Here is a 56,594-nt window from a genome sequence, read left to right on the forward strand (position 1 = left end):
TCAGGATGTCGACCATGAAAGTGGTGAGCTTGGCCAGCCGAGAGTTAGCGCCGTACTCAACGAGGTAGATCGCCACGAAGATGCCGATAGGCACCGAGATGATCGCGCAGAACAAGCCCTGCAGCAGGGTGCCGACCATGGCGTGATACGCGCCGCCACCCGCGATCCGGTTCGTCATCATGTTCTGCGATGTGAACCACCAGTCGTAACTGAGGATGGCACTAAATCCGCGATCGAGCACCGTGTACAGCACCCACACCAGCGGAATCAGGGCGATCACCACGGCGGCCGAGACCAACACAGTGGCAATCGCGTTGGTGGCCTTGCGCCTACCCGAGAGCGGATGGAAGGCGGGTTCCTTCACGGGCCTGTCAAGTGTCGCGGTCATGCCCGGCCCTTTCCGCCGACGACGGCGCGCGCCGCCGAGTTCACCACGAATGTCAGCACGAACAGCACCAGACCGGCGGCGATGTAGGCGCCGGCTTCCAGTTCGTTGTTGAATTCCGAGGCGTTGGAAGCGATATGGGTGGCAAAGGTGCTCCCGCTGTCGAACAGCGACCAGCCGAATGCCACCGAGGTGCCGGACAGGATGAGCATCAGCGCAATGGTCTCGCCCAGCGCGCGGCCGAGTCCCAGCATCGAGCCGCTGATGTATCCGGACATACCGAACGGAATGATGGTGGTGCGCACCACTTCCCACTTGGTGGCGCCCAGCGCGAGCGCGGCCTCGATCTGGCCCTTGGGGGTCTGAATGAACACCTCACGGGTGACCGCGGCGATGATCGGCAGGATCATCACCGCCAGCACGATGCCACCGGTGAAGAGGTTGCCACCACCAGCGATGCTGACGGGGCTGTCGGCAAAGAAGGGTATTAACCCGAGGTTCCTGTTGAGCCACAGGGCAATCGGTGCGATCGACGGCGCCAGCACGTAGATGCCCCACAGGCCGTACACGATGGAGGGAACCGCGGCCAGCAGGTCGATGACGTAGGCCAGCGGCCCACGGACCCGTGCGTGCGCGTACTCGGCGAGGTAGATCGCGATACCGAGAGCTACCGGCATGGCGAGCAGGAGCGCAAAGACCGAGACGAAGACGGTGACCTGGAACAGATCGAGGACACCGAAATGCATGTGCGCCGTGTCATCGGTGCGCCATGGGCCGTTGTAGAGAAAGAAGTTCTCGTCGTCGTTGTTGAGTGCGGGGATGGCGCGCAGGATCAGAAATACGGCCACCAGCCCGATCAGTGCGACGACGAATACGCCCGACCCTGTCGCGAGTCCCGAGAAGATGCGGTCTCCGGGCCGTACTACGCCTGTTGGCTTAGCCTCCGGCTCGAGGTCTCTGCGGCCCATCGCCTCGGGGATCATCAGGGTCTGCGTCTCCTCGGGTACGACTCGGTCATGATCGGCCGGATGGGCTACCCCTACAGGATCAATCCCGCTGGTCTGGCTGCTCATTGAACTCGCTGTCTATGTGGTTGATGGTACGTCCCCGCCCGGGTTGCAAATAGCTTCCCGGGCGGGGACGAAACCGCCTGCTAAGCCAGTGCCTTGATGGCCGTCTCGAGGCGGGTCTTGAACTGTGCGGGCAGCGGGGCGTAGCCAACATCGGCCAGACCCTTCTGTCCCTGGTTCACCGCGACCGTCAGGAACGACTTCACCGCGGCGGCGACGTCGGCGTCCTTGTATCCCTTGGAGCAGACGATCTCGTAGGTGGCCAGCACGATCGGGTACGCACCGGCGGTCTTGGTCCCGTAGATCGAGGCCAGGTCCAGCTTGAGGTCGTTGCCCTCACCGGCGAACTTGGCGGTCTCGACCGAGGCTGCGGCGGTCTCCGGGGTCAGTGCCACGGCACCGGCGCCACTGTCGATCTGGGCGTACGGCATCTTGAGGTCGTCGGCGTAGCCCTTCTCGACGTAGGTGATGGCACCGGGCAGGGCCTTGACCTTCTCGGCCACCCCCGAGGACTTCTCGGCGCTCTCGCCGGCGCCACCCTCCCAGGTGCCGCTGCTGCCCTTGGTCCAGCTCTCGGGGGCAGCGGTGGTCAGGTACTTGCCGAAGTTCTCGCTGGTTCCGGACTTGTCCTTGCGGTACACCGGGGTGACCTTGGTGTCCGGCAGCGTGACGCCCGGGTTGAGCGCGGCAATGGCCGGGTCATTCCAGGTGGTGATGGCGCCGGTAAAGATCTTGGCGGCGGCGTCGGCGTTCAGAACGAGCTTGTCGGCACCGGGAACGTTGTACGCCAAGGCAATTGGCCCAAAGACGACCGGCAGGTTCCATGCTTCGTTGCCGCCGCAGCGCTCCTTGGCCTTGCCCGCCTCTTCCTCGGACAGTGCCGAATCTGAGCCGCCGATGTCGACCTGTCCGGCGATGAAGTTGTCGCGGCCCTTGCCCGACCCGGTGGGGTTGTAGTTGATCGACTTTCCGGAGCAAGCGGTCGAGTACTCGTTGGCGAAGATATCGAACGCGTTCTTCTGAGCCGAAGAGCCCTCGGCGCTCAGCTTGGCCTTGCCCGCGCAGTCACCTGACGCGGAAGACGAACCGGAGGCACTGGAGGAGGAAGCTCCGGTGGTCTTGTCGGAACCGCAGGCGGCAAGGCTGGCGGACAGAGCGATCGCGGCGGCCGCCGCGAAGATCGTGGTGCCGGTGCTTTTAAGGTTCACGGCCTTGAGGTTCACGGCTCTCGCTTTCTCGCATGAGTGAGGAAAGATCGGGGTGATGGGGATGGATCAACAACGCGCACCCCGGAAACTAAAGGCAGTCGATGGACGGGCACCCTTCCGCAGGTGAACGGAAAGTGAACTCACAGACTTGACAGTCCGGTCGTTATCGCAGGTAAACGCCCATCAGGCTCGACCGTAGGCGGCGTCGGTGAAGGCAACCCGGAATCCCAGCCGCTCGTATGTCCGCAGGGCTGCGTCGTTATCCGACTCGACGTACAGCAACACGGTGTCCATGCCGGTGTCCGAGAGGTGATGCAGACCCACCAGCGTCAGTAGGCGGCCCAATCCCCTGCCCTGCGCGGCGGAGTCCACGCCGACGACGTACACCTCACCGACTCTAGGCTTGTCCAAATGCCTTTTTGTCCAATGGAATCCAAGAAGGTCACCGGTCTGCGAATCGTGCGCGAGAAATAGTCCGCGCGGATCAAACCAGGGTTCGGCGAAGCGACCGGCGAGATCGTCCCACGTCCAGCCCCCTTGTTCCGGATGCCAGGAAAATGCTGCATTGTTGACACGCAGCAGGTCCGAATCATCTTGCGGCCCAAGGTAATGCCGGATGACAACAGTGGGGTCGGCCGAAACGGCAGGCAGATCGGCGAGAGTACGTCGCATCTGATGGAGCCGCCGCAACGGGGCCAGTCCCAGCTTGGCTGCGACCGCCCTGGCCGCCGGTAGGTCGCCATGAGCCCAGATTCGGGTGCCCTCACCGCCCGCGACGAGTGCGTGCTGAACCATGGCCGAACCGATTCCGCGGCGGCGAGCGCCCGGCGCGACCACCAATTCAGCCATCGCCGTGGCATTCTCGTCGGGCGTAACCAGGTTGAGGTACGCCGCCGTGTCGTCCCCATCTTCGGCGACCAGGTGCCTGGTCTCGGTTCCGCTCAGCTCACGCAGCACCTGTTCCCCTACCGGGGCAATACCGTCGGCGCGGGTGGCCTCGACTATCAACTCGCGTATCTGTAGTTGGCGTTGATCATCGAGAAGTTGGACCCATTCGGTCATACCGCCACGGTAGTCGTGGGATTCAGCCCGCGTTGATGGTCCCTGGTGCAGCGGCGATGTCCCCGTCGGCGGCGTCATCGTCCACGTCGTCGTCGATATCGGGTTCCGGGGTGCCAGATCTTTCCGCGCCGTTGGGTTCGCCCTTCGCGCGAGGCGGCCGCACCGCCTTGTAGCCGACGTTGCGCACCGTGCCGATGAGCGCCTCGTACTCGGGGCCGAGCTTTGCGCGCAGGCGTCGTACGTGAACATCCACTGTGCGGGTGCCGCCAAAGAAGTCGTATCCCCAAACCTCTTGGAGTAGCTGCGCTCTGGTGAATACCCGGCCGGCGTGCTGCGCCAAGTACTTGAGCAGCTCGAACTCCTTGTAGGTGAGGTCAAGCGGGCGGCCACGCAGCCGTGCGGTGTAGGTGCCCTCGTCGATGACCAGCTCGCCCAGTATCACCTTGCTGGCATTCTCGACATTGATCGCACCCGCGCGACGGCCCACCAGTAGACGCAGCCGTGCGTCGATCTCGGCGGGACCAGTTCCGGGCAGCAGGATGTCGTCCAGACCCCAGTCGACGTTGACCGCCACGAGGCTGCCCTCGTTAACCACGGCCACCACTGGAACCGAGGATCCGGCCGCGCCCAGCAGCCGGCACAGGCCCCGCGCGGAGGCCAGATCGGTGCGCGCATCGACGATGGCCACGTCGGCCGAACCTGCTTCTAGAAGCGAGGACACCTCGCTGGGCACCGGTCGCACGGTATGGGCGAGCAGCGCCAGAGACGGCAGCACCGCATCCGGATTTGAGTCAGCGGTCAACAACAACAGGTCCAACGAGCCCTCCAACACCCGGGTGCTTCGGTCTCCAGGTGTTCCATAATGTACCGCGCCACCTGCTGATAAGCCCGGCCCAGAGGGGCGGACGCGCGGTGATGCGCCAGAATGTGCAGATGCGCAAGCCCCTGATCGCCATTATCTCGGTGGTGTGTGCACTAGCAATCGCGGCCACTGCCACCGATTTCGGATGTGCGATCTACGCGGAATACCGGCTGTCCCGGACCCTGCGCACCGAGGCGGACCTCAGCTCTGATCCGTCGGTGGCGATTCTGGTTTTCCCGTTCATCCCGCAGGCCTACGCACACCGGTACAGGGAAGTTGAGATCAAGGCGCACGGTGTGGACCACGCGGAGACCGGGAAGGCGACGCTGGAAGGCACGTTGCACGGTATTGACATCTCCAAGTCCTCCTGGCTTATCCGTCCGGACTCTCCATTGCGTGTGGACAGGATCGAGAGCCGGATCATCATCGACTCCAATCACTTGGGCCGATTCATGGGAATCAACGACCTTGCCGTCGAACCGCCGCCGAAGGAACAGAACGATGCCACCGGCGGCACCACCGAGTCCGGCATATCGTCGGGAACCGGTCTGCTGTTGACCGGAACGCCGAAGACGGGTGACTTCGAACACAAGGTGACCGTGTCCGTCGACGTCTCGGTCGTCGGCCCGGACAAGACAGATCTTCAGCTTGTAGCAACATCCGTGGTCACGGGCCCGGGAACTGCCGATCGCGATGTGCCGGAGGACCAGCAGCGCGCCGTGTTCGCCGCGTTCACCAAGGTGGTCCCGCGACAAAAGCTTCCGTTCGCCATCGAACCAACAAGGGTCGGCGCGCGTGGATCAGATGTGATCATCGAAGGTATCGCCAAGGGAGTAACGATCTCCCTGGACGCGTTCAAGCAGTCATGACGACAGGATTGTCCGCTCTGCACGCGAGCGGTTCGTCGCCACTCGTGACCGTAGTCATTGCGATAGCGGTCGCGCTGCTGGCATCGAGCCTCATCGCGGTGGCAATCAAGAGCAGGTCCGGCAGGCTGCGCGAAGGACCCGGCGGAACAGGCGAGGTCCAGGCCCCGCCCGGTATCGAACTGTCCGCGACTGGGCCGACGATCGTGCATTTCAGCGCGGTGTGGTGTGGTCCGTGCGCGTCGGTCCGCCGAGTCGTAGACCAGGTATCGGCCGGCGAGCCCGGGGTCGCGCATATAGAGGTCGATATCGACTCCAACCCCGACGCTGCTCGGGCGCTCTCGGTGCTTTCCCTACCGACGACCTTCATCTTCGACGCGACCGGCAGGCAGGCCTATCGAGTCTCCGGGGTGCCCAAGGCCGCCGACCTGCGCACTGCTCTGCAGGGCCTGACGCAGCCGGGGTAAACTCGTCGCCGTGCAAGCCCGCCTTGAGCCGATGCTCACGAAACGACGCGCCGTCGATCTGTGCCGCGTCGCGGGCTGCTGCTGTTGTTGCTGCTAATCGCGGCCACCTTTGAGTGTGCCGCAACAGGTGTAGCCATATCCGCCACCCCTAGGAGCACAACAACCCATGACCACTGCCCCAACACCTGACGGTCTTCACGCCGGCGGCTCATCCCACCCCCTGCAGGTCGACGTCCGCGGGCCCCGCTTCGTCGCCTGGGTCACCACCACCATTCTCATCGTCACCCTGGCGGTGTCCGCCGTGTCACTGACGGCTGCCGCGGTGATTTTGGGACTTCAGGCGGTGGTGTTCGCGATCGGCGCGCTACTGGGTCCGCATCGCGCGCCCTACGGAACGCTCTTCCGAACACTTATTCAGCCGCGGCTGAGCCCGGTGACCGAACGCGAACCCGTCCCGCCGCTGCAGTTCGCGCAGCTGCTGGGCTTCACCTTCGCGGCAATCGGCGCCATCGGATTCGGTACCGGTGTCACACTGCTCGGCGTGATCGCGACTGCCTTCGCTCTCGCTGCCGCGTTCCTGAACGCCGCCTTCGGCATCTGCCTGGGCTGCCAGCTGTACCCCCTCGTTACCCGTTTTCGCCGTACACAACCGTCGGCCCAGTAATCCATCAATAAACCCACCAAAAACACGGAAGGAAATCCTCTATATGGCACGCTCTGACGTACTGGTCTCCGCCCAATGGGCGCAAGACAATCTTTCTGCCCCCAACACGGTGTTCGTGGAGGTGGACGAGGACACCAGCGCGTACGACGTCGGCCACATCGAGGGTGCCGTCAAGCTGGACTGGAAGACCGATCTGCAGGATGCGGTCAAGCGTGACTTCGTCGACCAGCAGCAGTTCTCGAAGCTGCTGTCCGATAAGGGCATTGGCAACGACGACACTGTGGTCCTGTACGGCGGCAACAACAACTGGTTCGCCGCATACGCCTACTGGTACTTCAAGCTGTACGGGCACCAGGACGTGAAGCTGCTCGACGGTGGACGCAAGAAGTGGGAACTCGACGGCCGGTCGCTGTCCACCGACACCGTTTCGCGGCCCGCGACTTCCTACGAGGCCGCCACACCGGACAGCACAATCCGCGCCTTCCGCGACGAGGTGATCGCCGCGATCGGTGCCAAGAACTTGGTGGACGTGCGTTCGCCCGACGAGTTCTCCGGCAAGATCCTGGCTCCCGCCCACCTGCCGCAGGAGCAGAGCCAGCGCCCCGGACACGTGCCGACCGCCATCAACGTCCCCTGGAGCAAGGCGGCCCAAGAGGACGGCACCTTCAAGTCGGATGACGAGCTGACCAAGCTCTACGCCGACGCCGGCCTGGATGGCGAGAAGGAGACCATCGCGTACTGCCGCATCGGTGAGCGTTCCTCGCACACCTGGTTCGTGTTGCAGGAGCTCCTGGGACACCAGAACGTGAAGAACTACGACGGCAGTTGGACCGAATACGGCTCCCTGGTGGGCGCCCCGATCGAGTTGGGAAGCTAGTTATGTGCAGTGCACCGAAGCAGGGCCTGGCCATTCCGGCAGGCGTTGACGTAGAGAAGGAAACCGTGATCACCGGCCGAGTGGTCGACGGAAACGGTCAGACAGTGGGCGGTGCTTTTGTGCGCCTGCTGGATTCCTCGGATGAATTCACCGCCGAGGTTGTCGCATCGGCGACCGGCGACTTCCGGTTCTTCGCCGCACCAGGCGACTGGACGCTGCGGGCGTTGTCCTCGGCCGGGAACGGCACCGCGACGGTGAGCCCCACCGGCGCCGGTATCCACGAGGTCGACATCAAGATCGAGGCTTAGCCTCTTCTAGCTTTGCCGCCGAGCGCGCAACTACGCACACCCCTACTCGGGAAACAGGTGCGTAGTTGCGCGCTTGTGGTTTCAGTGAGCGATCAGTTGGCCGTGTCTGGTCCGGCGACAGGACTCCGGGCCGGCTGCCTGGCCTCCAGACCGGGCATGGGTTGCTCGGGCGCATCCCCGGTGGGGGTTGGATTTTCCAATCCGGTGGCTTGCCCGGTGGCCGGGTTCTGTTGACCAATGGCGGACGTCGCTCCCGGCATCACACCACCAGCCGAATCGGGTGCCGAGGTCTCTTGCATCGGCGAACTGGGGCGCACTCCGAGCACCTGCCCTCGCGGACCGGCCTCCTGTGGCTTCACCACGACATGCTTCAGCTGAACACCGAGACGGTCAGCAGGTAGGCCTACATGGGAGGACGCGGGGTCTGCGTTCGTCATGGCCCCGACGCCGCCCGCGTCCAGAACCCGGGGCGGCGGGGTCAAGGAGTAGATGGTCTGAAACCCATAGGCGCCGGGGTAATAGCCGATATAGCCGGGCGGGTTGTATATCTGGCCGGTCGGGTCACCAGGTACCGACGGGTCAGCTGCGGCGCTCGGCGCTTCAAGAACGGCTAGGGCAAGCAGCCCAGCGATCGTCGCGGTTCGTACCAGGTGCAGCCTCATGCGGTGGGTCCCCTCCTTCACTTAGACGCCGTCGGGCCGAGATCTGGCCCACTATTGACGGAGTTCGGCCCTACAGTTCCGTTGGCGGTCGGCTGCTGGGACTCGCCCCCGAGCGGGAGCTGTCTCGCAGTCCCGGCGTACGGATCTTCCAGACCGCCGCCCGGAGTCCCTGCCGGCATCGTGTACCCGGGCACTACACCACCGGCAGGATCGGGTGCACCTGTCGAGTCCATCGGCGTCTCGGGGCGCACACCGTAGGCATTCCCTACCATCGAGCGCCGCTGCGGTTCGACACCGAGTTGTGAACCGGGGAGCCCGAATTCGGCCGATTGCGAGTCGGTGTTGGTCATGGCGGCGACGCCAGCAGTGTCAAGCACCCGGCGCGGTCGCATGTAGAAGCCGAGGACCCAGGTGTATGCACCAGGTTGATGGCCAATCCTGCCCGGCATGTTGTGGTACGGGAGTCCGTCGTAGCCGGGCGGTGGACCCGGGGGTACCGGGTCGGCGGATGCGTTCGGCGCGAGGACGAGGCTCGCGCCGATGACAATCGCGAGTAATCCCCCCATGCCGAGGGGTGATGTCATGGCGTGTCTCCCAGCTCAGATTTTGACGGGTTCGCCGTAGATGGCGTAGGACGAATGCGCCCCGGAAGTCGAGATCCGCAGGTATGCGTATGACCGGATGGTGACATCGCCGCCGCAGGCGTCGGCCTTGACGTGCAGATTCGTGACATCGAGCGTTGCCCGCCCCGACTTGTCTAGGCCCATGTTCGACATCGGCAGGTCGACAATGACACCGGGTTCCAGGACCGTCTGCGCGTAGCCGGTCGCGCCGCCACCAATGGACCCGCCCACCGAGTCGCTCGACCCAAGGGTCCCGGTGCCGCTCACGCCGCCGGAGGCGGCGCCACCGAATTGGAGGCCGCTAGACACGTCAGATTGGCAGCCGAGCTGGTACCCCATGATGAACAGACTGTCCAGGATTGCTCCTTGCCCGCCCTCGGCTCTTGCCGAGGAATACAGGGTGACAAAGGCCTCCCTGGAATTCGACGCATTGGCGAGGTTCGGAATCGCGTTGACGACCTCGTTATAGCTGGACAGGTGGATATTCCACCCGTCTGGGGTTACCTGGTCGAGGTCCTCGGGTGCCATGTTCACAGCATCCGCGAGAGCCGCGGGCGCTGCTGTCACGGCTACACAGCCAAGCACTGCTGCGATATACACAGTGCGGATAAGTCGATCGAGAATTCCTGCCATGTGAGCCTTTCGAAGGATTCCTGAATATCGCCGTTCTGTCTTACGGAAAAGTGCCGTCCGCCCATGGTCATTTATCGACTGATATCGACTACATCGCCCTGAACGGGCAATGACCTAAAAATTCGGCGAGTTATGCGGCATCATGACAATTCCTCTAGTCGTGACCTCTGCCCGATAAGACTCTCCACAACTGAACGGACATCATCTAGCTAGAGAGCAGTTAACGCCGCCTCGAATCTTGGTTAACAGGGGCTAAACGCGGAATTTGGTATGGTCTCCCACTATTAGGCAGGTGTGGTTTCCCCCCATAAGGACGGAACCACTAGTCGCCGTACCCGAGAATTACCTGTAAGAAATAGGCAGCCACAAAGCGGTCGCCCCAGTCAGGTGATCGGAATCGAAACATCCAGAGACGTGCCGCGACCGATGGGGCTGGTCACACTCAGACGCCCGCCGAGTGCCTCGACTCTGTCTGTCAGCCCGATGAGTCCCGAACCCTTACGGGGATTGGCCCCACCCATCCCGTCATCCCGGATTGCCATACGGAGATCCGGCCCGCTGCACCGCACCGATACCTGCACCCGGGACGCATCGGAGTGCTTGGCGGCATTGGCAAGTGCCTCAGCCAGCACGTAATAGGCGGCCATTTCGACCGACTCGGCCACCGGGCCGTCAATGTTTACCTCGATGGTGACGGGAACGGCTGAACGCCGTGCCAGGGTGCACAACGCGGGCCGCAAGCCGCTGGCCAGGATCGCCGGGTGCACACCTCGTGAGAACTCCTGGAGGTCTTCGGCGACACCGATCAAACCGGCATTCAGCTCGGCGAGTTGGTCGGCGAGATCCTGGAGATCGGCCGGTACTGCTGCGGTAGCCATGCCAAGTCGCAGGCGCAGCGAGGCGAGACGCTGCTGTACACCGTCATGCAGATCGCGCTCCAAACGGCGACGTGCCTCGTCGGCCGCTGTCACGATCCGCGCGCGGGAGGCAGTGAGTTCTTCGCGCGTGTGGGCGTTCGCGATCGCGGTGGCGACGAGGTCGGCGAAATCGTCGATGGGCGCAGCATCAACGTCTTCTACCCTCAGAACTGCCGCTCCCCACGTGCTTCCGCCAACGCGAATGGGGGCGGAGACGCTAGCGCGGAATCCCAGGGCCTCCCCGGGTGATACACCATCGTTCAGCGCTAGATGGGCTCCCGGCATGTGGCCGATTCCTACGTCACCGGACACCGCAATGATGGTGACGTAGCTGCCGGACTCATACCGCAGGAGAACCGCGGCGTCGGCATGCAGACAATCGACCATCTCGTGGACCAGCGCCGCGAACACCTCGGCCGGCGGCACCCCCCGCGCGACAAGAGTCGCGATCCGGCGCAATCCGGCTTGTTGTTCAGCGATGGCCGCCGCCTCCTGGCGGCGCGCCTCCACCTCGTTGGTGCGGGCACGGGCCAGGCTTGCCAGCCCGTTGGCGACCAGCGCGACAACGAGGAAAATCACGTGGACTACACCGTTCTGCAGCTCCACCGACAGCACATGACCGTCCGGCCAATCGCGTACGTAATCGAAGGTGACCGCGCTGGCGATCGAGGTGAGAACCGCGAGCCGCAGACCCCAGATCGCCGATACGACCAGGATGCCGAGAAGATAGATCGTGCCCATGCGCTCGGTCGGCGCGATCTGCCGCAGGAGGAGCGCCGCGACGGTTTCAGAAACCAGAAAGCCCGCCGCCACCAGGATTCCGAGGGTTGCAGAAGGCGGTGCGCCCGGACGGAAGGGAAGCGTCAGCCATCCCCACAATCTGGGTCGTAACGCCCGGCCGTTATCTCCTATTACCAACTCACTGGCCATCGTGGGGCGACCCCAAGCGGCAGCGTTGAGATAGTGGGCGTCAAGTCTCGAACTTCCTTACCTCTGGGGCCCTAGATACGTCCTGCCACTTCGAATATAGCTATACAGACGGCGCAGCTACTCTGGCGCTGTGGCGGCCTTGCGCGTGGTAATCGCTGACGACGACGTACTGCTTCGTGAAGGGATTGCCAGCCTTCTCGAACATTCGAATTTCGAGGTTGTTGGCCAGGCACGTGATGCCATCGACCTGATGGCATTGGTCGGGGCGCAGAAGCCCGACCTCGTCGTCACGGATATCCGGATGCCTCCGACGCACACGACAGAGGGACTCGACGCGGCCCGCGCAATTCACAGGGAGTTCCCGGGTACCGGCGTGCTGGTCCTTTCCGCACACATCGAGGCGGAATATGCAATCGAGCTCGTGGCCACCGGCGGCGGGCGGGGATACCTCCTCAAAAGCCGTGTCGGAGATATCGCGGAGTTCGTCGATGCATTGAACCGGATTGCCGGAGGCGCCGCGGTACTGGACCCGGCACTGGTCAGAGAGCTTGTTGTGGCACGCCGCCGCGACCACCCGATTGACGCATTGAGCCAACGGGAGCGGGAGGTACTGGGCGTGATGGCCGAGGGATTATCGAACGCCGGCATCGCCCGCCGACTGTGGATCACCGAAAGCACAGTCGAAAAGCATGTTCACAACGTGATGACGAAATTGAACCTCGCCGAAACCGACGAATATCACCGCAGGGTGCTCGCAGTGATCACCTTCCTGGCGGGCAACTGACCCTGGATCACCGCCGTATCGGCGGCTACGACGCCGTGTTCCCGCATATAACGCCAGGATTCTCACATTCGGCACCGGTGGTGTCGGGCAACTGCACCCACTCGGATTGACCGCGTTGGCTTTGGATCTGGTCGGGGTACCAGATTCCCGTGCGACAGACGACGCCCCTGTCCATGCACTGCGGTCCGGTGCCTCCCGGGTGATCGACCCAGCCACCCGCACTGTCGCGCGGCTGCTGTGCTTCAGTGGGCGCCATACCGCCTTCGAGCCACTCACCGTCGTGGTCCGGCGACGGTACTGGAGTCGGCTTGTCGGGTGCCGCAAGCGCGACACCCGGTGTCGTCACCACAAGCGCGAGAGCGACAAGACCGGTACCGATTCCCCGCAGGACTGACTTTGATTGCCACACAGCTGATTCCCTCTCCGTAATGCTCCTGCTGGCAATCGTCCTGCGTGCACTACCTGTCGGCATCCAGATAGACACCCAAAGTTCATGGGTGCCTACCCCCACAATTGGGGAGCGCGATGTTCAGTACGTCCAGCTGCCGGAGGGTTGTACGACGAATCCGTGCTCGCCGTAATGCCTGTCCGGCGGATCCGGAGTTTCTTTGGACCAGGAATCGGGTTTCTTGGCACGGCAGGCCAGTGCGTCATCGGCAAGTACGGCACAGACGACGCCGTTGTCCGGGGCGATCTTCGACCCGGCGGGCAGCAGCGGATGCTCGTTGACCTCACTGGGGGCGTCATCGCGACGGATCTGCCCCCTCCCGGTCAGCGACACCGACACGGTGTTCATATCCGGCTGCGCACCGGGGATCGAGCCGCTGCACGACACTCCGATTTCGGCGATCATGCTGTCCCAGCACGTGAGTCCGCCGGGGGTGCTGAACACCCAACCCGACATGCTCGGGTGCGCGCCGATCACCCGGTACTCGCCGAGGTCGACGGCCGGATAGGAGTCGACATCGGGGAACCTAGGCGGTTGCGCATTCGCTGCGGGAGCGGCGATAAGCCCGAAAGCCACCACGGCGGAAGCGAAAAACGCTGATAACAATCGTCCCGGAAAGATCATCACAACGTTCCATCGTGGTAGCTGGAGGCGGCGTTACCCGGCGAGGTGTGGGTCACACCGTTATCCCAGGTAGGCTCTCTATCCGTGGTGCTCTTCTTCGAGATCATGTTGGTAGCCGCGGTGCTCGTCATCACCTGGTTTGCGCTCTACGCGCTGTACCGGTTGATCACCGACGAGTCGTGACGGAACCCGATCCGGCCGCTGCCGAAGCGCGGCCATCGGTGGGCCGGAATCTACCCACCTTCCAAGACCTCCCGATCCCTGCCGATACCGCGAATCTGCGCGAGGGCCCGGATCTCAATGCCGCATTGCTCGCACTACTGCCCCTGGTTGGGGTCTGGCGTGGCGAGGGCGAGGGCCGGGATGCCGACGGCGACTACAGCTTCGGTCAGCAGATCATCGTCGCGCACGACGGCAGCGACTATCTCACGTGGGATTCTCAGTCGTGGCGGCTGGATGCTGACCGGCAGTTCGACCGACTGACATTGCGCGAAAGCGGGTTCTGGCGCTTCGCGCCCGACCCCGATGATCCTGACGAGAAGCAGGCCATCGAGCTGGTACTGGCGCATGCCGCGGGTTTTGTCGAGCTGTTCTACGGTCAGCCGCGCAATGCCTCGTCCTGGGAGCTGGTCACCGATGCACTGGCCCGTAGTAAGTCCGGTGTGCTGATCGGCGGGGCCAAGCGCCTCTACGGCATTGTCGACGGCGGTGACCTGGCCTACGTCGAAGAGCGGGTGGGCGCCGACGGCGGCGGCCTGGAACCGCACCTCTCGGCACGCCTGTCGCGTTTCGCGGGCTAACCAAAGACACCGTTACTGCCCGCCTCGGAGCGACAATCCGCGGGCGCCCAGGTGTTGTCGCTCATAGCCGGGCACTTACCGCTGTCCCCAGAAAGGGGGCGGCCCCCGAACCGTTCGGCTCGATCGGACTAATCGAGGGTTCGGGGGCCGGGTGGCTGCTGGAGATTCGCCAACAGCACATGGCTGCTAGCGGGCAGCCACCTCACATGTCCAATATGAAATCACTATTCGGACCACCTCCTTCCTTGTGTACCGACGACGGTACGACGCAAGCAGGTGCGCGACAACCTATTTATTCGAGCGCGAACAGAACTAGAGCGCGATGGCCTTGTCGACCAGCTCAGGCAACCGCGCCGCCAACGGCCCCGCGGGACGCGCGACGCCGTCGAGCGTATGTATCCGAGCCGCGAGAGTAATACTGGCCAACATCCAAATATCTTGGGCGGCAACTAAATCAGCAGGCGTCACGGCCGCGTACCGGCATTCAATCCCGGCGGAGCCTGCGACCTCGAAGAGCGCCCGCTGAGTGGTTCCGTGCAGAATTCCGTGTTCCGGGAACGGCGTGATCAAGGCATCGCCGGTGTCGACGATGACCGTCGAGCGCGGCCCCTCGAGCACGAATCCGTCCGAGCTGACGAAGATGACGTCTTGGACCCCTTGATGTTCGGCGTACCGCAGGGCGGACATGTTGATCGCGTAGGACAGCGTCTTGGCCCCAGACAGCAACCACGGCAACGGTTCGGCGGGTCTCGCGGGCAGCCCGCGGTCCAACATGATCACCGAGATGCCGTCACTCCGCGCCAGCAGTGATCGCTCCGGAACCGGCGCGATGGTCAGGTATGCCGTTGCATCCCCACCGCTTTCGCGCCCCCGTGTGTACACCAGGCGTAGCATCGCGTCTTCACACGATATCGAGTTCCATTGCTCCACACCGACCTCGACGGCCGCGCGCCACGCAGCACGGTCAGGCTCGGACAGATCCATCGCCTGGGCCGATACAGCCATCCGGTCTAAGTGAGCTTCCAGCTTGCAGACGGTGCCACCACGCACCAGCAGCGTCTCGAATGCACCGTCTCCGCGCACAGCGGCGAGCTCATCGGCGTGTAACAGCGGCACCGATGGGTCGTGTTGTTTGCCATCGAGTGTGACCAGCACCGCTACCGCCATGGGCATTGAGATTAGCGGTCGTAGAGTTGAACATGTGATGAGCCGCTTACGTGAAGAACATAGGCACCGATGAGCGCCATTTATGTGCCCGAGGGCAGCCCCGACGCCGGCGCGGTGTGGCATTACGGCGACCCCCTGGGTGAGCAGCGCGCTGCTCTGACCGGTGCAGTCCTCATCGATCGGTCGACGCGCCCCGTCATCGCCCTATCCGGCCCCGAACGGCTGAGCTGGTTGCACACCATCTCCAGCCAGCACGTCGCGGATCTGCAGGACGGCGAAACGCGGGAGAACCTCAGCCTCGACGGACAGGGACGCGTCGAAGACCACTGGGTGCAGACCGATCTGGACGGCATTACCTACCTGGACACCGAGCCGTGGCGTGGCCAGGCGTTACGCGACTTCCTCTCCAAGATGGTGTTCTGGGCGAAGGTAGAGGTCGCCGCGTCCGATCTGAAGGTCTTCAGCCTGGTCGGTCCGGAAACCGGCGACCTGGCCGAAAAGCTGGGGATCACAGCACTCCCCGCCGGGGACCGCGCGGTCGCACTCCCCGGCGGTGGCCTCATCCGGCGCATGCCGTGGCCCCTTCCCGAGGCGACGTTCGATCTCCTGGTCCCCTCCGGACAGGACGTCGCCGAGCGCCTGGGCGTACGCCCTGCCGGTCTGTGGGCGTTCGAAGCGCTCCGAGTGGCAGCCGCGCGGCCACGACTCACCCTGGACACCGACGAGCGGACCATCCCGCATGAGGCGGCGTGGATCGCCGACGGCGACGATCCACGCGCCGTACACCTGGAAAAAGGCTGCTATCGGGGGCAGGAGACGGTAGCCCGGGTACACAATCTGGGCAAGCCGCCGCGGGTGCTGGTGTTGCTACATCTCGATGGCTCCGCCGACCGCCCATCCACAGGTGACGAGGTGACCGCAGGCGGCCGGACGGTCGGCCGGGTGGGCTCGGTGGTCGACCATGTCGATCTCGGCCCCATCGCCCTGGCTTTGGTCAAACGCTCGGTCGCGGAGGCACTCGCGAACGGGAATCCGACACCCCTGACGGCAGGCCCATCAGCCGCCGCCATTGACCTCGATCTACTACCCGATCTGGGCGGTGAGCAGCGCGGACGCGCTGCGGTGGACCGGCTCCGCCACCGATAAGCCAACCGGGCAGTTAGGGCGTGCAGCAGTCGGTGGATCGGCACGCTAAACTATCGTCAGGATCGATAAAAACACTCCACCGGAGCCGCCCTAATATTGGGCCGCTCCGCTATTGCGCGAGGGGGTTCCCCCATGGGCCGCGGCCGGGCAAAGGCAAAGCAGACCAAGGTTGCTCGCGAGCTGAAATACAGCTCTCCTAACACGAATCTCGAGGAGCTCCGCCGTGAACTCTCCGGCGCTCCGTCATCACCCCAACCGGATGATGACCGCACCAGCGATCGCTGGACTGAGGACGAGGAGGCCTGGCGCCGCTAAGGCTCCAGGTATCGCTTCTCCCTAGAACCTCGGGTGCTGGCCCACCAGCACCGCATTCTCGCTGCCTGATTCCTTGCCTGACTTCTTGATGGCGCCCAGGGTCCAGCAGTCGATGTGCCGTGCGGTCAGGACCGCCAGGGCCCTGTCGACATCCTCGGGTGCGACGACCGCGACCATGCCGACGCCCATGTTGAAGGTCTTCTCCATCTCTGCGCGCTCAATGCGGCCGCGCTGGGCGATCATCGCGAAGATGGGGCCGGGGGTCCAGCTGCTGCGTTCGAGCTCGGCGACCAATCCGTCGGGTATGACGCGGGCCAGGTTGCCTGCGAGCCCGCCGCCGGTGACGTGGCAGAAGGTGCGCACCTCGGTCTCGGCGGCCAGTGCCAGGCAATCCTTGGCGTAGATGCGGGTGGGCTCGAGCAGCTCCTCGCCAAGCGTGCGGCCGAACTCCTCGACCTGTCCGAACAGGTCCATCCTGTCGATATCCAGCAGCACGTGCCGGGCCAGCGAGTACCCGTTGGAATGCAGTCCCGAGGATCGCATGGCGATCACGACGTCGCCAGGACGCACCCGGTCCGGTCCCAGCACGCGGTCTGCCTCCACGATGCCGACGCCGGTGGCCGAGAGGTCAAAGTCATCGGGTGCCATAAGACCCGGATGTTCGGCGGTCTCCCCGCCCAGCAGGGCGCAGCCGGCGATGGCACATCCCTCGGCAATGCCGGCGACCAGCTCACTGACGCGCTCGGGGACTACCTTGCCGACGGCGATGTAGTCCTGCAGAAATAGCGGTTCGGCCCCGCAGACGACGAGGTCGTCGACCACCATGGCCACTAGGTCGAGGCCGACGGTGTCGCGTTTGTCCATGGCCTGCGCGACCGCGATCTTGGTGCCGACGCCATCGGTGGAGGCTGCCAGCACCGGCTCGCGATACCCGCCTTTGAGGGCGAACAGCCCGGCAAAGCCGCCGAGTCCACCCAGCACCTCGGGGCGGTGGGTCTTGGCGACTGATTTTTTGAATAGCTCGACCGCCCGGTCACCGGCTTCGATATCCACCCCGGCCGCGGCGTACGAATTACTGGGTTTGTCGGCTCGCTCGCTCATATCGGGCCTTACGGTACCCGTCCCGGCTGGGATCGGTGCCGCCACAGCCCCTTGAGAGCCTTACTTGAAGCGCCCCGCGAATCCGCGCAACGGCAGGTCGGCCGAGGTGAGAATCCCCGGCGGCGCGTCGATGACGCTCCGGATGGCGTTGAGTGCGGGCAGGCCTGTGACGGTCATCCCGACGGATGCGAAAGCAGCGGGGTTGGAGAAGTCGGTTCCGGGTTTGGGGATGACCATGTGCTTGCTATAAACGCACGGATCGCCCTGGATCTTGGTGATGTAGCAGCCCTTGACGTTCCAGTGCGGCTGCGTCTTCGGGGTCATCTGCCACTCGACGTGCACCTCGACCTTCGGCACCCCGTCGACAATCCCCTGGTACTTCAGGTAATTGGCCCCCAGCGAGCCCTTCGGCAGCCGGTACCAACCGAGGTCGACGTCCTCGGTGCAGGCGCCCAGCTCGTAGGAGAAGGTGACGTCGTCGAGTTCAAGGCCGAAGCAGTCGGCCATCAGATACACCCCGTCGGCGAAGACGCGGGTGCCCTTCTCCAAGAGCGCCGGGATCTCTGGGTCCGCTACTGGGCGTCCGTACCCGACCATCTCCCAGGAGTCCACAGAGTGGTGGCAGGACACATCTACCGATTCGATGACCGTGACGTTCTCGATCTCGGCGACATCGCAAGAGTGGATCACGCCCAGAATCTGCGTCAGCCCTGGATTCATGCCGGTGCCGTAGAAGGTTGATCCGCCGCGTTCGCATGCCTCCTGCAACACCTCGGTGGTGGGACGGCCCGATGGGTGCGGGTGGTTCTGGTTGCGGTGGTGCCCGGTGATCCAGTCTGCGGTGGTGACGATGTCGATACCCGCCTCGAGCACTTTGACGTACAGGTCCTCGTCGGGGAACACACCGTGGAAGGTCAGTACGTCGGGTTTGGCGGTGATGATCTCCTCGACGGTGCCAGTGGCGATGACACCGTTGGATTCCAGACCCACGATCTCACCGGCGTCTCGACCGATCTTTTCCCTTGAGTAGCAATGTAATCCGACCAGCTCCAGATCGGGATGCTGGGCGAGGCGCTTGATCATCTCGGTGCCGACATTTCCGGTGGCGACCTGAAACACCCTGATAGCGCTCATGCTCTGATCTCCTCGGCGAGCTCGGGATAGAACTGGGTCGCCCATTTCCGTAGGGCGATGAAGCCTTCGTATTCGGCACGTACCAGCGCGGGCGGATCCGAGTACCGCTGATGCGACCAAATGTGAATATCAGCGAGGAATTGATCGATAATGGCCTGCGAGAACGTCTTTGCGGTTTGCGGCGGTTCGCTGGAATCATTGGTATCAGCCCCGGGCGGCCGTCCGATGAAGACGGTGAATCTGACATCGCAGGTCTCGTCGTCAACCGGGGTCACCGCGGAGACGGTGCGATTGTCGATCATCCCCCAGCTCTTGGTGACGGCGACACCCAATCCGCCGTTGATGGCCTGCACCCCGCTTTTCATATCCTCGGCGGACATGCCCGGTATCTCGTCGAAGGCGATGGTGAAGTCGACGTAGGAGATGGGTTTCGTGAACTCTTGTCGGGTGAACTTCGGGATGAACGGCGTCTTATGCACGTACTTGAAGTGTGCGAAGTCCACTCCGTTTTCGAGAACATATTGCGGATGCAGCTGTAGCCGTTCGCAATACAGGGTGCTGTGCGGATATCCGGGGTAGTAGTCCGTGGCGCTGCTGCCGTCTTCGAATCCGGTGAAGACATCGGGGACGTCGAAGTAGGGTGCCCTGCCGTGCACGTCGTGCCAGATGTAGACCGCCTCATTGCATTCCACAACGGGATAGCTTTGGATGCGCCGCAACGGGTTTGGCCGCTTTTCGTAGGGAATGCACACGTTCTTGCCGTCGCGGTTCCATTCCCAGCCGTGGAACGGGCAGACGATCCGGTCACCCTCAACATGTCCGCCGTGGCCCAGATGCGCGCCGAGGTGCTCGCAGTACGCATCCATCACCGCAAGTTCCCCCGACTGCGCGCGCCAGGCCACCATCTCGCGCCCGAAGTAGGTCATCCGGTGCACATCGCCGACGGCGATCTCCGCGGACCAGGCGACCTGGAACCATCCCGTGGGCTTCATCGACAACGGCGGCTTCGGCATCGGAACCTCCTTACGCGGTGACAGTAATCGAATCCGGCCACTTTTCACAGATAGTTCTATGAAAATGGGCGGCCCACTAGCATCGTTGAGATGAGCGAAGCGGCGATCACCGGGCGGCGGGCGAATCGCCGTGGCCTGGCTACCCGTGAGACCATGCTCGACGCCGCATTGCGCGTACTTGCCTCGGGCGATCCGGCGGCGGTGTCGGCGAACAGAATCGCCAAGGAATGCGGCGCCACCTGGGGCGCCGTGAAGTATCAGTTCGGCGATATCGACGGTCTGTGGGCCGCGGTGTTGCAATGCACCGCCGAACGTCGCGGCGACCAGCCATGGAAGAAGGGGTTGACGGATCCGGAGGCTTCCCTGCAATCGCGGGTCAGCGCGATCGTCGAGACCCTCTATCGGGGTTTGACCTCACCGGACTCGCGGGCCATCGAGAACCTGCGTCGATCGCTGCCACACCAACCGAAGGAGCTGGAGCAGCTGTACCCCCAGACAGCCGCCGAGCTGGCCTCATGGAAGCATCGTTGGGCGCGAGCATGCCAGCAGGCGTTCGATGGCTTGGACGTAGATCCCGTCCGGGTGCACGAGGTGGCGGCCTTCATCCCTGGCGCCATGCGGGGGCTCGTCTCGGAGAAACAGCTGGGAACCTATTCGGATCTCGAGGAAGCCCGTCGAGGGCTGACCAACGCGATCGTCGCCTACTTAGGAGGTCACGCATGACCCGCGTTCATGCATTCACCGAGGATGCCCTCGGCGACCTGGATGCCACCGGAGTCGCCGAGCGGATCGCCTCCGGCGAGGTCACCGCCGCCGAATGCGTCGAGGCCGCCATCGTCCGTCTCGAACGGGTCAATCCCGCGCTCAATGCAGTGGAGTTCAAGGACTTTCCGCGGGCACGCGAGCGTGCACACGAGGCGGAAGGTGAGGCCTTCGGTGCTTTTGGAGGCGTACCCACGGCAACGAAAAGCAACATCCATGTGGCTGGAATGCCGCTTACGGAAGGCTCCGCGGCCATCCCGCCGACGCTGCAGACCGTCGATGGACCGTTCACCCAACAGTTCCTCAGCACCGGAGTCATTCCCATCGCGTCGACCACCATGCCCGAATACGGCTGGTCGGCCAGCACGGAACGTTCGGGCGGGTCGGTCACCCGCAATCCGTGGCACACGGACTTCTCCGCGGGCGGGTCATCTGGTGGCTCGGCGGCGCTGGTGGCTGCCGGGGTAGTGCCCATCGCACACGGTAACGACGGCGGCGGATCCATCCGAATCCCGGCGGCGGTATGTGGTCTCGTGGGCCTCAAAGCCAGTCGCGGAAGGCTTTTGGGTGACCCTTCGAGCAGTTCCGCGCCGGTGAAGATCGTCGCCGACGGGGTTCTTGTGCGCAGCGTCCGTGACTGTGCACGCTTCTTCGAGGCCGCCGAGCTGAACTATCGCAACCCGAAGCTAACGCCGATAGGCCGCGTAGATCGCCCCGGCCAACGTCGGCTGCGGATCGGTCTATGCATGGATTCCCCGTTCACTCCGGCAACGGACCCCGCCACTCGGCAGGCGGTGGACTCTGCCGCGAAAGTGGTTGAATCCCTTGGTCACAGCATCGAGCCGTACACGCCCGCGGTGCTGCCCTCGTTCAAAACCGACTTCGAGGACTACTGGTCCTTTCTGGCCTTCGCGGTCGCCAAGGGTGGATCCAGATTGTTCGACGGATTCGACGCCTCCCGGCTGGATCCGTTGACGCTCGGTCTCAGCCGCAGATTTGCCAGGCGGGCGTACCGCACACCGCTGTTCCTGGCCAGACTGGCCGCATCCGCCCGGGTGTACGAGCGCGGGTTCAACACCGGTATCGACGCGGTGCTTACCCCCGTGCTCACCCACACCACGCCACGGATCGGATATCTGACCCCCGACCAGGACCCCGAAGAGCTACTGCACAAACTCAGCTCATACGTGGGATTCACACCGGTACACAACGCCTCCGGCGCACCGGCGATATCGCTTCCACTCGGGCAGGATCCCGACGGACTACCCATCGGAGTGATGTTCAGCGGTCGCCGCGGCAGTGAGCGGACACTGCTTGAGCTTGCACTGGAAATCGAGGAGGCGCAGCCCTTCTCGATTCTGGGCTAGTCGCGCCGGCGCCACCACCGACCCGCAACCGTGATGCCAGTCACAAATTATCGGTGTTGCAACAGAATTGGGATTCTCGACATGCGATCTACCGGTTAAGCATCTACCGTTTTGTTCATGCCGACGGCATCGCACCGAGCGAGCGGTATCGCTCGGAATCCCCCTCTGCATCACCCACGTGCAGACAGACTCCGTGTCCTGTTGGCCACGTCCCTAGTCACAGCATTGGTTGTCACGGGCGGGGCGCCCGCTGCCCTCCACACGATCCCAGACAATCCCCTGCCCGCCCCGATGACATTGACGGTGGAGTCCGGGTTCATTTCCCTGACCTCAAGCTCGACACCAATCGGGGCGGAGCGTGGCTCCTCACCTGCCTTGACGATCACCAAACGGACCACCGTCTCGCTGAACCCGGGTGAAAACGGCCATGGTCTCGACGCGGTAATCAACTCCGAATCCCCTACTTCCCCTTCCGAAGCCGACAAACCCACACCTGGGAGCATCCCAGTCGTCCTGGTACACGGGACGGCCGAGAATCAAAAGTACTGGGATGCGATGAAGACGAGCCTCCACGATGCCGGGATGAATGCATTCACCTTCGAATACGGACAGACCGGGTTTCAGGGCCTCGTCGGGTCGATCGGACAGAAGATCGGGCTGCGCGGCTTCGGTGATGTCGAGGTGTCCACACAACAGCTCGCCGATGAAGTCGCGACGGTCTTGGACCGAACCGGTGCCAAAAAGGTGGATCTAGTCGGCCATTCTCAAGGTGGCTTGCTCATCAAGAACTTCCTGTCGCAGAACACGGCCGACAACGTCGCGAATGTGGTCCAGCTGGCACCGTCAAGCCACGGCACCACGTTCAGTGGACTGGCGAACTTCGTCGGGCCGGTGGGTAACTCGGTCGACATCAACGGCTGGAAACCCGTCAAGGACGTGATCTATGCGGCCGCCAGCACCCTGGCGTGGCCGTCGTTGTCCCAACAAACCGTGGGTAGCCAGTTTCTCGACAACCTCAACCGGCTGCCCGATACCAAACCCGGCGTCGACTACCTGGTGGTGAGCACCAAGGATGACGTAGTGGCTACGCCATATAGATCTCAATTCATCACCGCAGCACCTGGTTCCACCGCAGTTAACATCGAAGTACATTCACTGCCCGGCGTGGCTCGGGACGAGGTGGTTGACCATGGCCTGAATACCGGAGATGTCATCTCGGCAGTGACCAACTATCTGAAATCCAGTCAGACCGTTCAGCACTCCGCCGATCAGATCAAGGCCAATCCCGGTACCACGCTGACTCGAGAAGGTGCCACCACGACGGTGTCAGAGGGTGGACACGTCACGACCATCGTCGACGGACACGGATCCACAGCCACCACACCGTACGGAGCAAGACTCGAGATCGCGGGGAAGAACGTCACCCTGAACCGCAATGGCCAGGCGGTGTCTATCAGTGACACTGACGGCGTGACCGTCGCGAGCAGCCCGACCCCCGACGCGACGAAGAAGTTCGCCTCGGATCCGCCCCAGCAGAGCCAAAAGCCCAAGGCCGCGGGCTCATCGACTCCCGGGGCAGAGAAGGATGAGACACCGAAGGCCACTGTGGACACGACCGCCAAGAGCCCCACATCCGAACCCCGTACCTCCGTGAATGGCACGCAGCACAGTCCCGAAACCGCTACGTCACCACAGACCGATACGAAACTGAAGGAGTCGCCGAGCAAGTCCGAGGCCGGCAAGGCTCATACAACACCCAGAGCCAGTGGACTGAAGCCGAAATACAGCAGCGGGTCACAAGAGACACCCGACCGAACCAACTCTAACGACTCGGTGTTGGGAAACAAGTCCGCACCCTCGGCGCCCAGCGGCCCGACAAGCAATCCCGGCTCCGGCACGACGTCGACCGGCCCCGGACCGGGTGCGCACGCCCCCAACGGTTCCCCTGGACGCACTGGATCATCGAGCAGCCTTGGTGGACAACAGTCTTCCGCGCCGAATAGGAACACGGACACCTCAGGATCGACGGGCTCGCGATCAGCGGCCGGAGCAGGTGACAGCAAGCCGGGACATCCGGAAGCCGGCTCCAGCTCGGGTTCCGGTGACCACAAGAAGTCCGCCGACGGGCCGTCCCACGAGCACACCGCAGGCGACTCCTAACGGCTGTGCCGGCGATTCCGTTGCCGCTCTCGTTGTTCTACGGGGTCCGGCACCGGTACGGCCGCGACCAACGCGCGGGTGTATTCGGTCGACGGGTTGCGCAGAATTTGGCCTCGCGGCCCCATCTCTTCGAGAACCCCGTGGCGCAGCACCGCGACCTCGTCGGCAAGTCGGTCCACCACGGCGAGGTCGTGACTGATGAACAGACAGGCGAACTGCCACTGCTGCTGTAGCTCCTCGAACAAGTCCAGGACGGCCGCCTGTACAGACACATCGAGCGCGCTGGTGGGTTCGTCGGCGACCAGCAAGTCGGGGCCCAACGCCAGCGCTCGGGCGAGATTGGCACGCTGCCGCTGTCCTCCGGAAAGCTCATGGGGATAGCGGTTTTCGGTGCCATCCGGAAGCTGTACAGCCGCGATGAGCTCGGCGACACGGGCGGAAATCTCGCGCCGATCACCGTACCGGTGCACCCACATGGGTTCGGCGATGCAGTCGCCCACACGCATCTTCGGGTTCAGGGAGGTGGCCGGGTCCTGGAATACAAACCCGAACTTGGCGCGCAGTGGGCGCAGCTTGCGCTGGCTCATGCCGACGATTTCCTGCCCAAGCATCCGCACCGACCCGGAGGCGGGCTGCTGCAGCGCGGCCACGCATCTGCCAATGGTTGACTTCCCCGAGCCCGATTCTCCCACCAGTCCAAGGGTTTTCCCACGGCAGATGCTGAAGCTCACGTCATCAACCGCACGGAAGGACGCACGCCCTAGTAGGCCGGGGAATTCCACCACGAGATGGGAGACTTCCAGCACGGGCTCGGCCGGCTCTCCGCTCGGATCAGGCGCGTGCTCTGGGTCTCCCTGCCCCAGGTGCGGGACGGCCGCTAACAGTGCCCGGGTGTACGGCTCGGCAGGATCGGCGAAAAGCTGTTCCACCGGCGCTATTTCGACGACCTTGCCCTGCTTCATCACGACCACACGGTCTGCGATATCGGCGACCACCCCCATGTTGTGGGTGATGAGCAGGATGGCGCTGCCGATCCTGTCCCGCAGATCCCTGAGGAGTTCCAGGATTTCGGCCTGCACCGTCACGTCCAGAGCGGTCGTCGGCTCGTCGGCGATGATGACCTTCGGGTCACACGCGATGGCCATCGCGATGACCACGCGTTGTTTCTGACCGCCCGAGAGCTGGTGCGGATAGCAGTCATAGCGGCGCTCCGGGTCGGGTAGCTGCACAAGCTTGAGCAGTTCGACGGCCCGCGCGCGGGTCTGCGTACGGTTCAGATCCGTGTGTGCACGGACCGCCTCACCTACTTGGTATCCGATGGTGAACAGCGGATCCAGTGCTGCCCCGGGCTCCTGAAACACCATCGCAATATCCTTGCCGCGCATGGCCGTCAGCTCACGGCCCGACAGTGTGGTGATATCGCGGCCGTCGAGCAGAACCGAACCGGTGATGCGCGCGGTCTCTGGTAGCAGCTGGATCGCGGTGCGAGAGGACACCGACTTGCCCGAACCCGACTCCCCGACGACGGCCAGGACCTCCCCGGGTTTCACGTCGAACGACACATCTTCGACCGCAGCCACGGGCCCGCTATCGGTGCTGAACGTCACCGACAGCGATCGGAACGACAGCGCAGCCAACACTTCTTTCTCACTCACGCGTCACCTCGCCGTGTCCGCAGGAGAGGATTGATGACCTCGTTGAGGCTCTCGCCCACCAGCGTCATGCCGAGCACCACCAGCACGATGGCCGTACCGGGGAAAACCCCCGTCCACCAAATGCCGTTCGCCACATCCGATAGCGCCTTGTTCAGGTCGTAGCCCCATTCGGCGGCCTGGGTCGGTTCGATGCCGAACCCAAGAAATCCGAGCCCGGCCAACGTCAGGATGGCTTCGGCACCGTTGAGGGTGATGATGACCGGCAATGACGAGGTGACATTGGAGAGGATGTGCCGGAACAGGATTCGCTGGGTACTTGCGCCGGTCACCCGTGCGGCATCCACGAAAGGCTCCTGTTTGATACCGACGGTGGCGTTACGCACCACCCGAAAGTACTGTGGTACGAACACGGCCATGATGGCGATGGCCGCCGCGAGAATGCCTCCGCCGGTACTGGATTGCCCTCCGGTGACCGCGATCGACACCACGATGGCCAGCAGCAGCGAGGGCATGGCATACAGCGCATCCGTCACCAGCACCAGCCCGCGGTCCAACCAACCGCCCAGGTATCCGGAGGTCAGACCCAGCGCCACACCCACCGGCAGGGAGACCACCAGCGAGGTCACGATGACCAGCAGCGCGGTGCGGGCACCGAACAGCACGCGCGAGAACACATCTTCGCCCCGCACCGAGGTACCGAACCAGTGCTGCCACGACGGCGCCTGCTGTCGCACGAAATCGACACCGTCCACACTGGTTTGCGAGAACCCATACGGCGCCAACAAAGGTGCCAGTATCGCAACGAGGATAAAACCGGTGACGAGGACCAGTCCGGACACCAGCGTGAACCGTTGCAGACCATAGGTGGAACGCAGCAGGCTCAGACCCGGCAGCCTGCGCAGTCGGGCGCCGAACGACTCCTTGACCGATGTCGTCATCAGAACCTCACCCTCGGGTCGATGTACGCGACCGCCACGTCGATAACGAAGCTCATCACCGCGACGATGATCGCGATCACGGTGACGATACCCTGCACCGCGACGAAGTCGCGCGCCGAAAGATAGTGCGCCAGTTGCGAACCCAATCCGTTCCATTCAAATGCGGTCTCAGTGAGTACGGCCCCGGCAAGCAGCATGGCGATCTGCATTCCCATTACCGTGACCACCGGCACCAGCGAGTTCCGGAAGGCGTGCCGTCCGACGACAACCCTCTCCGACAGCCCGCGTGCCCGGGCGGCATCCACGTATCCGGCACGCAGCGTCTGCAAAAGATTGACTCGCACCAAGCGTAGGAACACTCCGGCGGTCAGCAGGCCGAGGGCCAGCACGGGCAACACCAGATGCTTGAGCGCGTCCACGAAATATGCGCCGTTGCCGTACAGCACGGTGTCCACCAACAACAGATGGGTGCGGTGCGGCATGGCGTCAAGCGCGATCTCCGTACCGACGGTGCTACGCCCCGATGCCGGCAGCCACCCGAGTTTCACCGAGAAGAACAACTTGAGCAGGATCGCCACGAAGAACACCGGGGCGGCGTAGAACAGCACCGCCGCCATCCGCAAGGACACATCGGTGATCTTGTCGCGGTGAGTTGCGGCCAGGCGCCCCAAGGGAATCCCCAGCAACAGCGCCAGGATGATTGCGCCGACCGCGAGCTCCAGGGTGGCGGCACCGTTGACCACGATGATGTCGGTGATCGACCGCTTGTCGGTGAGGGTGCGCCCGAAGTCACCACGCAGCACACCCGTGAGGTATTCCCAGTACTGCGTCCAGATCGGCCGGTCGAATCCCGCATCGGCCTTACGTTTAGCGATCTCAGCCGGGGTGAGCCTGCCGCCGGCCTGGGCGGTGATGGGATCGCCGATACCGCGCATGAGGACGAAAACCAGTGTCATCAGGATCCACGCTGTCGGAATGATGAGCGCCAGGCGCACCCCGAGATAGCGAAGCAACGTGGTACTCATGCGGTGCTACCCGTCTTCTTCAGCGGAGTGAACTGGAACTTGAACGACGGACCGAGCTTGATCCCGTCGACGTTCTTCACCGACACCGCAATCTGTTTCCCGGTGAGCAGCGGCAGTGTCGAAATGTAGTCGCGCGCCATCAGATCCTGGATCTCGCCGATGATGCCCAGACGTTTGGCGCGGTCCGGCTCGGTGGCCTCGGCGGTGATGAGCCGGGTGATGGTGTCGCTGGAGAAATGGTTCACCACCATGTTGTCCGGCATGAAGAACGGGGTCAGATAGTTGTCCGGGTCGGGGAAATCAGGGAACCAGCCGAACTGGTAAACGGGGTACGAGTCCGATGACCGCCGCTCCTGGTAGGCGACCCACTCGGTGGACTGCAAATCCACCCGGAACAAGCCAGAAGCTTCGAGCTGGCCCTTGACCGCCGCGTATTCCTCCGACGAGTTTCCCCCGTAGTGGTCCGGGTTGTATTGCAGGTTGATCAGCACCGGCAGGGGAATATTGGCATCCGACAAAAGCTTTCGTGCCAGCTCGACATTGGGCTTGGCTCCGTAGAGGTTCTTGAACGATTCAACGGCACCCGGCATAGAGTCGGGCACTACTGAATACGCCGGGGTATAGATGCCCTTGTATACGTTGCGGGACAATGCCTCACGGTCGACCAGCGATGAGACGGCCTTGCGGATCGCGAGCTTCTGCGCGTCCGTATCGCCCGGCATGGTCTTGAGATTGAAGACTATGTACCTGAGCTCACCACCGGGGCCCTCGTGCACGGCGAGGCGCGGATTGACCCGGAGTGTCTCGATGTCGTTGGGCGACAGGCTCCGGTAGGCCACGTCGATGGCCCGGTTCTCGATGTCGATCTTGAGGTTCTCGCCACCGGTGTAGTACTTGATGCCGATCAGTTCCCACTGCGGCTTACCCAGCCCTCCCACGTAGCGAGGATTGGCGCGCAAGCCGATCAGCTGGTTCTTGCTGTGCGAGGTGATCGTGTACGGGCCGGCGAAGGGCTCCGCCTTGGCGATGGCGTCATCGTCGAGCAGCCGGTCGGGAGGAAAGACCTCTTCGTCGATGATCGGCCCGGCATTGGTGGCCAGCACCTGGGGGAAAGTCTGGTCGTTGGGGAGTTTGAGCCGGAAGTCGACGGTCAGGTCGTCGGGTGCCTCCACACGGTCGAGGTTGGCCAGCAGCGATTGCGGCCCGTTGGGATCATCGATGACACGTTCGCGGTCATACGAGTACTTCACATCCGATGACGTCAGCTTGTGGCCGTTGGCGAACACCGAGCCAGGTTTGAGTGTGCAGCTGTAGAGCGTGGGGTTCTTGAATCCGCACGACGCGGCCAGGTCGGGTTTGAGGTCACCGGTCCCCGGGGTGAAGTTCATCAGGAAGGGGTAGACCTGGTTCTCCACCTGGAAGGACCCGTTGTCGTAAGCCCCCGCCGGGTCAAGGGTGGATACCCGGTCGGTAGTCCCCACTGTGAGGTATTCGCCATCGACGGCACCCGGTGGCCGCCCGATCCCACACCCCGCCAGGAGCAGCACGGATGCGGCCACTGCCAGTTTGCGCATCCGACGAGTATGGCAACTCTTGCCTCAACCTGCCGGGTGCGGTGCAATACATGTCACAAGGCTTACCAAGCGAGCGTTAGGTAGGTTGGTTGCGATCCCGTCGTCCGCACGAGCGCCCGGCGGTCAAGACACCCGAGCCACACAAGGGACGAAGATGAAGACTGCCGTCACCGGAGCCGCCGGCTTCATTGGCACCAACCTGGTCAATCTACTGGTGGAGAACGGCCATGAGGTGGTCGCCATTGACCGCGCGGTGCCCAGCTCGCCAGAGACCCGCCCGGCCGTTACCTGGGTATCCGGCAATGTCCTCGACCTCGACTCGATGACGAAGGCCCTCGACGGCGTCGAGGTGGTCTACCACTTGGTCGCCGTCATCACCCTCAAGCACGAGGACGAGCTGTGCTGGCGCATCAACACCGAGGGTGCCCGCACCGTCGCGCAAGCCGCCCTCGCGGTCGGCGCCCGCCGTATGGTGCACTGCAGCTCGATCGACTCGTACTCCAACAGCGTGGCCACCATCGATGAGAAGTCTCCACGCTCGACGAGTGCTGACCTGCCCGTCTACCAGCGCTCCAAATGGGGTGGCGAAGTGGCCGTACGCGAGGCCATCGAATCAGGTCTGGACGCAGTCATCGGTAACCCCACCGGGGTCTATGGCCCGGTGGATCTGGCTGCTCCATCGCCACTGTCACGCATTAACAAGCTGCTGTTCGACAGCGCCCGCGGGCGGCTGCCCGCGATGGTCGCCAGCACGTATGACCTGGTGGATGCCCGCGATGTCGCGGCCGGGCTGTACCTGGCCGGCGAGAAGGGGCGGACCGGCGAGAACTACCTGCTTGGCGGACACACGGGCGGCCTACTGCAGGTGTGTCGCCTGGCCGCACAGCACGTGGGCAAGCGCGGCCCGCTGTTCGCACTGCCCATGAGTCTGCTCAACGCAGCGATTCCGGTCATCGAGCCGCTCGGCAAGCTGCTGAAGAATGATGCGCTGAGCCGTGCCGCGTTCAACAAGCTGACGGTGTCCCCCGCTGTCGATATCACCAAGGCCCGTACCGAGCTGGGCTACGACCCACGCCCGATCGAGACGACAGTCAACGAGCTCGTCGACTTCTTCGTCAGCTCAGGCCGGCTCTAGCCCCACCATCGTGGCGCTCTCTCGCCACAGCCGATCGCGCGCCTCATCGCTTTGCGCCAAAGGAGCGGGGTCGGGAAAAGTGATGTCCCCCTTGACTAATGATACGTAGATGCGTCCGGGCGGCGGTGCTACGGCACCGAGTGTGAGCTCGGCGAGTGCCTCCCCCGCGCGTTCAGCCGTCCCGGGATGGAACTGCGGACGGAACCGGGAGATCAATCGCATCGCGGGACGCAGCCCGACACTTATCAGCCGTACTGCCGTCGAGTCCGGAACCGCCAACGAGGTACCCAGGGTGAGGCCCGGGTTGTAGGCGATCACCTCGATGCCACGACGTGTCACATCCGCACGCGCGGCGAACGATCGGGCGGTAAGCAGATTGCACAGCTTCGAAGCGGCATACGCCCGGAATCCTGCCGCGGCGCCCCCACTCTCTGGATGCGCCAGCTTCTGGGGCTCAAGCGCACGCGGCGCGAACGGGATGATCGCCGGATCATGCGTGTCGCTGGTAGTGATCAGCAGCAGACCCTTCTCGGCAATATTGGGCAACAGCAGCCGCGCCAGGAGATAGTGACCCAGGTGATTGGCGGCGAAGGTCGTTTCGAAACCGTCCTCCGTTCGGTGTTGTGCGTCGCGGAACTGCAGCCCGGCGTTGAGCACCAGTGCGTGGATCGGAGTATCGCCAAGTAGCTGACTCACGGCGTCGGCGAAGCTTCGAACGCTATTCAAGGAGACCAGGTCAAGCGGGAGCACCTCGGCCCCCGGCACACTCCGTCCAGTACCGCGCGCCCACGATCAGGCGGATATCAGGTTGTTCGGCAAGAATTTTGGCTGCTTGGGCACCGAGGCCACCGGTGGCCCCGGTCATAACGATCACGCGCTGCGGCGATTGAGGCACGCTTACTCTCCCACGAGGTCTAAGATCTAGGCGAATATATCAACACGGATATTATCAATTGATAAGAGTTGGAATGTCAAGTACCGATAGGAATCTCGAGCTGCTCTTCACATTCGTCAAATCGGCGAAGGCCGTCACCACCTGGTCGCGGATGAACATCACCACCGAGGGCGGCATGACCATCCCCCGTGCGAGTGTTCTGATCGCTCTGACCACCCGGACCGATCCGGCCGGGATGAGCGAAATTGGCGAACATCTCGGCATGTCGCCACGGAGCATGACCGTCCTGATCGACGGACTCGAGAAGGAGGGCCTGGTCCGCAGGGTGCCGCATCAGCGCGACCGCCGGATCACCTGCCTCGAGATCACCGACACCGGAAGGCGGTTCGCACTGACAGAGCTTGGTCCATCCCAGTCGGCCGCGGCGGCCCTCTTCGACGACTTGAGCACAAAGGAACAGGACGAGCTGCTGCGCTTGCTGGGCAAGGTCTCGGAATCATTGCGCACAAGGGGAATCGACGTTCCCCGGTACTCCGGGAGCTAGCCGCTCGCCCTGTTCACCTCCTCGGCCATGCATACCCAGACAGAACACCGGTCGCCCAATAGTTGAATCCGGCAACGATCTATACCAAGATCTTTCCTGGGTCAGTGTTCAGGAGGTGGCGTGGCAGAGGTGTCGATCCCGGCACGATGGGGCACCGCCGCCGTCGATCAGGTACGACAGCGCGGTGCAGATGCAGCCAAAATGCTGATGGAGGCGGGGATTTCACCACGTCTCCTCGAAGGCGAGCCGGTGTCGATCTCCCCTGAGCAGGTACGGACACTCGTGCACACGGGGTACTCCCGGACCAATGACGAATCATTCGGCATGAGCACCATCCCGGTCCCCTCCGGCACCATCCGCATGCTGTTGTTCAGCCTGGCGACGGCCCGAACCTTAACCGCCGTGTTCGACCGGTGGACCGCGTTCGGAGAGGCGGTGTTGGGGGCACCCACCTTCGTCACGTCCAGATCGGGCCGGCGCGCGACCATCTCTGTGGACGTGTCCACTCTCCGCTTGCCGGGGATCCCAGGTACCGAGTGGGCGATGACCATCGCGGTCCTGATGTTGAGCTGGATGACCATGCGCCCAGTCCGAGTCGAGTACGTGCACCTCCCCCACCCACAACCCGACGGGCACTCGGAGCACAGCGACATATTCAACGCCCCTATCCGTTTCGATAGCGATTCTGCGGCACTGGTTCTCGATGCCGATCTGGTGGATGCACCAATCCTTCGTACGGAGTCGGAGATAACGACACTCTTCGATCACCCCGACAAGGTGTGGTTTGAAACGCGCGATTTCCAGACGGAGCTGCCGGACCGAATCCGGCGCATCGTCCAGACAGGAGTTGGGCATAGAGTCGCCGCCGTCGGCGAGATCGCGGGCATGCTCGGTATAACCTCTTCGGCCCTGCAACGAACCCTGCGGGCTGAGTTCGGCACCTCGGTCCGGGAGATCCGCGACGCGACACTTCGCGATGAGGCCATCGAAAGCCTTGAGAGCGAGAAGGAATCGCTCACCGACCTCTCGAGTCGCCTGGGCTTCTCTGAAGTCAGCGCGTTCACCCGAGCATTTCGCCGATGGACAGGCTCGTCACCGGCTCAGTACCGGGCGTGTGCGCGTTCGGTCAAGTAATTCGCTTGATTCGGTCATCGCGTACGTCCCATCCGTCACATAACCTCGGGCAAATAAGATCCAAGGGGGCGGAAGTTTGCTATCGGCTGAACGGCGTTTCGAGGTCACCCGCAGCCTTGAGGCCATCTACTTCGTGTCGAAACTCGAGTTACCGTCGGCAGACGACATCGAACCCGGCAATCACGCACCCATCGCCTCTGCCGATCAGCGTCGTCGCCTCGGCGACCTCACCGCTGGAGACAGATTCACCACATTGACCGGACTCGCCAGCCTCATGATGCCCATCGAGTGGGAGGTTGTCGAAACCACCCAGAAGGCAGAACTTCTCGCCACCCGTCGGGGCCGCTATCAGGTCGTGTCGAAAGGACTGCAGGGCGCGACCACTACCATCGTGCTCAACGTCTACGAGGAGAAGCCATCCGTCACGGCGGAGCTGTTCGTGCTGATCGACGAAATCATCCTGACCGGGGACCTTCACCATTCCTTCATGACGGCGCTCGAGGGCATGATCGACGCCCAGATTGAGATCATCAAAAAGAACTTCAAGGTCCTCCGGGATGTCACCGTCGTTGAGGTGTACCCACCCCAGGAACGTAGCGACTAGTGTGTCTGGACGGAATCAGCACTGTCGCTTGATGTTTCCCGCGCGGTCGCCGCGAGCATGTGCTCGACAACGTTCTTGCCCAATGCCGTTTCCTTGGGCAGCTCGATCGGGTAATTCCCGTCGAAACATGCGCAGCACAACCGTGAGCGAGGCTCCTGGGTGGCCGCGACCATTCCTTCGGCCGAGATGTAGCCGAGACTGTCGGCACCGATCGCGGTGCGGACACCATCCAGCATCTCGTCCTCCGACTCCACCGCGTTCGCGATAAGTTCTGCGGGAGAAGCGAAGTCGATGCCGTAGAAGCATGGCCAACGCACCGGCGGGGAGGCGATACGCACATGTATCTCGGCCGCTCCCGCCTCGCGCAGCATCCGCACCAGCGCCCGTTGGGTATTGCCGCGGACGATCGAATCGTCCACCACCACTAGCCGCTTGCCACGGATGACCTCGCGGAGCGGGTTGAGCTTCAGGCGGATACCGAGCTGACGAATGGTCTGCGACGGCTGGATGAAGGTGCGGCCCACGTAGGCGTTCTTCATCAACCCCTGCCCATAAGGGATACCCGACCCCTGGGCATAGCCGACGGCCGCGGGTGTGCCGGACTCGGGAACACCGATCACCAGGTCTGCGTCAACGGTGTGTTCGGCGGCAAGCCGGCGCCCGATCTCGACGCGGGTGGAGTGCACCGACCGCCCGTCAAGCATGCTGTCGGGGCGGGCCAGATAGACGTATTCGAAGACGCAGGTCTTCGGCGTCGCGCTGGCGAAGCGGCTCGAACGCACCCCGTCCGCGTCGATGGCGAGCAGCTCGCCGGGCTCGATATCCCGGACAAACGACGCACCCACGATGTCTAGGGCGGCGGTCTCCGAGGCGACGACCCACCCCGTGTCGAGGCGGCCCAGGCACAGTGGCCGGACCCCGTGCGGGTCGCGTGCCGCATACAGCGTGTTCTCGTCCATGAACACCAGGCAGAACGCACCGCGCACGGTAGGCAGCAGTGTCATCGCCGCTTGTTCGATGGTGGCGTCAGCAGCCCCGTGTGCCAGCAGCGCGGTCATGATGTCCGAGTCGGTGGTGGCTCTGCCGGGCGCCTTCGAGTTGATCAGGCCGGCATCGCGTGCCCGCGCGGTGAGCTCGGCGGTGTTCACCAGGTTCCCGTTGTGACCCAGCGCGATTCCGGTGCCGGCGGCGGTCGTCCGGAACACCGGCTGGGCGTTCTCCCAGGTAACCGAACCGGTGGTGGAGTAGCGGCAGTGTCCGACCGCCACATGTCCCAGCATGGCGGCAAGGGTCTGCTCGTCGAATACCTGGCTGACCAGGCCGAGATCCTTGAACACCACAACCTGTGAGCCGTCCGCGACGGCTATGCCGGCAGCCTCCTGACCACGGTGTTGCAGCGCGTACAGGCCGTAATAGGTGAGCTTGGCTACCTCTTCACCAGGCGCCCAGACTCCAAATACGCCACATTCCTCGCGCGGGTCGTTCTCGAGCTCAATGGGCTGTGCGGTCACAATGGCTGCTCCCTGGTGGGGGGTGGGTGACCACATCAGTCTACGGGCAAGGTTGCTGAACGCGGAATCGGCCGGCCCGGGGTTTCTGCCGAGCCGGCAACCGAGTGGAATCAGGCGGCGTGCCCCGCTAGGTGACGCGCACCAACGGCAGCCAGTCGGCGATCTCACCGGCCCGGAATCCGGACACGGTGGCCGACCGATCGGCAATGGCCTGATCCAGGGTCAGCAGTCCGGTGGCCATCAGCAGCCAGGCCCGCGGGGTGGTCTCCACGACGTTGGGTGGGGTGCCACGGGTGTGGCGCGGACCCGTGATGCATTGCACCGCAACGAACGGGGGGACCCGCACCTCCACGGAGGCACCGGGTGCGGCGGCGGCGAGCGTCCGGGCAGTGAAACGGACGGCGTCGGCGAGTACCGCACGCTCCGGCTCAGGTGCCTGCGGGTTACCCAACCAGTCAGCCACCGCAAGAACGGCCGCCCGGGTCGACGCGGCATCCGGGGCACGAGCTGGCATATCTGCCAGCCTATCTAGGGAGCCGAACCCGGCCGAGTGACCGGGCGAAAGAACTACGCCCCGTCGCAGACTCCGGAGTTGCGGATGGTGTTCCCGTAGACGTTGGCCGTGGCGATATTGGCATTGATCACGCCGGATGGCAGCTGCTGCTTCATCTTGTCGCTGATCTGGGTGAACTGGAACCACAGGTGATAGAAGGAGTCGCCGTTGTATAGCGGCGAGTACTGGCTCTGATCGGGGTAATTGGTGATGTAGAGGGTATGCACCCGGGGATCCAGGAATGCGGCCGACTGATCCAGGTTGGCGGTGACCACGTTGCCGACGGTGTCCGAACCCGAGGCCGCCCAGACATCGCGGTGATCACGCAGGTAATTCTGGAATCCGAACACCGAGCCCATCAGGGTGTCGTACTGCGCGTTGAACCACTGACAGGAATCCCGCAGCGCCGTGAACTGCTCATCGCTCGCCCGGTTCTGCCACATGTTGTACGGAAACACCGAGTTGTCCGGTGACCAGTCCGAGGGATGCGGGACGAATACGGGCAGCGACGCTCCCTGCCCGGGGTCGGCGCCGGCGGGTCCGGCCAGTGCGACTCCGGCGGCGACCGTCAGTCCTGCCAGCGCGGCACCGGCACGCCGAATACTGCTTCTCCAGTTCGAGGCCATCCGCCGATTATCTACAGCGAGTACCCAGGAGTCCGGGATTCGGGGAAATACCGCACTACATCTACGGTCGGACCGTCTGATCTTGTCCGCGGCCCGACCGCTGCACCATCAGTGCCACCACCGCCCCGACCTCGTTCAGGGCCAAGTGGGCCAATACCGGTGCCGCCACGCTCCCGGAGCGTTCACGTAGCCAACCGAGCAACCAGCCGGATAACCCGGTGACCACCACCGTCACCGGTATGGAGTCTCCCGCGGCCCGCGCGGGCCGGATATGGGCCAGCCCGAACGCCGCCGCCTGCAGAATTCCACCCAGCCGATTCCCCAACACCTCGGACGCCAGCGGCTGCAGCACTCCACGAAACGCGAGCTCCTCCGACCACACCGTGCCCACCGGAATGTGCAACCCCAGCCATGCCGCGGGATGAAGGGCGATGTCCCGCTCCCGCATGGAAGTGCGCACCGGTTTCAGTGCCGGTGAGACACCGATGATGACGGCGAGTACGGACGCGACGAGTCCGCCGAGCCGCACACCCGCGCCGAGTTGGGGTGGGCGTAGGCCCAGCGGGGTATCGGCCGCAGCGGCGAGCGCGGTACTGGCCCCCGCCCCGAGCATTGGCCGCCAACCTTGCGGGAACCGTCCCAGCACCGCCGGCCAGGCCGCCAGCGCGGCGGCCAGGACCAGCACTCCGGCGCGTGAGGTCACGTGTCGGGGCCGTCGAGCGACGCGGTGTCGTCGAGTGCCTTTCGGATCCGTTCGGTGTCCTGCGGGGTCCAGCCCGACGGCGCGGCGATCGCTGCCCACCCGTTGACCGAGGAGACGCCGTAATTGTGGCCGTGCCCGTCGGGCACTCCGACCGCGTTGGCCAGGTCTGCCGCCACCTGCCAGAAGGTGACGATGGGGTACCAACGCATGGCGCTGGGTCGGTCACCCACTGGCGCCTCCTTGAGCCAATCAGGCTCGGTGAACAGCAGATCGGGCGACCACCAGGTCACCGGATCGGACGGATGCTGCACGAAGAGCACCCGCGGGGTCCGCCATTCCTGTTGGGCGAGGGCGTCGATATCGGGGCCTATCGCGAACCGCACGGTGTTCCCGCTGTCGAATACCGGCCGCGCCTCAACGGTTCCCGGCCACCGCCGCGTGACCAGCGTGCTCCACAGATTGCTGAAATTGGGTGGGCCGGTCCACAGCACCCCGTCGACCCCGGAGGCGCGGATATCGCCCAGAGAGTCGAATGCTCCTTGTCCCGCATACGATCCCAGGCTCTCGCCGTAGACGAGCAGCGTGGGGCGGTGCCCTTCGGGCTGTTGCGCCCAGCGCTTCTGGACGGCGCCGATCAGCAGCTTGCCCGATGCGAGCGCCTTCTCCTTATCGGCCAGGAACGAGATCCAGCTGGGCAGGAAGGAGTACTGGGTCGCCACCATCGCGGTGTCCCCGTTGTACATGAGCTCAATGCCCCGGGCGGCGCTCGGTGTCACCCAGCCGGTGCCGGTGGTCGGGGCGATCACGAGCACCTTACGTTCGAACGCCTTGGTGCGCTCCAGCTCTCGCACCAGAATGTCGACCCGCTCCTCGGCGGTGCTCGCGGTCTCCAATCCCGCGTATACCCGTATGGGCTCCTTGGCTCGGCGGCCGTTCACCTTGGCCAGCTCGTTGGCATGCAAACCGCCGGAGACGAAGTTACGCCCCTCAAATCCCAAGCTTTCCCAGGAGGACAGCGACGCGGGGCTTCCGGAGCGCTCCGGCTGTATGGGCTGCTCGACACCGGCGCGGGTGGTGTCGTTATGCGGGCCGAAGGAGGCGTTCGCGGCAGCGAAGAAGCCCCGCACCAGCACACCGTTGAACAGCAGGATGGCCAAGACCACCACAATGGCGGTGCCGATCAACAGCGATACCTCGCGGCTGAGGTACAGACGGCGGATCAGGAAACGGGCCAGTAGTCGCACCAGGTCGCGCAGTACCCGGGAGATCGAAATAATCAGTGCGCCAAAGGCAATCGAGACCACGAAGGCCTTGGAGTACTCGAGAGTGGATGGACCCTGTGTTTCCATGAGGGCGGCGATCTCACGTTGCCAGCGTGCCGCGGGCACGATCATCGCCAGGGAGCATGCGCCCGACACCACCACCACCCCGAGCTTGGCGGTCACCATCACCCGATCACGCAGGGGCCACCACCGCTGGTTGCGTAGCCAGAAGCGCAGCACCAGCTTGGAGAGAACCACACCGATGCCATAGCCGATGGCGGCGGTGCAACCGCCGATCAGCCCCTGGAAAAGCCAGGTGCGCGGCATCAGCGACGGGGTGAGCGAAAGGCAGAAGAACAAGGCACCAAAGGCAATTCCACAGAAATCCAGCCGCAGCAGATTCCACGCCCAGGCCACCAAGGGGTGCCGGTTCACGTGCTCTTCAAGCTCCTGGAATGCCAGCCAGCTGCGACCGATCCAGTCATCGGGATCGACGGTGCTCGTGGTGACCGGTACTCCAGGAGTCTCGCTCATCCGAACAGCCTGGGCAGCACGCCTTCGTGAACCTCTCGTAACTCGGCGAGCGTGATGGAGAACTGACCTTGCACCTCAATGGAATCCGAACCCTGATCGACGACACCGATCCGCACGGCGGGGAGCTGCCGAGCCTCGCACATCGACAGGAACCGGCTCTCCTCGGTGCGCGGAATGGCCACCAGCACCCGCCCGGCCGACTCGGAGAAGAGGAAGGCAAACGGATCGGCACCCTCGGGAAGCAGGATGCGGCAACCGGTTTCACCGGCCAGTGCGGACTCCAGAGCGGCCTGGATCAGGCCGCCTTCGGACAGGTCGTGAGCGGCGGAGATCAGCCCATCGCGGGATGCCGCGGTGAGCACCTGGGCCAGCAGCTGCTCCCGAGCGAGGTCGACCTTCGGCGGTGTGCCGCCCAGGTGATCGTGTGCCACCTGCGCCCAGATGGAGCCGTCGAACTCGTCGGCAGTATCGCCTAGCAGGATCAGCGTCTCACCGAGTTCGGTTCCAAATCCCGTTGGGATGCGCCGATTTACGTCATCCAGCACACCGAGGATCCCTACGACGGGTGTGGGCAGGATCGGAGTGGTACCGGTCTGGTTATAGAAGCTGACATTGCCTCCGGTCACCGGGATACCTAGCGTCACACAGCCGTCCGCGAGGCCGCGGACGGCTTCGGAGAACTGCCACATGACACCGGGGTCCTCCGGGGAGCCGAAGTTCAGGCAGTTGGTCACCGCGACCGGGGTGGCCCCGGAGGCCGCCACATTGCGGTAGGCCTCGGCAAGTGCCAGCTGGGCGCCCGTGTACGGATCGAGCACGGTGTAGCGGCCGGAAGCGTCGGTGGCCAAGGCGATTCCGCGGCCGGTCTGCTCGTCGATCCGAATGACGCCCGAGTCGGCGTGTTCGGCCAGCACGGTGTTACCGCGGACGTACCGGTCGTACTGCTCGGTGATGAAGGCGCGGCTACACAGATGCGGGCTGCCGATCATGTCCAGCAGCGTCTGCCGCAGCTCGTCACCGGTGGACGGACGCGCCAAACCGGCTGTGGTGTCCGCGATCAACGCATCCTGGGTGTCGGGCCGGGCCACCGGACGCTGATACACGGGGCCCTCGTGAGCGACGGTGCGCGGCGGCACATCGACGACGGTGTCGCCGTGCCAGGTGATCCGCAGCCGGTCGCCATCGGTGACCTCACCGATGACAGTGGCGAGCACGTCCCACTTGCGGCACACCGCCATGAACGCGTCGACGTTATCGGGCGTCACCACGGCGCACATGCGTTCCTGCGACTCGCTGGACAGCACCTCCGCGGGGGTCATCCCGGTGGCACGCAGCGGCACCTTCTCCAGATCGATGTGCATGCCGCCGTCGCCGGCCGAGGCAAGTTCCGATGTGGCGCAGGATAATCCGGCGCCACCGAGGTCCTGGATGCCGACCACCAGATGCGCCGCATAAAGCTCCAGGCAGCACTCGATGAGCACTTTCTCGGTGAACGGGTCGCCAACCTGCACGCTGGGCAGCTTCTTACGCGAGGCGCCTTCGGTCTCGTCGCCGCCGAAGGTCTCCGAGGCCAGCACCGACACGCCGCCGATACCGTCGAGCCCGGTGCGCGCGCCGAACAGGATGATTTTGTTACCGGTACCGGAGGCGAAGGCCAGATGCAGGTCTTCCTTGCGCAGCACCCCGGCACAGAGCGCATTCACCAACGGGTTACCGGCATACGAGGCGTCGAATACCGTCTCGCCACCGATATTCGGCAGCCCCAGCGAGTTTCCATAACCGCCGATACCGCGCACCACGCCATCGAAGACACGGCGGGTATCGGGGGCGTCGGCGGCTCCGAAACGCAGTTGGTCCATGACGGCGATCGGCCGGGCACCCATGGCCATGATGTCGCGGACGATGCCGCCAACACCCGTTGCGGCGCCCTGATAGGGCTCGACGTACGACGGGTGATTATGCGATTCGACCTTGAAGGTGACCGCCCAACCGTCACCGATGTCCACCACCCCGGCGTTCTCCCCGATACCGGCGAGCATCGCCGAGCGCATCTCCTCGGTGGTGGTCTCCCCGAAGTAGCGCAGGTGCACCTTGGAGGACTTGTACGAGCAGTGCTCGCTCCACATCACCGAGTACATGGCCAACTCGGCATCGGTGGGGCGGCGGCCGAGGATCTCCCGGATGCGCGCGTACTCGTCGTCCTTGAGCCCTAGTTCAGCGAAGGGCTGCGGGTGATCGGGGGTGGCTGTTGCGTTATCGACCGTGTCAACCCGTGAAGTCACCAGCAGATTCTAACGTCGAACCCGGACCGAGCTCCGCCGGCAGTTCAAGACCTGCCCGCGCTAGCCGATCAGCACCTTCAGTAGTTCGCGCCGGCGCAGGATCATCGCCGCCCAGATCAGCAGTCCGAAACCGATCGCGAACACGACGGGGAACCACAGCTCCTCATGCATGTCGATCGTGACCGCACCGCCCAGATAGGCCGTCAACCCCACGGCGCCGAGCACCGATGTGCGCGGAATGGCCCAGGCGATGGTGCATGCCAGCAGCACCCAACCGATGAGCGCCGTTTGGTACGCAGGGAAGCCCAGCTGCTCGGTGGCCTTTTGCGCCCATTCCACGCCGAAGATCTTGGGCAGGGCATCAAAGAGCAGGAACAGCAGGATGATGCCGCTCAGCGCGATACCGATCTTCTCCGGCGCGGTTTTTTCACTGAACGTCGATGTGACGGACATGAGATTCCTTTCTCGAAATCCCCGATGGAACAACTGTAGGGAGACAGACCGACAGAATCCGAGAAATTCATCGCGCGGCGGTCGACAGCACCCAATTCGAGACCTGCCCACGCCGGCTCTCGTAGGCTCGGGCCATGACCGTCACGATCGTCGCCAAGGAACCCGTCGTCGCCGCGCTGGCCGCCGAGTGGACCGCGCTGGACGAGCTGGGCGCCTCACTGACAGACGAACAGTGGGCCGCACCGTCAGTGCTTCCAGGATGGGCCGTCAAGGACGTCATCGCGCATGTGGTGAGCACCGAACGCCTGCTCTCGGGCGACCCGATCCCCAGCACCGAGGAGGCCGTGGCCGGTCTTCCGCACGTGCACAATCCCGTCGGTGTCCTCAACGAACGGTGGCTCACCTACTACCGCAAGCTGCCGCCGGCGGCGGTGCTGAACGACCTGCGTACCGTGACCAGTGCACGCCTGGCCCTCCTTGAGGGCCTGTCCCAGGAGCAGTTCAACGCCGAGACTGTGACGCCCGTGGGCCAGGAGAGTTATGGCCGATTCATGCAGATCCGCGACTTCGATTGTTGGATGCACGAATTGGATGTCCGCGACAGTCTCGGGCTGGCCGCTCCGGCCGACCCGGTGCCGGCAGCGCCCGCGCTCACCGAGCTGATCAACGCGCTGCCGTTCCTCGTCGGGAAACGGGCGGGTGCACCCCAGGGCAGCCGGATCCGCTTCGTGCTCAACGGAATCGGCGCACAGAATGTCAACATCGAGATTCCGGACCGCGCGCGTATCGTGGCTCAGTTCTCGGAGCCCCCGCATGTGACGCTCACGGCGGACACCTGTGAGTTCGCCCGCCACCTCGGCGGGCGGGCCAGCGCGAACCGCAACGGATTCACGCTCGACGGCGACCCCGATCTGGGCTGGAAGATCGTTGCTAATCTGCGCTTCACGATGTAGCCGGCAACTCCAGAAACGCTTGCAGCGCATCGGCGTACATCGGCACGTCATGCGCGCCCATCAGCTCACGCACCGAGTGCATGGCCAACGTGGCCGCGCCCACGTCGACCGTGACCATGCCGGTGTGTGATGCCGCGAACGGACCGATGGTGGAACCGCACTGCATATCGGCTCGATGTTCGTACCGCTGGAATGGAACCTCGGCCCGCTCGCATGCCATGGCGAAGGCCGCCGCCCCCCGCCCGTCGGTGGCGTACCGGACATTCGGATGAATCTTGATCACCGGTCCGGCGTTGACGGCAATGTGGTGGCCCGGTTCATGACGGTCCGGATAGTTGGGATGGGTGGCATGAGCCATATCGGCCGAGACCATCAACGACGCGGCCGCACACCGTAGGAAATCCTCCCGGGTGCCGTTGCTGGACAGCACGATTCGTTCTAGCACCGTCGACAGGAGATCGGAGTGCGCGCCATGTCCGGACACCGAACCGATCTCCTCATGGTCGAAAAGCGCCAATACCGCCGACGACGTCGATTCCGCGGCCAGGAAGGCCTCCACACCGGCATAGCAGCTGGCCTGGTTGTCCAAACGCGGGGCGCTGATCAGGCTCTGGTCCGGGCCGATCAGCGCGGCCGGAGTGAGGTCGTGTGCCATCAGGTCGCGTCCAAGCACATCGGCCGCGGCGACCCCCAGCTGCTCGGCGATGAACTCGTCGAAGCTGTGCTTACCGCTCCACACCGAGTTCATATGCCACTGGGGGTCGATCACCCATTTCTTGCGCTCCTCCGCACTGACCATATGGATCGCCAGGTTGGGCACCCGCAGGATCGGCTGCTGGATACGAATCAATGTGGACCGCAACGTATCTCCGTCACGCACCAGCACCCGCCCGGACAGCCCTAGATCGCGGTCCAGCCAGGTCTGCACCCAGGCGCCGCCATAGGGTTCCAAGGCGACCATGGGCCAACCCGCTTGCACGCGGTCAGCACTGGCCTTCACCCGAAGATTCGGGCTGTCGGTGTGGGCACCGATCACCCGGAAGGCATCGGAGTCACCGCCACGCCAAGCCACGATCGAACCCGATCGCACCGTGAAGTAGTCGCCCGAATGCCCCGGCCAACGGTTCGCCTCGAAGAGCTCGGTGAAGCCCTCCTGGCGGAGACGCTGCGCCACCGTCTCCACGGCGTGGAACGGCGACGGCGAGGCGTCGATGAATTGGCACAGTCCTGCGGCGGTCGCGGTCACCCTTCCCATGATGGCTGACCGCATCCGGTCTAGGGTCGGAGAGTGCCCGATCCCGCGCCGCAACCGGTCCTGGAACCGCTGTCCTCATCGGCAATCTTCCTTGTGGTGACAGTCGATGATGGCGCGGAACAGGCAGTTCACGACGCTCTACCCGATCTGTCCGGCCTGGCGAAGGCCATCGGGTTCCGTGACCCGGCACGTGGGTTGTCGCTGGTCACCGCGATCGGATCGGATGCCTGGGATCGACTCTTCTCCGGGCCACGACCCGCGCAGCTGTGGCCGTTTCCGGAAGTGCGAGGTGGGCGACATACCGCCCCGTCCACACCCGGTGACCTGCTGTTTCACCTTCGAGCCACGACCTTGGACCGCTGTTTCGAACTGGCGGGGCGCATCACCGCGGCATTGGCGGGTGCGATCACCGTGGTGGACGAGGTGCACGGGTTTCAGTACTTCGACAACCGGGACCTGCTCGGTTTCGTAGACGGCACCGAGAATCCCGACGGCGACGAAGCCGCCTCGGCCGCCCTTGTCGGTGCCGAGGACCCGGATTTCTCCGCAGGCAGCTACGTGCACGTGCAGAAGTATCTGCACGATATGGCCGCCTGGAGCGCCCTGACCGTGGACGAGCAGGAGAAGGTGATCGGGCGCACCAAACTCGATGACATCGAATTCGACGACGCCGTGAAACCGTCGAATTCTCATGTGGCACTGAACGTCATCGAAGACGAGGAGGGCAACGAACTGCAGATCCTGCGGCGCAACATGCCCTTCGGAGAGCTCGGTAAGTCCGAGTTCGGGACGTACTACATCGCCTACTCGCGAACCCCGGATGTCACGGAACGCATGCTGCGCAACATGTTTGTCGGGGATCCGCCGGGGAACACCGACCGCATCCTGGACTTCTCGACCGCGGTCACCGGTGGGCTGTTCTTCGCGCCGTCCGCCGACTTCCTCGATGCTCCCCCGCCGCTGCCCACTCAGGTAGCCGCGAAATCCACTGAATACCAAGGGTCCCTATCCATCGGCAGCCTGAAAGGAACGTCGGCATGAACAACCTGTATCGCGAACTCGCACCCATCACGGACGAGGCGTGGGCGGAGATCGAAACCGAGGCCAGCCGTACCTTTAAACGCCATATCGCCGGACGCCGGGTGGTTGACGTCAGCGAGCCGGGCGGTCCCTCTAGCGCGGCCGTGAGCACCGGACACCTACTCGACGTGGCGGCACCCGCCGACGGCGTGCAAGCGCACCTGCGGGAAAGCAAACCGCTTGTGCGGCTGCGAGTCCCCTTCACCATCAGTCGGTCCGCCATCGACGATGTGGAGCGCGGCTCTCAGGACTCCGACTGGGACCCGGTCAAGGAGGCTGCCAAAAAGCTGGCGTTCGCCGAGGACCGGGCGATCTTCGAGGGCTATCCCGCCGCCTCGATCGTCGGTATCCGCGAATCCAGCTCCAATCCCGAGCTCAAGCTGCCCGACGATGTCCGCCAGTATCCCGACGTCGTCGCGCAGGCACTCTCGGAACTGCGGCTGGCGGGTGTTGACGGCCCGTACTCGGTGCTGTTGTCGGCTGAGGAGTACACGAAGGTCAGCGAGGCCTCCGATCGCGGGTACCCGATCCGCGAGCACCTTCGCCGGTTAGTCACCGGGGAGATCCTCTGGGCGCCGGCGATCGACGGCGCACTCGTGCTGAGCTGCCGCGGCGGCGACTTCGATCTGCAGCTGGGCACCGATGTCACCATCGGCTACCTGTCCCATGACGCAGACAGCGTGCAGCTCTACCTGCAGGAGACCCTGACATTCCTGAGCTACACCGCCGAGGCGTCGGTCGCGCTACTGCCCTAGGCGAGCTCGGGCTCTAAACACACTCATGTGTGCCCACCTTTGAGCGACAAAGCAATTCGTTATCTTGCTTGTCGCTCAAAGGTGGGCAACGAGAAGATCAAACGGCCTGGAGTTTCCCGATCGCCGAGTGCACCACCTGGTCAAGCCTCGCCCGCCCCTCACCCGCATCCCACGCGAACGATCGCACTACAACGAGCAGCCCACGAACCCGGACCCACGTCACCAGCTGCCCTGGAATCTCCTGGTCCATGTCGGCCGGCCGCATCAGCGCCGTGACCGACGGATACGGCCCGGTGTTCGGGCCGGGCGCGGACGAAACCTGCACCGACGCGGTGCCCGTCTCCAGGGTGTTGAACCCCTGCGCGGGCACGATGGACTTGGCCCAGGCGATCATGTCGACCCCGGGGTTCTCTTTGCCGTAAAGAACATCGACCGATTCCGTACAACGCGACAACGCTTGCAAACGAACCAGAAAGTTAACCTTGGCACCATTCGCGTCACCAGCCTGGTGACACAACTGGTCACCACTACTGGTTGCGCCGGCGAGATCGTCCTTCTCCACCTTCCAGTCTGCGGGAATGGCGTCGTCAGGAAGCAGCAACATCAATTGTGAGCTCGGCTTGTCCGCCAAACTGCCGTCCGCCCTCGCCGGGCTCGCGAACCCGATAACCGCAATCACAATCGACATGGCCGCCGCCATACCTCGCCTTTTACGCCTGACTGACCACCCCATGAACATGCTCCTACCTAAGTTGGTGGGAGCATAGCTGGGAGATCGGCAAACTGCATAACAGCTGAGGCCTTGATGCTCAAACCAGCTGAATTCGGCTTTGCTTTCCACTATCGAAGAGCCAACCAACATGGCCGGGGGCGGTGATACCCCACCGCCAAATAAGGCTAGAGCATGCGGCCGACATGCCGAATCGGCAGCAAATGCCTACTGGAGGCGCAGCTCAAGCGGTAAGCACGGCGTCGAGCGCCGAGTAGAAAATGCCGAGCCCATCATCGCTGGGGCCGGTGAGTGCCTCGGTGGCGTGCTCCGGATGCGGCATCAACCCGACCACGCGACCGTTGGCCGACGCGATCCCGGCGATATCGCGCATCGAGCCGTTGGGATTCTCGCGGTAGCGGAAGACCACCCGTCCCTCACCCTCCAGCTCGTCGAGCACCTCCTCCGAGGCGACGTAACGGCCCTCGCCGGACTTGAGCGGCACCAGGATGTCGGCACCCTGCTCGTAGCGGGAGGACCAGGCGGTGTGGTTGGCGTCGACACCCAGCCACACATCGCGGCACACGAAGTGCAGACCGGCATTGCGGGTCAGCGCCCCCGGCAGCAGCCCCGCCTCGCACAGCACTTGGAAACCATTGCAAATACCCAGGATTGGCAGACCCTTCGCGGCGGCTTCGACCACCGAGCGCATCACGGGGGCAAGACTTGCGATGGCCCCGGCGCGCAGGTAGTCGCCGTAGGAGAAGCCGCCGGGCACAATCACCGCGTCGACGGACTTCAGATCGACGTCGGCATGCCATAGCGAAATGGCCTCGGCGCCGGAGAGTCGCACCGCGCGGGCGGCGTCGACATCGTCGAGGGTTCCCGGGAAGGTGATGACCCCGATACGTGCGCTCATGACTCGCGAACTACTTCCCAATCCTCGATGACCGTGTTCGCGAGCAGCGCCTCGGCGATCGACTCCAGCGCGTCATCGGACAGATCGCCGTCGACTTGGATTTCAAAGCGCTTGCCCTGACGGACGTCCGCCACACCGGCATAGCCAAGGCGGGCGAGTGCACCCACGATCGCTTGTCCCTGCGGGTCCAGGATCTCGGGTTTCGGCATGACGTTTACGACGACTCGGGCCACGGGCTGACTTTACCGTGTGGGACGGGCCACATCCCGCCTAGACTCCCCTTCATGCGGCTGACCCACTTCGGGCATTCGTGCCTGCTGGCTGATTTTGGCGGCACCACTCTGCTATTCGATCCCGGCAACTTCTCGCACGGATTCGAGGGCATCACCGGTCTGTCGGCCATTCTGATCACCCATCAGCATCCCGACCACGTGGATCTGGAGCGGCTACCCGCGCTGGTCGACGCCAACCCCGGGGCGGCGCTCTACGCCGATCCGATGACCGCGGCGCAGCTGGGCGAGCCATGGCAGGCGGTGCACGCCGGCGACCGGTTCACCGTCGCGGAACTGAGTGTGCGCGGGGTGGGAGGCCAGCATGCGGTCATCCATCCGGAGATCCCGCTCATCGATAACACCTCGTATCTGATCGGCGACGGTGACCATCCGGCACGGCTCATGCATCCCGGCGATGCGCTCTTCGCCCCCGGCGAGGATGTCGACGTGCTGGCGCTGCCGGCGGCAGCGCCGTGGATGAAGGTGTCTGAGGCGATCGAGTACCTGCGCGCGGTGAACCCGGCCCGGGCGGTGCCCATTCACCAGGGCATCCTGCAAGAGGCCGCATACCCGTTCTTCTACACGCGATTTCGCGAGATGTCCGACGCCGACTTCCAGGTGCTACCCCACGAGGACGCGGTCACCTTCTAGGACTGCTAGGCCTTCCAGGCCTTCTTGGCGCCGACACGCCGTCTCGTGGCGAACATGTGCGATACGAACCCTGCGCAACGCGGCGTGTCGACGGGCCAGGGGCTAGGGGCTAGCCGATGTCCTCGGCCGCACCGCGGCCCGCGGCCCGTCCACTGAAGATGCAACCACCCAGGAAGGTGCCCTCCAATGCGCGATACCCGTGCACGCCGCCGCCACCGAACCCGGCGACCTCGCCAGCCGCGTACAGCCCCTCAAAGCAGCTGCCATCGGCGCGCAGAACGCGCGAGTCGAGATCGGTTTCCAAGCCGCCCAAGGTCTTTCGCGTAAGAATGTGCAGCTTCACGGCGATGAGCGGACCCGCCTTGGGATCGGTGAGCCGATGCGGGGCCACCACCCTGGTGAACCTGTCGGCGAGATACGCGCGTGCGGCACGAATGGCGGCGATCTGCGGATCCTTGCCGTACGGGTTGGCCACCTCCCGATCGCGGGCCGTCACCTGCTGGGCGATCATCGCGTAGTCCACAGGGGTGACGTCCGGGAGTGCGTTCATCTTGGCGACGAGGTCCGGCAAGTTCGTGGCGGAGACGAAATCGACGCCCCTGTCGATGAACGCCTGCACCGGCGCCGCCGGTCCCGCCTTACCGCGCCGCAGCACCCCACGCACATCCTTGCCCGTGAGGTCGGGATTCTGCTCCTGCCCCGACAGCGCGAACTCCTTGGCGATGATCCGCGCATTCAGGATGAACCACGAGTAGTCGTGCCCATTGCGGCAGATGTGTTCCAGCGTGCCAAGGGTGTCAAATCCGGGAAACAGCGGCGCAGGTATGCGAGATCCGTTGGCGTCCAACCAGAGCGATGAGGGCCCGGGCAGGATACGGATTCCATGCCCCGGCCAGATCGGGTCGTAGTTGGTGATGCCTTCGGTGTAATGCCACATCCGGTCGCGGTTGATCAGGTGAGCGCCTGCAGCGACCGAAATCCCGAGCATGCGGCCGTCGACATGGGCCGGTACGCCGGTCAACAGCTGGGACGGAACACGTCCCAAGCGCTCGGGCCAGTTTGCGCGTACCAGGTCGTGGTTGCCACCGATGCCGCCACTGGTCACGATGACGGCTTGCGCGCGGAATTCGAACTCTCCCACTGCTGTTCGCGAGGAGGCAATACCACGCGCGACGGTTGACGGCTCCAGCAAAGTGCCGCGGACGCCGGCGGCGGTGCTGTTTTCGACGATTAGCTCATCGACCTGATGCCGGTAGGCGATGCGCACCTGGCCACGGTCGACCGCGGCGAGCACGCGTCTGGCGAAGATCTCCACCAGACCGGGACCGGTGCCCCAGGTGATATGGAATCTCGGCACCGAGTTACCCGGCCCCAACGCATCCTTGCCACCGCGCTCTGCCCAGGCCACCAGGGGAAATGTCTGTAAACCCCTGGCACGCAACCAACTTCGCTTCTCTCCCGCCGCGAAGTCGACGTACGCGTGCGCCCACTGGCGCGGCCAGTGGTCCTCCGGACGGTCAAATCCAGCGGTGCCGAGCCAGTCCTGCAGGGCCAGCTCGTGGGAATCCTTGATCCCCAAGCGGCGCTGTTCGGGGCTGTTGACGAAGAACAGACCACCGAACGACCAATAGGCCTGCCCGCCGAGGTTGGCGGCATTCTCCTGATCGACGATGATGACGTTTTTGCCGCGGTCCACCAATTCACAGGTCGCCACCAAACCGGCCAAGCCTGCGCCTACAACGATGGCGTCGGTATCAGTCACCGGTTCACCGTAGCGGGGTCATACTGCGATTAAAAGGTCCAACTTCCTTGCGGTGAAAGCACAAAGCCATGTCCCCAAGCATCGAGGTAGCCCATCCGGCACGCCGTCATCCCGACGTCGCCGACCGCACAGAACATGTAGTCACCCTCGAATAAATTGACCCTGAGCGTTGACTTCGGTGGCAGCGGCCGGAACGTTCCCGACGGTTCGGGGCCTTTCTTGGGGTCGAAGAACTTGCCGGGCGCACCGTTGGACGCCGCAACCGCGCGCGCCCAATCAGGTGTACCGGGCATCGATCCCCAGCACTCGACAATCCCAGGTGGGCCGCCACGGCCGCTGTTCCATCCCTTCATCTGACAACGCAGGCCGTCCGGTGTGGAGAAGCGGTAGTAGCCACCGTCGGCGAATGCCTTAAGATCCCCGTATTCGTAGCCCGTCATCCCACGCTCGCGGAAGCCGGTGAGATCGGGAAAGTTCGGGAAGACCTCGGTGGTCGAAGTCCCTTGCGGCGGGGTCGGCGAAAGCGCAGCCGCCGTCGACGTAGTGGCGGATGGCTGTTGGGCCACCGTCGAGGGCGCCGTGCATCCGGCCAGAAGGACTACCAGCGCGATTGCGCCCGACGCCCGGATCGACATCAGTACGGCAATCCCCCGTGCGTGACGCATGGAGCAAACTGTACCGACTAGGCCACGCTGTGTAATACCTGTTTGGGCAACCACTCATAGATGCCCGGCGCCGAACCGTGCAGCAGCGACAGATCAATGGCATCGATCATGGCCTGCCGCGGACCGGGCTTACGAAGGTGCTTGGCCGAGATCGCCACCCGCACCACGCCGTCACGACGGGCGGTCCGTGCGGCCGACAGGACCAGCATTCGACACCACCACGGCTCGGACAGGAATCCCTCGCCGATACCCAGAACTCGCGCCCGCACCGACGTGCCGCTCACCAGATCGGTGATCTCCGAGAGCCCGATGTTCATACGGAAACCATTGCGCGGCAACATCTCAACGGCTCCCGATGACGCGGTCCAACCGGGTGCCGCAAAGAGTCGTGTACGCAACCCGGTCTGCTCCATCACGCGGTCGGCGGCCATCAGACGCAGGTTGGCCTCATGCGCGGGCAACGCGGCGAACTCGTCGCGACGCTTCTTGGTCGCGGCCTGGTCGTACCCGTGCAGCACGATGGCGTCACCCCGCGACCGGCGCGCAGCCAACCAGTCGACCGTCGGCTGGTCCTCCACCAGGCGGTACTTGCCCTTCAAACGGGGAGACACGAGGAACGACAGCGGAATCGACCGCTTGTCCATTTCCTCAGTGAATACAGCGATCTCGTCGAGAGTGCGGTCGCATATTCCCGATACCGATACCAGCAGCTGTCCTGCCATGCCGCCAGTGTGGCAACTTCAGATGTACGCAAGGTGTCAGACACCCCGCATCGAAAAGAACGCTCAAGCATCAGCCCAAAGTGCCCGCCTCGGAGCGACAATGCGCAATCCAGAGAGCCCTCAGACCAAGATTGTCGCTCGTAGCCGGGCACTACGAACTGCGCCCGAATCCGTCGCCGCCCGACCGCTACCCCAGCTCCTTCTCAATAGCCGCGATCACCTCGGCGGCATCCGGCACCGTCGTCGGCCGGAATCGGTTGACCGGCCGGAAAGATCCAGCACCATCCCGCGCAATCAAGAACTTCTCGAAGTTCCACTGCACATCCCCCGCAGTGCCCTCGGCATCCACGGTCTTGGTGAGCTCGGCGTACAGCGGATGCCGACTCTCCCCGTTGACATCGGTCTTTTCCAGCAGCGGAAACGTCACCCCATAGGTAGTGGAGCAGAACGTCTGGATCTCCTCTGCCGTCCCCGGCTCCTGACCCATGAACTGATTACAGGGCACTCCGAGCACCGTGAGGCCACGTTCGGAGTAGTCGCCGGCTAGCTTCTCCAAAGCCGCGTACTGCGGCGTGAGACCGCATTTCGACGCAACATTGACAACCAGAATGGCGTTATCGCCGAAATCTGCGAGTGACAGCTCTGAGCCATCGAGTGCGGTCAACGGGATAGAGGCGAGATCGGTCATGCTCATCACGTTACCGGTATTGCGATGGTTGACTGTTTGCACATTACGCAACGTTGCGGGAGGTCATATGAGCGAGGAGAGCGAATTCTCCTCTGGCCGCAGTGCCCTGCGGATCGCGTCGGTGGCGGCGCTGGGCGGACTGCTCTTCGGGTACGACAGTGCGGTCATCAACGGTGCTGTACAGGCGATCCAGGACGAGTTCGCGATCCGGGACGCGAAGCTGGGATTCGCGGTCGCCTCCGCGCTCCTCGGGGCCGCTCTCGGTGCCATGACGGCCGGACGCGTCGCCGACAGGATCGGGCGGGTCGCGGTCATGAAGATCGCCGCCGCCCTGTTTCTGCTGAGCGCGATCGGAGCCGGACTATCGCCGAATATCGAGTTACTGGTCACCTTTCGCGTGATCGGCGGAGTGGGGGTGGGCGTCGCTTCGCTTATCGCACCGGCCTACATCGCGGAAACCTCCCCGTCGAACATCCGCGGCCGGTTGGGTTCTCTACAGCAATTGGCAATTGTCACCGGAATCTTCTTGTCCCTCACCATCGATTGGCTGCTGGCACACCTGGCGGGTGGTTCCCGTAGCGAGCTGTGGCTGGGACTGCCCGCATGGCGCTGGATGTTTCTCATGATGGCGGTACCAGCGCTGGTCTACGGCGCGCTGGCGTACACCATCCCGGAGTCACCTCGTTATCTCGTTGCCACGCACCGGATACCCGAGGCCCGCACGGTGTTGACGAGGCTGCTCGGAGAGAAGAACCTGGACATCACGATCACCCGAATCCAGGAGACGCTCGATCAGAGCACCGCGCCCTCATGGCGCGATCTGCGCAAGCCCGCCGGCGGTTTGTACGGCATCGTGTGGATTGGTGTGGCGCTGGCTGTGTTCCAGCAGTTCGTCGGCATCAACGTGATCTTCTATTACTCGAATGTGCTGTGGCAGGCCGTCGGGTTCGGCGAGAGCTCGTCCTTCACCATCACCGTCATCACCTCGATCACGAATATCGCGACCACGCTGATCGCGATCGCGTTGATCGACCGGGTGGGCCGGAAACCGTTGTTGCTCATCGGTTCGGCAGGTATGGCTGCGACCCTGGGCACCATGGCGATCGTCTTCAGTTCGGCCGCCGTCACGGACGGCAAGCCACACCTGGGACCCATAGCCGGACCCGTTGCCCTGATCGCCGCGAACCTGTTTGTCGTCGCATTCGGAATGTCCTGGGGTCCGGTGGTCTGGGTGCTGCTCGGTGAGATCTTCCCCAACCGGATCCGCGCGGCGGCCATGGGAGTGGCCACTGCGGGGAACTGGGCCGCGAACTGGCTTGTCACCGTGACCTTCCCCGCGCTGCGTGACGCACTGGGAATCGCCTACGGGTTCTACGCGATCTGCGCGGTGTTGTCCTTGGTGTTCGTGGCGCGCTGGGTGAAGGAGACCAAGGGCATGAGCCTCGAGGATATGGATTCGGTCATCAGCTGAACAGCTGGCCTGACCGTGCGGCGGCGACAACTCCCCCGTCCACCAACAGATCGGTGCCGGTGACATAGGACGACTCGGGGCCAAGCAGGAATGCGGACGCGGCAGCGATATCGTCGGATGTGCCGATCCGTCCGGAGGCCGAGCCGTCGATCATGGCCTTCGTGATGGCACCGGTCTCCGAGGCGAGTTCCTGATGCCCCATCTTGGTGGACACCACCCCGGGACTGATCGAGTTGATGCGAGCTCCCCGCGCGCCCCACCGCCGGGCAACAGCCCTAACGCGAATATGGTTGGCGCGCTTGGAGAACTGATACGCGACCGCGGGGTACTCGATGCTCTGCACGTAGGGCAGCACAAGTAGATCCTCGGCGGGGGTGGTGGCGAGCTCTTGTTCCTGCTCGGCGGTGAGCTCCAGGGGCATGTGTCCGGCCATGCTGGCGATCACCACGCCCGCACCGCCGGAGGCGACGACCTTGCCGAACTCCTCCAACACCAACGCCACACCCACCAGATCGACGGCCAAAATAGCCTGCGTCGGTGCCTGCGCGGGCGAGAGGCCGGCGGTGTGCGCCACCTGGGTGACCCGCCCGAGCGCTGCGGCGGACTCAGCGAGCCCAGCGACCGAATCGCGCGAGGAAACGTCGACCCGCTGACCGATGACGTTGTGCCCGTCGGCCTTTAGCTCATCGACGACCGTCTGCAGCGCCTCCTCGTTATAGTCGGCGATCAGGAGCGTCTTACCGATGCCCTGGCGACGGGCGATGACCTTGCCCATTCCGCCGATGCCGGTGACAACGACGACCTCATCAGACATCCGACTTCTCCCCTTCTGCGCCGAGGACATCAAGGATCCAAGCGAGCTGGAATGCACTTTCCTTCCAGCGCTCGTAACGCCCACTGATACCGCCGTGGCCTGCCGTCATCTCGGTGCGCATCAGGATGGGGCGATCGCCGGTAGTGGTATGCCGCAGCTCGGCCACCCATTTGGCAGGTTCGACGTACAGCACCCGCGAGTCGTGCAGTGAGGTCATCGCAAGAATGGTCGGGTACTCGGTGGCACGAATGTTCTCGTACGGCGAGTAGGACTTGATGTAGTCGTAGACATCCTTGTCTTCCAACGGATTTCCCCACTCATCCCACTCGGTGACGGTGAGCGGCAGCGTCGGGTCGCAGATGGTGGTGACGGGGTCGACGAAGGGCACCTGTGCCAGCACTCCGGCGAACAGCTCGGGCGCCAGATTCACCGCGGCACCTACCAGCAGGCCGCCCGCACTGCCTCCCCAAGCGGCGAGCCGGTCCGGTAACGCAACCCCGGCCTTGATGAGATGCCTTGCCGCCGCGACGAAGTCGGTGAAGCTGTGCTTCTTGTACAGCATCTTGCCGTCCTCGTACCAGAGACGGCCCATCTCACCGCCCCCGCGCACATGGGCGATGACGAACACCAGGCCCCTGTCCAGCAGCGAGAGTCGGCCGATGCTGAACTGCGGGTCCTCACACATCTCGTACGCGCCGTACCCGTACAGAAGAGTCGGTGCCGGCTCACGAGTATCTCTGCGGTGGACCACCGACAGCGGTATCCGGGTGCCGTCCTCGGCGACCGCCCACTCCCGCCGCTCCACGTAGTCCTCGCGGCAATAGCCGCCGAGCACCGGTTGCTCCTTGAGGAGCGTGCGTTTCCCGGTGCGAACGTCGAGGTCGTAGACCCGAGTCGGTGTAATGAAGGAGGTACAACCCACGCGCAGCAGCGGCGAATTCCATTCGGGGTTGTCGCCCAGCCCGGACAGCATCAGTTCCGAATCGAACACGACCTCCTGCGGTGCGCCGTATCCATCGCCACTGATCGGCCATACTTGGATGCGCGGCAAGGCTTCTCGCCGATATCCGATCACGAACCGCTCCGCGAACGCCTCCACGCCATCCAGGCGCACATCATCACGATGAGCGATCAGGGTGCGTGCGAGTGCGGGGTCGGCGGGCCCATCGGCAACCGCGGCGACCGGCAGATCGGCGAGCGCGAAGTTCACGGCGCCGTCGTTGTGGAGGATAAGGAGTCGATCCTCATCACCCACCACTATGTGATCGACGGTGTATTCGATACCGTTGCGACGCAGCCAGACTGGCGTGAAGGTCGCGGCGGGATCGTCGGCGTCGCCGATCAGGATCTCCGAGGTCACCGAGGAGTGCACGCTGATGGCGACAAAGCGGTCGCTGCGGGTGCGGCCGACCCCGATCCAGAAACGCTCGTCCGGCTCGGAGAACACCTCGACTGGTTCCTCGCCGCTACCCAGCGTGTACCGGCGAATGGCGTAGGGGCGGAACGCCTCGTCGATCACGGGGTAGTACAACGTCCGGCTGTCCATCGCCCACGTCGCTCCCGCTCCGATATCGGCGATTTCGTCCGGGTACATCTCACCGGTACGCAGGTCCTTGAACCGCAGCGTGTACATCTCGTGACCGACGACGTCGACCGAGTACGCCAACGTGTTCCCGTCGGGGCTGACGGTGGCGGCGCCGAGGGAGAAGAAATCGTGCCCCTCCGCTTCCGCGTTCCCGTCGAGCAGGATCTGTTCCCCCGGAACGTCATGATCCAGTGTCGGCGGCGTCCAGCTTTCCCTCCCCGAGGATTCGCCTATCGGACAACGACAATGAACGCCATATTGCTTCCCCTCGAAGCTGCGGGCGTAGTACCACCACTGCCCCATCCGGGTGGGAATCGAAAGATCGGTCTCCTTGGTGCGCGACTTGATCTCGCCGAAGATGGTGCTACGCAGCCCTTCCAAGTGCCCGAGCTGGTCATCGACGTAAGCGTTCTCGGCTTCCAGGTGTTCGATGACAGCCGGACTTTCCTTCTCACGCATCCATTCGTATGAGTCAACGAAGGTATCCCCGTGGTACTCACGCTGGGTGTC

The 56,594-nt window shown here is 63.9% G+C and carries 58 protein-coding genes and 1 pseudogene (2 of these 59 only partly in view); 22 read left to right on the plus strand and 37 right to left on the minus strand.

The window, feature by feature from the left end:
• From pstA to AB0H22_RS19700, 5 genes are all read right to left on the minus strand, one after another.
• On the minus strand, positions 1 to 388 hold the 5' portion of the coding sequence (gene pstA / locus AB0H22_RS19680; RefSeq protein ID WP_358148317.1) for a phosphate ABC transporter permease PstA. The gene continues 521 nt to the left of window position 1, outside the view; 388 of the gene's 909 nt are visible here — the first part of the coding sequence; it begins with the start codon at positions 386 to 388; its stop codon lies beyond the left edge, outside the window.
• Complete coding sequence (gene pstC, locus AB0H22_RS19685) at positions 385 to 1,458, minus strand: phosphate ABC transporter permease subunit PstC (protein WP_358148320.1); 1,074 nt, start codon at positions 1,456 to 1,458, stop codon at positions 385 to 387. Before pstC ends, pstA begins: the two co-directional genes overlap by 4 nt.
• Positions 1,459 to 1,538: 80 nt before the next feature.
• A complete protein-coding gene (pstS, locus tag AB0H22_RS19690; protein WP_180751011.1) occupies positions 1,539 to 2,678 on the minus strand; it encodes a phosphate ABC transporter substrate-binding protein PstS in 1,140 nt (379 codons plus the stop codon).
• 168 nt (positions 2,679 to 2,846) lie between these two features.
• Positions 2,847 to 3,725: a mycothiol synthase gene (mshD, locus tag AB0H22_RS19695; RefSeq protein WP_358148322.1), complete on the minus strand. Its 879-nt coding sequence runs from the start codon at positions 3,723 to 3,725 to the stop codon at positions 2,847 to 2,849.
• Positions 3,726 to 3,747: 22 nt separating this feature from the next.
• On the minus strand, positions 3,748 to 4,542 hold the full coding sequence (locus AB0H22_RS19700; RefSeq protein ID WP_180751262.1) for a response regulator transcription factor: 795 nt from the start codon (positions 4,540 to 4,542) through the stop codon (positions 3,748 to 3,750).
• A gap of 98 nt (positions 4,543 to 4,640) precedes the next feature.
• Here AB0H22_RS19700 and lmeA point away from each other — a divergent pair, with 98 nt between their 5' ends.
• From lmeA to AB0H22_RS19730, 6 genes are all read left to right on the plus strand, one after another.
• Entirely contained in the window at positions 4,641 to 5,456 is an 816-nt protein-coding gene (gene lmeA, locus AB0H22_RS19705) for a mannan chain length control protein LmeA (RefSeq protein ID WP_180751261.1), read from the plus strand.
• 44 nt (positions 5,457 to 5,500) lie between these two features.
• A complete protein-coding gene (locus AB0H22_RS19710) occupies positions 5,501 to 5,920 on the plus strand; it encodes a thioredoxin family protein (protein WP_180751009.1) in 420 nt (139 codons plus the stop codon).
• A gap of 10 nt (positions 5,921 to 5,930) precedes the next feature.
• The gene (locus AB0H22_RS19715) at positions 5,931 to 6,017 is read left to right on the plus strand and encodes an Ms5788A family Cys-rich leader peptide (protein ID WP_353615267.1); all 87 of its coding nucleotides are present in this window, start codon (positions 5,931 to 5,933) and stop codon (positions 6,015 to 6,017) included.
• Between the two features lie 69 nt (positions 6,018 to 6,086).
• On the plus strand, positions 6,087 to 6,584 hold the full coding sequence (locus AB0H22_RS19720) for a DUF4395 domain-containing protein (protein ID WP_358148324.1): 498 nt from the start codon (positions 6,087 to 6,089) through the stop codon (positions 6,582 to 6,584).
• A 43-nt stretch (positions 6,585 to 6,627) separates the two neighbouring features.
• Positions 6,628 to 7,461, plus strand: coding sequence for a sulfurtransferase (locus tag AB0H22_RS19725; RefSeq protein ID WP_180751007.1), 834 nt, complete (start codon positions 6,628 to 6,630; stop codon positions 7,459 to 7,461).
• 2 nt (positions 7,462 to 7,463) lie between these two features.
• Positions 7,464 to 7,769 (plus strand): DUF1416 domain-containing protein, encoded by a 306-nt coding sequence (locus tag AB0H22_RS19730; RefSeq protein WP_070936675.1) that lies wholly within the window; start codon positions 7,464 to 7,466, stop codon positions 7,767 to 7,769.
• A gap of 92 nt (positions 7,770 to 7,861) precedes the next feature.
• Here the strand turns inward: AB0H22_RS19730 and AB0H22_RS19735 are convergent, their stop codons facing one another.
• The 4 genes from AB0H22_RS19735 to AB0H22_RS19750 form a co-directional block, all read right to left on the minus strand.
• Positions 7,862 to 8,431 carry a hypothetical protein gene (locus AB0H22_RS19735; RefSeq protein WP_180751006.1) on the minus strand — a complete coding sequence of 190 codons (570 nt, stop codon included), beginning with the start codon at positions 8,429 to 8,431 and terminating at the stop codon, positions 7,862 to 7,864.
• A 17-nt stretch (positions 8,432 to 8,448) separates the two neighbouring features.
• Positions 8,449 to 9,015 (minus strand): hypothetical protein, encoded by a 567-nt coding sequence (locus AB0H22_RS19740; protein ID WP_358148328.1) that lies wholly within the window; start codon positions 9,013 to 9,015, stop codon positions 8,449 to 8,451.
• A gap of 15 nt (positions 9,016 to 9,030) precedes the next feature.
• Positions 9,031 to 9,687 carry an MspA family porin gene (locus AB0H22_RS19745; RefSeq protein ID WP_358148331.1) on the minus strand — a complete coding sequence of 219 codons (657 nt, stop codon included), beginning with the start codon at positions 9,685 to 9,687 and terminating at the stop codon, positions 9,031 to 9,033.
• A gap of 383 nt (positions 9,688 to 10,070) precedes the next feature.
• The gene (locus AB0H22_RS19750; RefSeq protein ID WP_358148333.1) at positions 10,071 to 11,534 is read right to left on the minus strand and encodes a DUF4118 domain-containing protein; all 1,464 of its coding nucleotides are present in this window, start codon (positions 11,532 to 11,534) and stop codon (positions 10,071 to 10,073) included.
• Positions 11,535 to 11,664: 130 nt separating this feature from the next.
• Here AB0H22_RS19750 and AB0H22_RS19755 point away from each other — a divergent pair, with 130 nt between their 5' ends.
• The gene (locus AB0H22_RS19755; protein WP_358148336.1) at positions 11,665 to 12,318 is read left to right on the plus strand and encodes a response regulator transcription factor; all 654 of its coding nucleotides are present in this window, start codon (positions 11,665 to 11,667) and stop codon (positions 12,316 to 12,318) included.
• 25 nt (positions 12,319 to 12,343) lie between these two features.
• Here AB0H22_RS19755 and AB0H22_RS19760 read toward each other — a convergent pair whose 3' ends face one another.
• Entirely contained in the window at positions 12,344 to 12,706 is a 363-nt protein-coding gene (locus tag AB0H22_RS19760) for a hypothetical protein (RefSeq protein ID WP_180751260.1), read from the minus strand.
• Between the two features lie 141 nt (positions 12,707 to 12,847).
• Complete coding sequence (locus tag AB0H22_RS19765; RefSeq protein WP_358148441.1) at positions 12,848 to 13,222, minus strand: hypothetical protein; 375 nt, start codon at positions 13,220 to 13,222, stop codon at positions 12,848 to 12,850.
• A 347-nt stretch (positions 13,223 to 13,569) separates the two neighbouring features.
• On the opposite strand from AB0H22_RS19765, the gene AB0H22_RS19770 reads away from it, so the two are divergent.
• Positions 13,570 to 14,190: an FABP family protein gene (locus tag AB0H22_RS19770; RefSeq protein WP_180751001.1), complete on the plus strand. Its 621-nt coding sequence runs from the start codon at positions 13,570 to 13,572 to the stop codon at positions 14,188 to 14,190.
• Positions 14,191 to 14,502: 312 nt separating this feature from the next.
• Here the strand turns inward: AB0H22_RS19770 and AB0H22_RS19775 are convergent, their stop codons facing one another.
• A complete protein-coding gene (locus AB0H22_RS19775; protein WP_358148338.1) occupies positions 14,503 to 15,357 on the minus strand; it encodes an aminodeoxychorismate lyase in 855 nt (284 codons plus the stop codon).
• A gap of 69 nt (positions 15,358 to 15,426) precedes the next feature.
• Between AB0H22_RS19775 and AB0H22_RS19780 the strand changes: the two genes are divergently transcribed.
• Positions 15,427 to 16,503 (plus strand): folate-binding protein YgfZ, encoded by a 1,077-nt coding sequence (locus AB0H22_RS19780; protein ID WP_180750999.1) that lies wholly within the window; start codon positions 15,427 to 15,429, stop codon positions 16,501 to 16,503.
• A gap of 132 nt (positions 16,504 to 16,635) precedes the next feature.
• Positions 16,636 to 16,818, plus strand: a complete 183-nt coding sequence (locus tag AB0H22_RS19785) for a DUF3073 domain-containing protein (protein WP_180750998.1) — start codon at positions 16,636 to 16,638, stop codon at positions 16,816 to 16,818.
• Between the two features lie 21 nt (positions 16,819 to 16,839).
• Here AB0H22_RS19785 and purM read toward each other — a convergent pair whose 3' ends face one another.
• The 3 genes from purM to AB0H22_RS19800 are packed head-to-tail and all read right to left on the minus strand — an operon-like array spanning position 16,840 to position 20,066.
• The gene (gene purM / locus AB0H22_RS19790; RefSeq protein ID WP_180750997.1) at positions 16,840 to 17,919 is read right to left on the minus strand and encodes a phosphoribosylformylglycinamidine cyclo-ligase; all 1,080 of its coding nucleotides are present in this window, start codon (positions 17,917 to 17,919) and stop codon (positions 16,840 to 16,842) included.
• Positions 17,920 to 17,979: 60 nt separating this feature from the next.
• The gene (locus tag AB0H22_RS19795; RefSeq protein ID WP_358148342.1) at positions 17,980 to 19,053 is read right to left on the minus strand and encodes a dihydrodipicolinate reductase; all 1,074 of its coding nucleotides are present in this window, start codon (positions 19,051 to 19,053) and stop codon (positions 17,980 to 17,982) included.
• Positions 19,050 to 20,066: a Rieske 2Fe-2S domain-containing protein gene (locus AB0H22_RS19800; RefSeq protein ID WP_358148344.1), complete on the minus strand. Its 1,017-nt coding sequence runs from the start codon at positions 20,064 to 20,066 to the stop codon at positions 19,050 to 19,052. The genes AB0H22_RS19795 and AB0H22_RS19800 overlap by 4 nt, the downstream gene beginning before the upstream one ends.
• Before the next feature lie 153 nt (positions 20,067 to 20,219).
• Here AB0H22_RS19800 and AB0H22_RS19805 point away from each other — a divergent pair, with 153 nt between their 5' ends.
• The 3 genes from AB0H22_RS19805 to AB0H22_RS19815 all read left to right on the plus strand — a co-directional run bounded on the left by AB0H22_RS19805 (position 20,220) and on the right by AB0H22_RS19815 (position 24,355).
• The gene (locus AB0H22_RS19805) at positions 20,220 to 20,789 is read left to right on the plus strand and encodes a TetR family transcriptional regulator (protein WP_255486004.1); all 570 of its coding nucleotides are present in this window, start codon (positions 20,220 to 20,222) and stop codon (positions 20,787 to 20,789) included.
• On the plus strand, positions 20,786 to 22,195 hold the full coding sequence (locus AB0H22_RS19810) for an amidase (RefSeq protein ID WP_180750993.1): 1,410 nt from the start codon (positions 20,786 to 20,788) through the stop codon (positions 22,193 to 22,195). Before AB0H22_RS19805 ends, AB0H22_RS19810 begins: the two co-directional genes overlap by 4 nt.
• A 117-nt stretch (positions 22,196 to 22,312) precedes the next feature.
• A complete protein-coding gene (locus tag AB0H22_RS19815; RefSeq protein ID WP_358148346.1) occupies positions 22,313 to 24,355 on the plus strand; it encodes an alpha/beta fold hydrolase in 2,043 nt (680 codons plus the stop codon).
• On the opposite strand, the gene AB0H22_RS19820 is transcribed toward AB0H22_RS19815, so the two are convergent.
• From AB0H22_RS19820 to AB0H22_RS19835, 4 genes are read right to left on the minus strand one after another with little or no spacing between them, the layout of a single operon-like run.
• The gene (locus AB0H22_RS19820) at positions 24,352 to 25,995 is read right to left on the minus strand and encodes an ABC transporter ATP-binding protein (protein ID WP_358148443.1); all 1,644 of its coding nucleotides are present in this window, start codon (positions 25,993 to 25,995) and stop codon (positions 24,352 to 24,354) included. The two genes, AB0H22_RS19815 and AB0H22_RS19820, sit on opposite strands and share 4 nt — an antisense overlap.
• Before the next feature lie 11 nt (positions 25,996 to 26,006).
• On the minus strand, positions 26,007 to 26,948 hold the full coding sequence (locus AB0H22_RS19825; RefSeq protein ID WP_358148348.1) for an ABC transporter permease: 942 nt from the start codon (positions 26,946 to 26,948) through the stop codon (positions 26,007 to 26,009).
• On the minus strand, positions 26,948 to 27,973 hold the full coding sequence (locus AB0H22_RS19830) for an ABC transporter permease (protein WP_180750989.1): 1,026 nt from the start codon (positions 27,971 to 27,973) through the stop codon (positions 26,948 to 26,950). The genes AB0H22_RS19825 and AB0H22_RS19830 overlap by 1 nt, the downstream gene beginning before the upstream one ends.
• Positions 27,970 to 29,496, minus strand: coding sequence for an ABC transporter substrate-binding protein (locus AB0H22_RS19835; protein ID WP_358148446.1), 1,527 nt, complete (start codon positions 29,494 to 29,496; stop codon positions 27,970 to 27,972). Before AB0H22_RS19835 ends, AB0H22_RS19830 begins: the two co-directional genes overlap by 4 nt.
• Before the next feature lie 205 nt (positions 29,497 to 29,701).
• Here AB0H22_RS19835 and AB0H22_RS19840 point away from each other — a divergent pair, with 205 nt between their 5' ends.
• Positions 29,702 to 30,682: an NAD-dependent epimerase/dehydratase family protein gene (locus AB0H22_RS19840; protein WP_180750988.1), complete on the plus strand. Its 981-nt coding sequence runs from the start codon at positions 29,702 to 29,704 to the stop codon at positions 30,680 to 30,682.
• Here the strand turns inward: AB0H22_RS19840 and AB0H22_RS19845 are convergent.
• Positions 30,668 to 31,547 (minus strand): annotated as a pseudogene (locus tag AB0H22_RS19845) (SDR family NAD(P)-dependent oxidoreductase). The gene AB0H22_RS19840 and the pseudogene AB0H22_RS19845 overlap by 15 nt on opposite strands.
• Positions 31,548 to 31,650: 103 nt before the next feature.
• Here AB0H22_RS19845 and AB0H22_RS19850 point away from each other — a divergent pair.
• From AB0H22_RS19850 to AB0H22_RS19860, 3 genes are all read left to right on the plus strand, one after another.
• On the plus strand, positions 31,651 to 32,121 hold the full coding sequence (locus tag AB0H22_RS19850) for a MarR family winged helix-turn-helix transcriptional regulator (protein WP_180750987.1): 471 nt from the start codon (positions 31,651 to 31,653) through the stop codon (positions 32,119 to 32,121).
• Between the two features lie 120 nt (positions 32,122 to 32,241).
• Positions 32,242 to 33,255 carry an AraC family transcriptional regulator gene (locus AB0H22_RS19855; RefSeq protein WP_180750986.1) on the plus strand — a complete coding sequence of 338 codons (1,014 nt, stop codon included), beginning with the start codon at positions 32,242 to 32,244 and terminating at the stop codon, positions 33,253 to 33,255.
• 76 nt (positions 33,256 to 33,331) lie between these two features.
• A complete protein-coding gene (locus AB0H22_RS19860) occupies positions 33,332 to 33,859 on the plus strand; it encodes a hypothetical protein (protein WP_358148352.1) in 528 nt (175 codons plus the stop codon).
• On the opposite strand, the gene purF is transcribed toward AB0H22_RS19860, so the two are convergent.
• From purF to AB0H22_RS19895, 7 genes are all read right to left on the minus strand, one after another.
• Entirely contained in the window at positions 33,856 to 35,370 is a 1,515-nt protein-coding gene (gene purF, locus AB0H22_RS19865; protein WP_180750984.1) for an amidophosphoribosyltransferase, read from the minus strand. The two genes, AB0H22_RS19860 and purF, sit on opposite strands and share 4 nt — an antisense overlap.
• Before the next feature lie 127 nt (positions 35,371 to 35,497).
• A complete protein-coding gene (locus tag AB0H22_RS19870) occupies positions 35,498 to 35,884 on the minus strand; it encodes a sterol carrier family protein (protein ID WP_358148354.1) in 387 nt (128 codons plus the stop codon).
• A 53-nt stretch (positions 35,885 to 35,937) separates the two neighbouring features.
• The gene (locus tag AB0H22_RS19875; RefSeq protein ID WP_180750982.1) at positions 35,938 to 36,549 is read right to left on the minus strand and encodes a hypothetical protein; all 612 of its coding nucleotides are present in this window, start codon (positions 36,547 to 36,549) and stop codon (positions 35,938 to 35,940) included.
• A 61-nt stretch (positions 36,550 to 36,610) separates the two neighbouring features.
• Positions 36,611 to 37,252, minus strand: coding sequence for a CPBP family intramembrane glutamic endopeptidase (locus AB0H22_RS19880; protein WP_358148356.1), 642 nt, complete (start codon positions 37,250 to 37,252; stop codon positions 36,611 to 36,613).
• Positions 37,249 to 39,048, minus strand: coding sequence for an alpha/beta-hydrolase family protein (locus tag AB0H22_RS19885; protein WP_358148359.1), 1,800 nt, complete (start codon positions 39,046 to 39,048; stop codon positions 37,249 to 37,251). The genes AB0H22_RS19880 and AB0H22_RS19885 overlap by 4 nt, the downstream gene beginning before the upstream one ends.
• Positions 39,045 to 41,330, minus strand: coding sequence for a phosphoribosylformylglycinamidine synthase subunit PurL (gene purL / locus AB0H22_RS19890; RefSeq protein ID WP_180750980.1), 2,286 nt, complete (start codon positions 41,328 to 41,330; stop codon positions 39,045 to 39,047). Before purL ends, AB0H22_RS19885 begins: the two co-directional genes overlap by 4 nt.
• Positions 41,331 to 41,390: 60 nt before the next feature.
• Positions 41,391 to 41,783: a DoxX family protein gene (locus AB0H22_RS19895; protein WP_180750979.1), complete on the minus strand. Its 393-nt coding sequence runs from the start codon at positions 41,781 to 41,783 to the stop codon at positions 41,391 to 41,393.
• Between the two features lie 134 nt (positions 41,784 to 41,917).
• Here AB0H22_RS19895 and AB0H22_RS19900 point away from each other — a divergent pair, with 134 nt between their 5' ends.
• The gene (locus tag AB0H22_RS19900; RefSeq protein ID WP_180750978.1) at positions 41,918 to 42,736 is read left to right on the plus strand and encodes a maleylpyruvate isomerase family mycothiol-dependent enzyme; all 819 of its coding nucleotides are present in this window, start codon (positions 41,918 to 41,920) and stop codon (positions 42,734 to 42,736) included.
• Here AB0H22_RS19900 and AB0H22_RS19905 read toward each other — a convergent pair.
• On the minus strand, positions 42,726 to 43,982 hold the full coding sequence (locus AB0H22_RS19905; protein ID WP_358148448.1) for a M18 family aminopeptidase: 1,257 nt from the start codon (positions 43,980 to 43,982) through the stop codon (positions 42,726 to 42,728). The genes AB0H22_RS19900 and AB0H22_RS19905 overlap by 11 nt on opposite strands.
• Positions 43,983 to 44,024: 42 nt before the next feature.
• Between AB0H22_RS19905 and AB0H22_RS19910 the strand changes: the two genes are divergently transcribed.
• Together AB0H22_RS19910 and AB0H22_RS19915 are read left to right on the plus strand one after the other, a co-directional pair.
• Entirely contained in the window at positions 44,025 to 45,032 is a 1,008-nt protein-coding gene (locus AB0H22_RS19910; protein WP_358148362.1) for a Dyp-type peroxidase, read from the plus strand.
• Positions 45,029 to 45,826 (plus strand): family 1 encapsulin nanocompartment shell protein, encoded by a 798-nt coding sequence (locus tag AB0H22_RS19915; RefSeq protein ID WP_180750976.1) that lies wholly within the window; start codon positions 45,029 to 45,031, stop codon positions 45,824 to 45,826. Before AB0H22_RS19910 ends, AB0H22_RS19915 begins: the two co-directional genes overlap by 4 nt.
• 97 nt (positions 45,827 to 45,923) lie before the next feature.
• Here AB0H22_RS19915 and AB0H22_RS19920 read toward each other — a convergent pair whose 3' ends face one another.
• The 3 genes from AB0H22_RS19920 to purS all read right to left on the minus strand — a co-directional run bounded on the left by AB0H22_RS19920 (position 45,924) and on the right by purS (position 47,687).
• Complete coding sequence (locus AB0H22_RS19920; protein WP_180750975.1) at positions 45,924 to 46,514, minus strand: hypothetical protein; 591 nt, start codon at positions 46,512 to 46,514, stop codon at positions 45,924 to 45,926.
• A 265-nt stretch (positions 46,515 to 46,779) separates the two neighbouring features.
• Entirely contained in the window at positions 46,780 to 47,454 is a 675-nt protein-coding gene (purQ, locus tag AB0H22_RS19925; RefSeq protein ID WP_180750974.1) for a phosphoribosylformylglycinamidine synthase subunit PurQ, read from the minus strand.
• A complete protein-coding gene (gene purS / locus AB0H22_RS19930; RefSeq protein WP_180750973.1) occupies positions 47,451 to 47,687 on the minus strand; it encodes a phosphoribosylformylglycinamidine synthase subunit PurS in 237 nt (78 codons plus the stop codon). The genes purQ and purS overlap by 4 nt, the downstream gene beginning before the upstream one ends.
• Before the next feature lie 51 nt (positions 47,688 to 47,738).
• Here purS and AB0H22_RS19935 point away from each other — a divergent pair, with 51 nt between their 5' ends.
• On the plus strand, positions 47,739 to 48,377 hold the full coding sequence (locus tag AB0H22_RS19935; RefSeq protein ID WP_358148365.1) for an MBL fold metallo-hydrolase: 639 nt from the start codon (positions 47,739 to 47,741) through the stop codon (positions 48,375 to 48,377).
• Between the two features lie 109 nt (positions 48,378 to 48,486).
• Here AB0H22_RS19935 and AB0H22_RS19940 read toward each other — a convergent pair whose 3' ends face one another.
• From AB0H22_RS19940 to AB0H22_RS19955, 4 genes are all read right to left on the minus strand, one after another.
• Entirely contained in the window at positions 48,487 to 50,139 is a 1,653-nt protein-coding gene (locus AB0H22_RS19940) for an FAD-binding dehydrogenase (protein WP_358148369.1), read from the minus strand.
• Between the two features lie 29 nt (positions 50,140 to 50,168).
• Positions 50,169 to 50,804 (minus strand): hypothetical protein, encoded by a 636-nt coding sequence (locus AB0H22_RS19945; RefSeq protein WP_358148371.1) that lies wholly within the window; start codon positions 50,802 to 50,804, stop codon positions 50,169 to 50,171.
• 17 nt (positions 50,805 to 50,821) lie between these two features.
• Positions 50,822 to 51,526, minus strand: coding sequence for a DUF2334 domain-containing protein (locus tag AB0H22_RS19950; protein WP_180750969.1), 705 nt, complete (start codon positions 51,524 to 51,526; stop codon positions 50,822 to 50,824).
• A gap of 187 nt (positions 51,527 to 51,713) precedes the next feature.
• Positions 51,714 to 52,214, minus strand: coding sequence for a glutathione peroxidase (locus tag AB0H22_RS19955; protein WP_180750968.1), 501 nt, complete (start codon positions 52,212 to 52,214; stop codon positions 51,714 to 51,716).
• Between the two features lie 67 nt (positions 52,215 to 52,281).
• On the opposite strand from AB0H22_RS19955, the gene AB0H22_RS19960 reads away from it, so the two are divergent.
• Entirely contained in the window at positions 52,282 to 53,685 is a 1,404-nt protein-coding gene (locus tag AB0H22_RS19960) for a sugar porter family MFS transporter (protein ID WP_358148374.1), read from the plus strand.
• Here AB0H22_RS19960 and AB0H22_RS19965 read toward each other — a convergent pair.
• Together AB0H22_RS19965 and AB0H22_RS19970 are read right to left on the minus strand one after the other, a co-directional pair.
• Positions 53,678 to 54,499 (minus strand): SDR family oxidoreductase, encoded by an 822-nt coding sequence (locus tag AB0H22_RS19965; RefSeq protein ID WP_358148376.1) that lies wholly within the window; start codon positions 54,497 to 54,499, stop codon positions 53,678 to 53,680. The genes AB0H22_RS19960 and AB0H22_RS19965 overlap by 8 nt on opposite strands.
• Positions 54,492 to 56,594 carry the 3' portion of a S9 family peptidase gene (locus AB0H22_RS19970; RefSeq protein WP_358148378.1) on the minus strand. The gene runs 39 nt beyond the window's last position, so 2,103 of the gene's 2,142 nt are visible here — the last part of the coding sequence; its start codon lies off the right edge, out of view — the gene reads right to left on this strand; it ends in the stop codon at positions 54,492 to 54,494. Before AB0H22_RS19970 ends, AB0H22_RS19965 begins: the two co-directional genes overlap by 8 nt.

It is taken from the genome of Mycobacterium sp. NPDC050853 (assembly GCF_040653875.1).
GTDB lineage: Bacteria > Actinomycetota > Actinomycetes > Mycobacteriales > Mycobacteriaceae > Mycobacterium.

Coding starts and splice junctions, on each gene's coding strand:
- AB0H22_RS19960 (WP_358148374.1), top strand. CDS start 52,282: ATGAGCGAGGAGAGCGAATTCTCCTCTGGCCGCAGTGCCCTGCGGATC.
- AB0H22_RS19815 (WP_358148346.1), top strand. CDS start 22,313: ATGCCGACGGCATCGCACCGAGCGAGCGGTATCGCTCGGAATCCCCCT.
- AB0H22_RS19730 (WP_070936675.1), top strand. CDS start 7,464: ATGTGCAGTGCACCGAAGCAGGGCCTGGCCATTCCGGCAGGCGTTGAC.
- AB0H22_RS19765 (WP_358148441.1), bottom strand. CDS start 13,222: ATGTCGGGTTGGGTGTTCAGCACCCCCGGCGGACTCACGTGCTGGGAC.
- mshD (WP_358148322.1), bottom strand. CDS start 3,725: ATGACCGAATGGGTCCAACTTCTCGATGATCAACGCCAACTACAGATA.
- AB0H22_RS19895 (WP_180750979.1), bottom strand. CDS start 41,783: ATGTCCGTCACATCGACGTTCAGTGAAAAAACCGCGCCGGAGAAGATC.
- AB0H22_RS19750 (WP_358148333.1), bottom strand. CDS start 11,534: ATGGCCAGTGAGTTGGTAATAGGAGATAACGGCCGGGCGTTACGACCC.
- AB0H22_RS19850 (WP_180750987.1), top strand. CDS start 31,651: ATGTCAAGTACCGATAGGAATCTCGAGCTGCTCTTCACATTCGTCAAA.
- AB0H22_RS19955 (WP_180750968.1), bottom strand. CDS start 52,214: ATGACCGATCTCGCCTCTATCCCGTTGACCGCACTCGATGGCTCAGAG.
- AB0H22_RS19775 (WP_358148338.1), bottom strand. CDS start 15,357: ATGGCGGTAGCGGTGCTGGTCACACTCGATGGCAAACAACACGACCCA.
- AB0H22_RS19810 (WP_180750993.1), top strand. CDS start 20,786: ATGACCCGCGTTCATGCATTCACCGAGGATGCCCTCGGCGACCTGGAT.
- AB0H22_RS19935 (WP_358148365.1), top strand. CDS start 47,739: ATGCGGCTGACCCACTTCGGGCATTCGTGCCTGCTGGCTGATTTTGGC.
- AB0H22_RS19740 (WP_358148328.1), bottom strand. CDS start 9,015: ATGACATCACCCCTCGGCATGGGGGGATTACTCGCGATTGTCATCGGC.
- pstC (WP_358148320.1), bottom strand. CDS start 1,458: ATGAGCAGCCAGACCAGCGGGATTGATCCTGTAGGGGTAGCCCATCCG.
- purQ (WP_180750974.1), bottom strand. CDS start 47,454: ATGAGCGCACGTATCGGGGTCATCACCTTCCCGGGAACCCTCGACGAT.
- AB0H22_RS19885 (WP_358148359.1), bottom strand. CDS start 39,048: ATGAGCGAGACTCCTGGAGTACCGGTCACCACGAGCACCGTCGATCCC.
- AB0H22_RS19945 (WP_358148371.1), bottom strand. CDS start 50,804: ATGCGTCACGCACGGGGGATTGCCGTACTGATGTCGATCCGGGCGTCG.
- AB0H22_RS19825 (WP_358148348.1), bottom strand. CDS start 26,948: ATGACGACATCGGTCAAGGAGTCGTTCGGCGCCCGACTGCGCAGGCTG.
- AB0H22_RS19725 (WP_180751007.1), top strand. CDS start 6,628: ATGGCACGCTCTGACGTACTGGTCTCCGCCCAATGGGCGCAAGACAAT.
- AB0H22_RS19805 (WP_255486004.1), top strand. CDS start 20,220: ATGCTCGACGCCGCATTGCGCGTACTTGCCTCGGGCGATCCGGCGGCG.
- AB0H22_RS19795 (WP_358148342.1), bottom strand. CDS start 19,053: ATGAGCGCTATCAGGGTGTTTCAGGTCGCCACCGGAAATGTCGGCACC.
- AB0H22_RS19800 (WP_358148344.1), bottom strand. CDS start 20,066: ATGCCGAAGCCGCCGTTGTCGATGAAGCCCACGGGATGGTTCCAGGTC.
- AB0H22_RS19785 (WP_180750998.1), top strand. CDS start 16,636: ATGGGCCGCGGCCGGGCAAAGGCAAAGCAGACCAAGGTTGCTCGCGAG.
- AB0H22_RS19915 (WP_180750976.1), top strand. CDS start 45,029: ATGAACAACCTGTATCGCGAACTCGCACCCATCACGGACGAGGCGTGG.
- AB0H22_RS19900 (WP_180750978.1), top strand. CDS start 41,918: ATGACCGTCACGATCGTCGCCAAGGAACCCGTCGTCGCCGCGCTGGCC.
- AB0H22_RS19720 (WP_358148324.1), top strand. CDS start 6,087: ATGACCACTGCCCCAACACCTGACGGTCTTCACGCCGGCGGCTCATCC.
- AB0H22_RS19870 (WP_358148354.1), bottom strand. CDS start 35,884: ATGCCAGCTCGTGCCCCGGATGCCGCGTCGACCCGGGCGGCCGTTCTT.
- AB0H22_RS19875 (WP_180750982.1), bottom strand. CDS start 36,549: ATGGCCTCGAACTGGAGAAGCAGTATTCGGCGTGCCGGTGCCGCGCTG.
- AB0H22_RS19780 (WP_180750999.1), top strand. CDS start 15,427: ATGAGCGCCATTTATGTGCCCGAGGGCAGCCCCGACGCCGGCGCGGTG.
- AB0H22_RS19950 (WP_180750969.1), bottom strand. CDS start 51,526: ATGGCAGGACAGCTGCTGGTATCGGTATCGGGAATATGCGACCGCACT.
- AB0H22_RS19920 (WP_180750975.1), bottom strand. CDS start 46,514: ATGTCGATTGTGATTGCGGTTATCGGGTTCGCGAGCCCGGCGAGGGCG.
- purM (WP_180750997.1), bottom strand. CDS start 17,919: ATGAGCGAGCGAGCCGACAAACCCAGTAATTCGTACGCCGCGGCCGGG.
- AB0H22_RS19830 (WP_180750989.1), bottom strand. CDS start 27,973: ATGAGTACCACGTTGCTTCGCTATCTCGGGGTGCGCCTGGCGCTCATC.
- lmeA (WP_180751261.1), top strand. CDS start 4,641: ATGCGCCAGAATGTGCAGATGCGCAAGCCCCTGATCGCCATTATCTCG.
- AB0H22_RS19745 (WP_358148331.1), bottom strand. CDS start 9,687: ATGGCAGGAATTCTCGATCGACTTATCCGCACTGTGTATATCGCAGCA.
- AB0H22_RS19735 (WP_180751006.1), bottom strand. CDS start 8,431: ATGAGGCTGCACCTGGTACGAACCGCGACGATCGCTGGGCTGCTTGCC.
- AB0H22_RS19840 (WP_180750988.1), top strand. CDS start 29,702: ATGAAGACTGCCGTCACCGGAGCCGCCGGCTTCATTGGCACCAACCTG.
- AB0H22_RS19965 (WP_358148376.1), bottom strand. CDS start 54,499: ATGTCTGATGAGGTCGTCGTTGTCACCGGCATCGGCGGAATGGGCAAG.